The 57,083-nt window shown below is 62.8% G+C and carries 49 protein-coding genes and 1 tRNA gene (2 of these 50 only partly in view); 14 read left to right on the forward strand and 36 right to left on the reverse strand.

From position 1 onward, the window contains the following. The 3 genes in view from BLR80_RS04140 to BLR80_RS04150 are tightly spaced (at most 26 nt apart) and all read left to right on the forward strand, a layout consistent with a single transcriptional unit that may run on beyond the window. A protein-coding gene (locus BLR80_RS04140; RefSeq protein ID WP_092076579.1) for a peptidase U32 family protein crosses the window boundary here: on the forward strand, positions 1-10 show its 3' end. 1,250 nt of this gene lie to the left of the window's left edge; the window shows 10 of its 1,260 coding nt (coding positions 1,251-1,260); the start codon falls outside the window, past its left edge; the stop codon is at positions 8-10. A gap of 26 nt (positions 11-36) precedes the next feature. Continuing rightward, entirely contained in the window at positions 37-924 is an 888-nt protein-coding gene (gene nudC, locus BLR80_RS04145) for an NAD(+) diphosphatase (protein ID WP_092076581.1), read from the forward strand. Continuing rightward, on the forward strand, positions 921-1,358 hold the full coding sequence (locus BLR80_RS04150) for an Hsp20/alpha crystallin family protein (protein ID WP_092076582.1): 438 nt from the start codon (positions 921-923) through the stop codon (positions 1,356-1,358). The genes nudC and BLR80_RS04150 overlap by 4 nt, the downstream gene beginning before the upstream one ends. 19 nt (positions 1,359-1,377) lie before the next feature. On the opposite strand, the gene BLR80_RS04155 is transcribed toward BLR80_RS04150, so the two are convergent. Together BLR80_RS04155 and BLR80_RS04160 are read right to left on the reverse strand one after the other, a co-directional pair. Beyond that, a complete protein-coding gene (locus tag BLR80_RS04155; RefSeq protein ID WP_092076584.1) occupies positions 1,378-1,638 on the reverse strand; it encodes a GSU3529 family protein in 261 nt (86 codons plus the stop codon). Between the two features lie 67 nt (positions 1,639-1,705). Then, positions 1,706-2,695 (reverse strand): YhdH/YhfP family quinone oxidoreductase, encoded by a 990-nt coding sequence (locus BLR80_RS04160; RefSeq protein ID WP_092076585.1) that lies wholly within the window; start codon positions 2,693-2,695, stop codon positions 1,706-1,708. 207 nt (positions 2,696-2,902) lie between these two features. On the opposite strand from BLR80_RS04160, the gene BLR80_RS04165 reads away from it, so the two are divergent. Beyond that, positions 2,903-5,911 (forward strand): DUF748 domain-containing protein, encoded by a 3,009-nt coding sequence (locus tag BLR80_RS04165; RefSeq protein ID WP_092076587.1) that lies wholly within the window; start codon positions 2,903-2,905, stop codon positions 5,909-5,911. A 58-nt stretch (positions 5,912-5,969) separates the two neighbouring features. Here BLR80_RS04165 and BLR80_RS04170 read toward each other — a convergent pair whose 3' ends face one another. The 27 genes from BLR80_RS04170 to BLR80_RS04295 form a co-directional block, all read right to left on the reverse strand. Then, positions 5,970-6,620 (reverse strand): GDSL-type esterase/lipase family protein, encoded by a 651-nt coding sequence (locus tag BLR80_RS04170; protein WP_216095168.1) that lies wholly within the window; start codon positions 6,618-6,620, stop codon positions 5,970-5,972. Further along, complete coding sequence (locus BLR80_RS04175) at positions 6,617-7,852, reverse strand: LL-diaminopimelate aminotransferase (RefSeq protein ID WP_092076589.1); 1,236 nt, start codon at positions 7,850-7,852, stop codon at positions 6,617-6,619. Before BLR80_RS04175 ends, BLR80_RS04170 begins: the two co-directional genes overlap by 4 nt. Positions 7,853-7,912: 60 nt before the next feature. Further along, a complete protein-coding gene (locus BLR80_RS12870; protein WP_171906305.1) occupies positions 7,913-8,065 on the reverse strand; it encodes a hypothetical protein in 153 nt (50 codons plus the stop codon). A gap of 42 nt (positions 8,066-8,107) precedes the next feature. Continuing rightward, entirely contained in the window at positions 8,108-8,911 is an 804-nt protein-coding gene (gene dapB / locus BLR80_RS04180) for a 4-hydroxy-tetrahydrodipicolinate reductase (protein WP_092076591.1), read from the reverse strand. A 97-nt stretch (positions 8,912-9,008) separates the two neighbouring features. Next, a complete protein-coding gene (gene dapA / locus BLR80_RS04185) occupies positions 9,009-9,884 on the reverse strand; it encodes a 4-hydroxy-tetrahydrodipicolinate synthase (RefSeq protein ID WP_092076593.1) in 876 nt (291 codons plus the stop codon). Between the two features lie 98 nt (positions 9,885-9,982). Further along, the gene (locus BLR80_RS04190) at positions 9,983-10,768 is read right to left on the reverse strand and encodes a hypothetical protein (RefSeq protein WP_092076595.1); all 786 of its coding nucleotides are present in this window, start codon (positions 10,766-10,768) and stop codon (positions 9,983-9,985) included. After that, positions 10,762-12,147, reverse strand: a complete 1,386-nt coding sequence (gene argH, locus BLR80_RS04195) for an argininosuccinate lyase (RefSeq protein ID WP_092076597.1) — start codon at positions 12,145-12,147, stop codon at positions 10,762-10,764. Before argH ends, BLR80_RS04190 begins: the two co-directional genes overlap by 7 nt. Next, complete coding sequence (locus tag BLR80_RS04200) at positions 12,144-13,331, reverse strand: hypothetical protein (RefSeq protein ID WP_216095169.1); 1,188 nt, start codon at positions 13,329-13,331, stop codon at positions 12,144-12,146. Before BLR80_RS04200 ends, argH begins: the two co-directional genes overlap by 4 nt. 6 nt (positions 13,332-13,337) lie before the next feature. Next, positions 13,338-13,829, reverse strand: a complete 492-nt coding sequence (locus BLR80_RS04205; protein ID WP_092076599.1) for an NUDIX domain-containing protein — start codon at positions 13,827-13,829, stop codon at positions 13,338-13,340. 66 nt (positions 13,830-13,895) lie between these two features. Beyond that, the gene (locus BLR80_RS04210; protein WP_092076601.1) at positions 13,896-15,116 is read right to left on the reverse strand and encodes an argininosuccinate synthase; all 1,221 of its coding nucleotides are present in this window, start codon (positions 15,114-15,116) and stop codon (positions 13,896-13,898) included. Positions 15,117-15,191: 75 nt separating this feature from the next. Then, positions 15,192-15,806 (reverse strand): RDD family protein, encoded by a 615-nt coding sequence (locus BLR80_RS04215; protein ID WP_092076603.1) that lies wholly within the window; start codon positions 15,804-15,806, stop codon positions 15,192-15,194. A gap of 3 nt (positions 15,807-15,809) precedes the next feature. Further along, entirely contained in the window at positions 15,810-16,733 is a 924-nt protein-coding gene (argF, locus tag BLR80_RS04220; RefSeq protein ID WP_281241585.1) for an ornithine carbamoyltransferase, read from the reverse strand. Positions 16,734-16,771: 38 nt separating this feature from the next. Next, complete coding sequence (locus BLR80_RS04225; RefSeq protein ID WP_092076605.1) at positions 16,772-16,969, reverse strand: hypothetical protein; 198 nt, start codon at positions 16,967-16,969, stop codon at positions 16,772-16,774. Between the two features lies 1 nt (position 16,970). Continuing rightward, positions 16,971-18,176, reverse strand: a complete 1,206-nt coding sequence (locus tag BLR80_RS04230) for an acetylornithine transaminase (RefSeq protein WP_092076607.1) — start codon at positions 18,174-18,176, stop codon at positions 16,971-16,973. Then, the gene (argB, locus tag BLR80_RS04235; protein WP_092076609.1) at positions 18,173-19,063 is read right to left on the reverse strand and encodes an acetylglutamate kinase; all 891 of its coding nucleotides are present in this window, start codon (positions 19,061-19,063) and stop codon (positions 18,173-18,175) included. Before argB ends, BLR80_RS04230 begins: the two co-directional genes overlap by 4 nt. 36 nt (positions 19,064-19,099) lie before the next feature. Next, complete coding sequence (gene hslU / locus BLR80_RS04240) at positions 19,100-20,425, reverse strand: ATP-dependent protease ATPase subunit HslU (RefSeq protein WP_092076611.1); 1,326 nt, start codon at positions 20,423-20,425, stop codon at positions 19,100-19,102. Then, positions 20,425-20,952, reverse strand: coding sequence for an ATP-dependent protease subunit HslV (hslV, locus tag BLR80_RS04245; RefSeq protein ID WP_092076613.1), 528 nt, complete (start codon positions 20,950-20,952; stop codon positions 20,425-20,427). The genes hslU and hslV overlap by 1 nt, the downstream gene beginning before the upstream one ends. Before the next feature lie 168 nt (positions 20,953-21,120). Beyond that, complete coding sequence (gene alaS, locus BLR80_RS04250) at positions 21,121-23,766, reverse strand: alanine--tRNA ligase (protein ID WP_092076962.1); 2,646 nt, start codon at positions 23,764-23,766, stop codon at positions 21,121-21,123. Further along, positions 23,756-24,244 (reverse strand): regulatory protein RecX, encoded by a 489-nt coding sequence (locus tag BLR80_RS04255; protein ID WP_092076615.1) that lies wholly within the window; start codon positions 24,242-24,244, stop codon positions 23,756-23,758. Before BLR80_RS04255 ends, alaS begins: the two co-directional genes overlap by 11 nt. After that, entirely contained in the window at positions 24,241-25,380 is a 1,140-nt protein-coding gene (locus tag BLR80_RS04260) for a type IV pilus twitching motility protein PilT (RefSeq protein ID WP_092076617.1), read from the reverse strand. The genes BLR80_RS04255 and BLR80_RS04260 overlap by 4 nt, the downstream gene beginning before the upstream one ends. Positions 25,381-25,383: 3 nt before the next feature. Continuing rightward, positions 25,384-26,418, reverse strand: a complete 1,035-nt coding sequence (gene recA, locus BLR80_RS04265; RefSeq protein ID WP_092076619.1) for a recombinase RecA — start codon at positions 26,416-26,418, stop codon at positions 25,384-25,386. A 115-nt stretch (positions 26,419-26,533) separates the two neighbouring features. Then, the gene (locus BLR80_RS04270; RefSeq protein WP_092076621.1) at positions 26,534-27,772 is read right to left on the reverse strand and encodes a nicotinamide-nucleotide amidohydrolase family protein; all 1,239 of its coding nucleotides are present in this window, start codon (positions 27,770-27,772) and stop codon (positions 26,534-26,536) included. Positions 27,773-27,804: 32 nt separating this feature from the next. After that, positions 27,805-28,260, reverse strand: a complete 456-nt coding sequence (locus tag BLR80_RS04275) for a phosphatidylglycerophosphatase A family protein (RefSeq protein WP_092076623.1) — start codon at positions 28,258-28,260, stop codon at positions 27,805-27,807. Further along, complete coding sequence (locus tag BLR80_RS04280) at positions 28,239-29,330, reverse strand: type IV toxin-antitoxin system AbiEi family antitoxin (RefSeq protein ID WP_171906306.1); 1,092 nt, start codon at positions 29,328-29,330, stop codon at positions 28,239-28,241. Before BLR80_RS04280 ends, BLR80_RS04275 begins: the two co-directional genes overlap by 22 nt. Positions 29,331-29,946: 616 nt before the next feature. Next, the gene (locus tag BLR80_RS04285; protein ID WP_092076627.1) at positions 29,947-30,114 is read right to left on the reverse strand and encodes a DUF362 domain-containing protein; all 168 of its coding nucleotides are present in this window, start codon (positions 30,112-30,114) and stop codon (positions 29,947-29,949) included. Positions 30,115-30,249: 135 nt separating this feature from the next. Further along, a complete protein-coding gene (gene feoB, locus BLR80_RS04290; RefSeq protein WP_092076629.1) occupies positions 30,250-32,406 on the reverse strand; it encodes a ferrous iron transport protein B in 2,157 nt (718 codons plus the stop codon). Continuing rightward, positions 32,403-32,645 carry a FeoA family protein gene (locus BLR80_RS04295; protein ID WP_092076631.1) on the reverse strand — a complete coding sequence of 81 codons (243 nt, stop codon included), beginning with the start codon at positions 32,643-32,645 and terminating at the stop codon, positions 32,403-32,405. Before BLR80_RS04295 ends, feoB begins: the two co-directional genes overlap by 4 nt. A 195-nt stretch (positions 32,646-32,840) precedes the next feature. Between BLR80_RS04295 and BLR80_RS04300 the strand changes: the two genes are divergently transcribed. Next, positions 32,841-33,542 (forward strand): alpha/beta fold hydrolase, encoded by a 702-nt coding sequence (locus BLR80_RS04300; RefSeq protein WP_092076633.1) that lies wholly within the window; start codon positions 32,841-32,843, stop codon positions 33,540-33,542. Positions 33,543-33,570: 28 nt separating this feature from the next. Here the strand turns inward: BLR80_RS04300 and BLR80_RS12875 are convergent, their stop codons facing one another. The 5 genes from BLR80_RS12875 to BLR80_RS04320 all read right to left on the reverse strand — a co-directional run bounded on the left by BLR80_RS12875 (position 33,571) and on the right by BLR80_RS04320 (position 38,712). Next, positions 33,571-33,729: a hypothetical protein gene (locus BLR80_RS12875; protein ID WP_171906304.1), complete on the reverse strand. Its 159-nt coding sequence runs from the start codon at positions 33,727-33,729 to the stop codon at positions 33,571-33,573. Between the two features lie 19 nt (positions 33,730-33,748). After that, positions 33,749-34,231: a signal peptidase II gene (lspA, locus tag BLR80_RS04305; RefSeq protein WP_092076635.1), complete on the reverse strand. Its 483-nt coding sequence runs from the start codon at positions 34,229-34,231 to the stop codon at positions 33,749-33,751. Between the two features lie 5 nt (positions 34,232-34,236). Continuing rightward, positions 34,237-37,029 carry an isoleucine--tRNA ligase gene (gene ileS, locus BLR80_RS04310; protein WP_092076638.1) on the reverse strand — a complete coding sequence of 931 codons (2,793 nt, stop codon included), beginning with the start codon at positions 37,027-37,029 and terminating at the stop codon, positions 34,237-34,239. Between the two features lie 112 nt (positions 37,030-37,141). Continuing rightward, a complete protein-coding gene (locus BLR80_RS04315) occupies positions 37,142-37,807 on the reverse strand; it encodes an endonuclease III domain-containing protein (protein ID WP_092076640.1) in 666 nt (221 codons plus the stop codon). After that, on the reverse strand, positions 37,804-38,712 hold the full coding sequence (locus BLR80_RS04320) for a LysR family transcriptional regulator (protein WP_092076642.1): 909 nt from the start codon (positions 38,710-38,712) through the stop codon (positions 37,804-37,806). The genes BLR80_RS04315 and BLR80_RS04320 overlap by 4 nt, the downstream gene beginning before the upstream one ends. Positions 38,713-38,985: 273 nt before the next feature. Between BLR80_RS04320 and BLR80_RS04325 the strand changes: the two genes are divergently transcribed. From BLR80_RS04325 to BLR80_RS04345, 4 genes are all read left to right on the forward strand, one after another. Continuing rightward, positions 38,986-40,017: a GSU2203 family decaheme c-type cytochrome gene (locus BLR80_RS04325; RefSeq protein WP_092076644.1), complete on the forward strand. Its 1,032-nt coding sequence runs from the start codon at positions 38,986-38,988 to the stop codon at positions 40,015-40,017. A 23-nt stretch (positions 40,018-40,040) separates the two neighbouring features. Then, the gene (locus BLR80_RS04330) at positions 40,041-42,374 is read left to right on the forward strand and encodes a GSU2204 family CXXCH-containing (seleno)protein (RefSeq protein ID WP_263046539.1); all 2,334 of its coding nucleotides are present in this window, start codon (positions 40,041-40,043) and stop codon (positions 42,372-42,374) included. Positions 42,375-42,558: 184 nt separating this feature from the next. Beyond that, the gene (gene carB, locus BLR80_RS04340; protein WP_092076650.1) at positions 42,559-45,768 is read left to right on the forward strand and encodes a carbamoyl-phosphate synthase large subunit; all 3,210 of its coding nucleotides are present in this window, start codon (positions 42,559-42,561) and stop codon (positions 45,766-45,768) included. Positions 45,769-45,883: 115 nt separating this feature from the next. Continuing rightward, positions 45,884-45,960, forward strand: a tRNA-Pro gene (locus tag BLR80_RS04345). Between the two features lie 242 nt (positions 45,961-46,202). Here BLR80_RS04345 and htpG read toward each other — a convergent pair. Then, positions 46,203-48,110, reverse strand: coding sequence for a molecular chaperone HtpG (gene htpG, locus BLR80_RS04350; protein WP_092076652.1), 1,908 nt, complete (start codon positions 48,108-48,110; stop codon positions 46,203-46,205). Positions 48,111-48,215: 105 nt separating this feature from the next. Next, complete coding sequence (locus BLR80_RS04355) at positions 48,216-51,005, reverse strand: EAL domain-containing protein (RefSeq protein WP_092076654.1); 2,790 nt, start codon at positions 51,003-51,005, stop codon at positions 48,216-48,218. A 297-nt stretch (positions 51,006-51,302) separates the two neighbouring features. Here BLR80_RS04355 and BLR80_RS04360 point away from each other — a divergent pair, with 297 nt between their 5' ends. The 5 genes from BLR80_RS04360 to BLR80_RS04380 all read left to right on the forward strand — a co-directional run. Further along, positions 51,303-52,595 carry a DUF945 family protein gene (locus BLR80_RS04360; RefSeq protein WP_171906307.1) on the forward strand — a complete coding sequence of 431 codons (1,293 nt, stop codon included), beginning with the start codon at positions 51,303-51,305 and terminating at the stop codon, positions 52,593-52,595. Positions 52,596-52,830: 235 nt separating this feature from the next. Continuing rightward, the gene (plsY, locus tag BLR80_RS04365) at positions 52,831-53,418 is read left to right on the forward strand and encodes a glycerol-3-phosphate 1-O-acyltransferase PlsY (protein WP_092076658.1); all 588 of its coding nucleotides are present in this window, start codon (positions 52,831-52,833) and stop codon (positions 53,416-53,418) included. Continuing rightward, positions 53,390-54,436, forward strand: a complete 1,047-nt coding sequence (gene mltG, locus BLR80_RS04370) for an endolytic transglycosylase MltG (RefSeq protein ID WP_171906308.1) — start codon at positions 53,390-53,392, stop codon at positions 54,434-54,436. Before plsY ends, mltG begins: the two co-directional genes overlap by 29 nt. Before the next feature lie 304 nt (positions 54,437-54,740). Beyond that, positions 54,741-55,427: a PTS sugar transporter subunit IIA gene (locus tag BLR80_RS04375; RefSeq protein ID WP_092076662.1), complete on the forward strand. Its 687-nt coding sequence runs from the start codon at positions 54,741-54,743 to the stop codon at positions 55,425-55,427. Positions 55,428-55,617: 190 nt separating this feature from the next. Then, positions 55,618-57,083, forward strand: partial view of a proton-conducting transporter transmembrane domain-containing protein gene (locus tag BLR80_RS04380; RefSeq protein ID WP_171906309.1) — the 5' portion only. 535 nt of this gene lie beyond the right edge of the window; 1,466 of the gene's 2,001 nt are visible here — the first part of the coding sequence; the start codon lies at positions 55,618-55,620; its stop codon lies off the right edge, out of view.

Consider the following 57,083-nt stretch of genomic DNA (forward strand, 5'->3'; position numbering starts at 1 on the left):
CCCGCAATGAAGTCACCCCTGTCGCAGAGAGGTTCCATGTCCGCACCGCCGGTTTCTCCTGCCTGCTTTGCCCAGGCTTTCGAGGATGCCCTGTTTCTGCCCTTCAACCGGACCAGTCTGGCCGGCCGCTTTGAGCTGGCAGCCGCCCCCGCACCTGTGATTGAGGGAGGGGTTTGGCTGGTGTTGCAGGGCGCGCAGTTGTATCTCACCGCTGCTGGCGACTTGCCGGACGAACTGCAGCCGCCGGCCACGGCCGAATGCTGCCTGTGTGGCTGGTGGCAGCAGCGGCCCTGCGCACTGTGTCGTTGGCCCCAGGAGGCGTCACCACCGGTCGGTCTGGTGGGGTACAATCTGCAGGCCGAGGAGCCCGGCATAAGTCTGGCGCTGCTGTCTCTGGCGGCCCTCGGGCGCCAGTTGCTGCACTGGCTCGACAACAGCCGCTGCTGCAGCGCCTGCGGCACGCCGCTGCAGGCGCTGGCGCGCAGTTGGGGGCGGCGTTGCTCCGGTTGCGCTCGCGAGCATTATCCGCATATTCATCCGTGCATTATTGTGCTGGTGCAGCGCGGTGAACAGGTTCTGCTGACCCGCAAAGCCGGCTGGAAGGCGGGCCGCTACAGTCTGGTGGCCGGCTTTGTCGATGTTGGCGAATGCCTAGAGGAAACGGTGGTACGGGAGGTGCGGGAGGAGACCGGCATCGCCATTACCAATTTGCGCTATGTTGGCAGTCAGGGCTGGCCGTTTCCGTCGCAGCTGATGGTGGGTTTCACCGCCGATTACGCCGGTGGCGATATCCAGGTGGAAGAGGCCGAACTGGAAGATGCGCGCTGGTTTTCCTGCCATGATCTGCCGTTGCTGCCCGGTCGCCGCAGCATCTCGCGTTTTCTGATCGACCGTCATCTCAAGCAGCTGGGGGTTCTGCCATGACCCGTCCTGTTCTCTTGCGGACCTTTTGTCAGCAGCAGCGCCAGATGGATGTGGCGCTGCATCAACTGGGGCCCCATGTTGGTGATGCGGCCGCCGACTCCACCGCTGCGGTCGAGCCCTGGCAACCCCCCGCCGATGTGCGGGTGGATGGCGCCGACCTGCTGTTGAGCCTCGATCTGCCCGGTGTCAGCGAGGAGCAGATCTGCCTGCGCCTGACCGATGGCATTCTCGAGGTCAGCGGCAGCAGGGCGGAGACCGTCACGGCGCCGCGCTACCAGCGGCAGGAGTGTCCGCGGGGCGCCTTTTGCCGGCGCTTTATTGTGCCGGCCGATTTTGACAGCAGCCGCTTGCAGGCCCACTGTGACCGGGGTGTGCTGCATATCGTGCTGACCGGTCTGGCGCAGAGCCCGGCGCCGACGGAACTGCCGCGCTAGCAGCTGTGGCAGGACCGGCTCAATCCTGCGTTCCTGCCTGCAACTGGTGCAGTGTCCGCTGAACCTCTCCCAGGCTGCAGCCGCCGGCAAAACAGCCGCAGTCCCCGTAGGCGTCGTAATCCTTCACCTGTTGCTGCAAGCGGTGCAGGAGCGCTGTTTGCTGTTGGTAACGCTGGGGTTCGGCAATGATGCGGCCGATCTGCTCGGCCAGTTCATCCGGTAACTCGGCCTGCTGTTGCTGTTGCGCCACGCTGTTGCGCAGCTTTTCGAAGATGTCCATCGGTACCTCTCCTGTTCGTGTTTCCTGTCCTTCAATCTTGTGAAAATCCGGCCGCAGATTTGCTTTGCTACAGTCGGATCAGCACCCGGCCATGGCTCTGGCCGGCCAGCATGGCGCGCAGGTAGTCCTCCAGCTGTTTCAGACCGATTTCCGTTACCAGTTGGTCCAACGGCAGCTGGCTGGCCGCATCGGCCAGCAGTTGCCAGGCCTGCTGGCGCCGGCTCATGGGGCATTCGGCCGAATCGATACCGATCAGACGCACGCCGCGCAGAATGAACGGATAGACATTGAGGGACAGTTCCGGCGAACCGACCAGGCCGTAGCAGGCTACCACGCCATCATAGCGGCAGGCCTTGAGGGCGGCGGCCAGGGTGGCACCGCCGACACCGTCGACCACGCCGGCCCAGCGCGGTTTGAGCAGCGGTTTGTCAGCGCCGGCGACTGCTGCGGCACGGTCAATCACATCCTGGGCACCAAGTTGGCGCAGCCAGTCGGCCTGTTCCGGCTTGCCGCTGGCGGCGGTGACGGCGTAGCCGGCGCGACTGAGCAGCAGTACGGCCAGGCTGCCGACAGCTCCGGTGGCGCCGGTGACCAGCACCGGCGAGCCTGCGGCAACGCCCTGTTGTTGCAGAGCCTGCAACGCCAGGGCGGCAGTCAGGCCGGCGGTGCCGAAGATCATGCTGCTGCGCAGGCTCAGTCCCGCTGGCAGGGGCAGGGCCCAGGCACTGGGGACGCGGATGTACTGGCCAAAACCGCCATCGGTCTCCATGCCCAGATCATAGCTGGTGACAATGACGGCTGCGCCAGGCGCGAAGCGGCCATCGCTGCAGGAAACCACCTCGCCGGCCGCGTCGATGCCGGGGGTATGGGGAAACTGACGGGTAACGCCGGGATGACCGCTGGCCGACAGGGCATCCTTGTAGTTGAGGGACGAGTAGCGCACGCGCACCAGCAGCTCGCCGGCTGGAAGATCATCAATGGAGCGTTGGATGATTTGCCGGCTGAAGATTTTGGGTTCCGGTTCGCTGACCTGCAGGGCGGTAAAGGTTTCGGCCATGACTTTCCTCCTGGGCCGGACGGGACCGGCCGATCTGGTATACTGTTTTGGTCGCCTGCTTGCCGACTCAGCCGGCGGCCCGATGCGGTGGAGCGGATATGGCACCAAGCTGGATGCTTGTCGCCAAAACCGCAGCATAACGGAAAAAACGTCGTTTTGAAATCCTTGCGACCGCTATGACGTGTCTTTTGCCCCGGAGGTTCTCCCATGGAAGATGAACGTTCCGCACACGCCGACCCGGTTGCCCCTGTGCCGCCGCCTGTTGGTGCCGGCAGCGGGGTGTCCCGGTGGCAGCGCTGGCTCCGTTGCTTGCTGGCATTGCTGGGGCTTAGCGGTCTGTTGCTGGCTGCCCTGCCTCACGCCCTGCGGCTGGCGGGTGAAACCTGGCTCAACCGCCAGCCTGGCGTGAACGCCCATATCGAACGGGTCGAACTCAATCTGCCGCAGGGCCGGCTGGCGCTGCAGGGTCTGGAGTTGCGCCGCCAGGGCGAACCGGTGCTGCAGATTGGCCGGTTGTGGTGTGACCTGGCCTGGGGCGCCCTGGGGCAGCGTCGCATCGAGCTGACCGAGTTGGGGCTTGATGATTTTTTCATGACTCTGCGTCAGCCTGACGGCCAGCCGCTGGAGCTGGCCGGCTTTTCCCTGCCGGTATCCGCCGCGCCGGAGGCAGAGGACGTGCCGCAGGCGGCAGCAAAGCCCTGGGGATTTGGTTGCGACCGCCTGCAGCTGCGCGCCCTGCGGCTGGGCTGCGATCTGCCCAGCTACCAGGGCACCCTGGAGCTGGTGCGAACGGATATGACCGCCCTGGCCAGCTGGCAGCCTCAGCAGGAGACCCTGGTGCAGTTGCATCTGCGGCGCGAGGAACAGCATCTGCATCTGGATGCCCGCCTGCAACCCCTGGCCAGCGATCTGGTCGGTCAGGGCGAGGTGCGGCTGCAGGATCTGCAACTTGAACCCCTGGCGCCGCTGCTGGCCCTGGCCGGTATCAAACAGCCGCAGGGCGCGGTGCAGTTGCAGGGCCACTGGCAACTGACACGCGCCGCCAGTGGCCTGTTGCAGCTGGGCTGGCAAGGTCGGGTGCAACTGGCGGCATTGGCCCTGCGTCAGGCAGAACTGGCGCTGGGGCCGCTTGATCTGGATTGGCAGGGCCAGCTCCGTTTGCAGCAGTCGCCGGAGAGTTTGCAACTCCAGCTCGATGGTCCACTGCAGCTGGAACGGTTCGCGCTGAACGAGGCGGCGGCCGGGCTGCAACTGCAGCAGCAGGGTTTTTCCTGGCAGGGCCAGCTGGAGCTGAAACAGACGTCGCAGATGCTTGAGCTCAATCTGACCGGCGATCTGGCGCTGGCGGCGTTGGATTTGGCGCTGCCAACGGCGGACCTTCAGTTGCGGCAGGAGGGTTTTTCCTGGCAGGGCCAACTGAAGCTGAACCAGGCGCAGCAGGTGCTTGAGCTCGATCTGACGGGTGATTTGGCGCTGGCCGATCTGCAACTGCAGCAACCGACAGCGGATCTGCAGCTGCAGCAACAGGGCCTGCACTGGCAGGGGCGTGCGCAGCTGTTGCCGGGGGAGCTGCCGGATGCTGGTCGGCAACTGCGGTTGGCGGGTAGACTGCGGCTGCCACAGCTGGAAGTGCGTACCGGGCAGCAACATCTGCAAGCGCAGCTGCGCCAGCTGGAACTGCACACCGAGATGCAGTTGCCGCTGGAACAGCCGCAGTTACTGCAGTTGTCCGCCGATCTGACGCTGGGGCCAGTGCAGCTGCGCGATCAGCGGGACGGTGCCCTGCTGAGTGGCTGGCAGCGGCTGCGGCTTGAAAGCGTGCGCTTGCAGGATGAAACCGTGCAGCTTGGCCCATTGCGGATTGAGGGACTGGAGGCTTTGCGCCTTGCTGGCGCCAGCGCGGCGGCGGTGCTGCAGTGTCGCCAGTTGCAGCTGGATGAACTGTCTTGGTGGGGGCAGCGGCCGGAACTGGCGGTTGGCCCTGTGCTGATCGACGGCTTACAACTGGCCCTGGAGCGGCCGGTCGACGGGCCGTTTAATCTGCAGGCCTGGCAGCAGCGTCTGCAGCCGCTGGGCGAGTCCGCTCCGGCGGGTTCGTCCGCAGCAACGCCGCAGCACGCATCACGGGAAGACGAACCGGCAGCTCTGGCACCGCTGCATTGGCGACTGGCGTCGGTCCGCTTGCGCGATGGTGGCTTGCGACTGAACGATCGCCAGCCACAGCCGCCGGTACAGCTGCAGCTGAGTGCGTTGCGGTTTGATCTGGGCGCCCTGGACAGCCGTCAGCCGCGGCGGGAGACGGCGGTGGCACTGGCGCTGGCGACGGGGCAGGGTGGCCAGCTGCAACTGAGTGGCCGCTGCAGCCCCCTCGATCCGCTGCAGCAGGCCGATCTGCAACTGGATCTGCAGCATCTGGCGTTGACCGATTTCGCTCCCTATATCGAGGAAACCCTCGGTTACCGTATTCGCCACGGTGCCGTCGATCTGCAGGTGAAGGCGCTGGTTCGTCAGGGCCAGATTGATCTGCATAGTCAGCTGAGTTTGCGAGCGCTGGAGCTGGGCAATCTGACGCCGGAGCAGGAGGAGCGGGCCAGCGCCGGGCTGGGCATGCCCCTGTCGCTGGCCCTGGCGCTGTTGCGTGATGGCCAGGGCGATATTCACCTGGAATTGCCCTTTGCCGGCGATTTGAGTGATCCGAAACTTAATATTGGCCCAGCAGTGCGCACGGCCCTGGTGAAGGCGGTGCAGAAAACCCTGCAACTGACCCTGGCACCGGTGGGGGCGCTGTTCAAGGTGGGCCAGCTGGTCGGCCTGGGTGGCCCGCTGGCGCTGGAACCGGTACCCTTTGTGGCTGGTACGGCCGAACTGTTGCCGTCGGCGGCGCCACAACTCAAAGCCCTGCGCGAGCTGCTGCAGCAGCGCCCGGCACTGCGCCTGAAGCTGTGTAGTGGCCTGAGCCCGGCCGATGTGGCCCTGCTGCCGCCGCCTGAGGGGGTAAAACAACCGCCGCAGAAGAAAAAGGCTGCCGCGGCGGCGCAGGACGCTGCTGCGCCCGCTTTCGATAGCGAAGTGGCCCGCGAACTGCTGCGCCAGCGCAATGCGGCGCTGTTGCAGCGCCTGGGCGGCGACGGCGGCGCGCAGCCGGGCCAGCTGCTGCCCTGTCAGCCCGATATCCGCGTGCAAGCCGATCCGCCGCAGGCGCAGCTGAGTTTTTGACGGCGCTGGTGGCCGGACTCCTCGGCTGCTGTGGCGCTGTCGCGGCCGTGGCAGCCTGTCAGTCGCTGGCCGCTGTTAGAAGCTCGGCCAGACGTCCGGCCAGTTCGGCATAGCCGGCGGCGTTGGGATGGACGCTGTCGCTCTTGAGTTCGCGGCGGCGCAGAATGTGGCGCAGGCCATCGCCTTCGTAAAGGGCGCCGAATTCCCTGGCCAGCCGCGGATAGAATTCGGGCACCGTCAGACTCAGGTCTGGTTGGGGCACGCCGATGAGCAGCACGGCGCTGCCCTGCTGGCGGATCAGCTCCAACATGGCGCGCAGATTCTGTTCCAGCGCACTCTGGGATTGTCGCCGCAGCAGGTCGTTGCCGCCGCTGCACAGGATTACCAGGTCCGGCTGTTGCTGCTGCAGTACCTGGGGCAAACGGCGCAGTGCCTCGGCGCTGGTTTCGCCCGGAATGCCGCTGGCGATGACCTGGCGGCCGAGCCGCTCGGCGAGCTGGTCAGGATAGGATTGACCGCTGGCGGCACCCGTGCCGGCGGTGAGGCTGTCGCCGAAGGCCAGAATGACGGCCGTTTCATCAAGGGCGGCCAAGCGAGGGCCGCGTTCGCAGGCCAGGGCCGTCAGCAATGCCGCCACCAGCAGCAGGCTGGCACCAAAACGAAGGGCCGTCCTTGGACGGCCCTTGTGTGTGACGGGGGAGAAAATCACTGGCCCCAGCCGTTGCGGATGCGCTCGACGGCCTGTTCGACATTGGCGCGCTCGCCGAAAGCGCTCAGGCGGAAGTAGCCCTCGCCACTGGGGCCGAAGCCGCTGCCGGGGGTACCGACCACCGAGCACTGATCGAGCAAGCGGTCGAAAAAGTCCCAGCTGCTCAGGCCGGCCGGAGTTTTCAGCCAGATATAGGGCGCGTTGACCCCACCATAGCAGCGGATGCCGGCGGCCTGCAGGCCTTCACGGATAATGCGGGCGTTTTCCATATAGAAGTCGATGACTTGCTGGACCTGTGCCCAGCCTGTGGCGGAGTAGACGGCAGCGGCGGCGCGCTGCACCGGGTAGGACACGCCGTTGAACTTGGTGCTTTGGCGCCGGTTCCACAGGGCGTTGAGAGCCACCTGGCCGCCTTGGCCGTCGCTGGCCTTGAGTTCCTGCGGCACCACGGTGAGGCCGCAGCGTACACCGGTGAAGCCGGCGGTTTTGGAGAAGCTGCGCAGCTCGATGGCACAGCGTTTGGCGCCCTCGATCTCATAGATGGAATGGGGAATGCCCGGCTCGGTGATGAAGGCTTCGTAGGCGGCGTCAAAGAAGATCACCGCGTCGTTGGCCAGGGCATAATCCACCCAGCCCTTGAGCTGCTCGCGGGTTGCCACCGCGCCGGTGGGATTGTTGGGGAAGCACAGATAGATGATGTCGACCTTTTGCTCCGGGAAGGCCGGCAGGAAGCCGTTCTCTTCGGTGCAGGGCATGTAGACGATGCCCTCGTAGTAGCCGCGCGCGTCGCAGGCGCCGGTGCGGCCGATCATCACGTTGGTATCGTTGTAGACCGGATAGACCGGGTCACCGATGGCGACCACATTGTCGAGGGCGAAGATGTCGAGAATGTTGGCGCTGTCGCATTTCGAGCCATCGGAGATAAACATTTCCGACACATCCAGCTCGACACCGAGGGGTTTGTAGGCCTTGTCGATGATGGTCTGGATCAACCAGTCGTAGCCCTGCTCGGGACCGTAGCCGTGAAAACGGTCGCTGCTGGCGAGATCGTCAACGCCCTGGTGAAAGGCGTCCAGCACCGCCGGTACCAGCGGTTTGGTGACATCGCCGATGCCCAGGCGGATGATCTGGCGTTCGGGATGGGCCTTGGCGAAGGCGCTGACGCGGCGGCTGATTTCAGGAAACAGGTAGCCGGCCTTGAGTTTGAGATAGTTGGCGTTGATACGGGCCATAAGGGCAACAACTCCTTTAAATGCAAGGGGTGAAAGGGACAGGCGAATCCGGCAGGGCGATCAGGGGCTGGCCTGGCCGCCACTGCCTGACTGAGGGCCGCTCTGCATCCACAGGCCGATGGCTTCGAAGTCGCGACCGAGGCCGTGACAGGTTTCGCAGCCGCTCAGGGCCAGGCACAGCAGAACCGTCAGAACGGGGAGCATCAGACGCATGGGTTTCCTCCGCAACGAACCAGTACAGGTAGGGGTGCGCTGTTAGCGCAGGCCAAGGACATCCTGCATATCGTAAAAACCGCGCTCTTTGTCGCTCAGCCACAGGCAGGCACGGGCGGCGCCGCGGGCGAACATGTCGCGGCTCATGGCGCGATGGCTGATTTCGATGCGCTCGCCCATGCCGATGAAGTAGACGGTATGCTCGCCGACGATGTCGCCACCGCGCACGGTCTGCATGCCGATCTCTTCGTGGCTGCGCTCACCGCACAGACCCTCGCGGTGGTAGTTGGCCACCTGGTTGTAGTCGCGGCCCAGGGCTTCGGCCACCACCTCGCCCATGCGGACGGCGGTGCCGGACGGAGCGTCTTTTTTCTTGTTGTGGTGCAGCTCAACGATCTCGACATCGAAACCGTTGCCCAAAATGGCGGCGGCTTCCTTGAGCAGTTTGAAACAGGCATTGACACCGACACTCATGTTGGGCGCCAGCACCAGGGCGCTGTCACGCATGATGGTGGCCAGCTCATCGCGTTGCGCCGGACTGAAGCCGGTGGAGCCGATGACCATCTTCTTGCCGGCGGCGGCGCAGACGCGGGCGTTTTCCAGGGTGACGGCAGGAAAGGTGAAGTCGATCAGGATGTCACAGTGGCGCAGGGCGGCGGCCAGATCGTCGGTCAGCGGTATGTGCAGCGGGCCGCAACCGGCCAGGGTGCCGGCATCCTGACCCAGGGCCGGGTGGCCGGGCCGTTCGATGGCAGCACCGAGCCGCAGGCCGGTGCTTTCCTGTACAGCGGCGATCAGGCGGCCGCCCATGCGGCCGGCGGCGCCGGTAACAGCAATACTGAGCATGTCGGATTCTCGCGGATTGGGGTCAGTGGAAAAACAGCCGGCCCGATCTGCCTCGGGCCGGCCGGCGGTGTGCTGTCGAACCGGGTGAACGGCCGGACTAAAGCAACTCGTAGCGGCCCATCACCTGCTTGAGCTTCTCCAGACTGGCGCTTTGCAGTGATACCAGCGGCAGTCGCACCTGGTCACCGCAGCGACCCAGCAGGGCGGCAGCGGTCTTGACCGGTACCGGGTTGGATTCAATGAACATGGCGTTGTGAATGTCGAGCATCTTCAGGTGCAGCGCGCGGGCCTCATCCCAGCGGCCAGCCTCAATGGCGCTGACCATGGCCTTGACCTGCTTCGGCATGATATTGGCGGTCACCGAAATCACGCCCTTGGCACCAATGGCCATCAGGGGCAGGGTGAGGAAGTCGTCACCGGAGAGTACGTCGATCTTGTCGCCGGCCTTGCTGAGAATCTCGCCGGCCTGGGTGACATCGCCCGAGGCTTCCTTGATGGCAACGATGTTGGAAATCTCGGCCAGGCGGATGGTGGTGGCGGCCTGCATGTTCATGCCGGTACGGCCGGGCACGTTGTAGAGGATCTGCGGCAAGGCGACGGCCTCGGCGATCGCCTTGTAGTGCTGGTACAGACCTTCCTGCGAGGGCTTGTTGTAGTAGGGGCTGACCAGCAGCAGGCCGTCGGCGCCCATCTCCTTGGCGTGACGGCTGATCTCGATGGCTTCGGCAGTGGAGTTGGAGCCGGTCCCGGCCACGACCGGCACCCGGCCACGGGCCTGTTCGATGCAGGCGCGGATGACCTGGTCGTGCTCCTCATAGCTGAGGGTGGCCGACTCGCCGGTGGTGCCGCAGGGCACCAGCACATCGGTACCGTTTTCAATCTGAAACTCCACCAGCTGGCGGAACGCCTCCTCGTCAACGCTGCCATCGGCGCGAAACGGCGTAATGATGGCGACCATGGATCCTTTGAACATGCTGTTCTCCTCCTCTGCGAAAGCCGCGATAACCTATTGGAAAAAAGACGAAACAGGGTTTGAGCCGTGCACTCTGATACCATAGCCGTTCGACAAAGTCAAAGACCCTGCGGCAGCTGCGGGCAGGCTTCGATGGCAGTACCGAGGCGGCTTTCCACGATCTGTTCGCCGTATTGCACCACCGAACGCAGGGCGTACTGGTAACATTGACCGTTCTGCACCCGGCTGTCGCGGTACAGATCGGCGGTGATGGGACTGCTGTTGAGCGGGCGCGGACCATAGTAGGCACCGGCGTCGCAGCGGTAGAGGTTGACCCCGAGCCAGCTGCCACCGCTTTGGCGGGCGGCGTCCTGCAACTCGGCCGCAGACCAGCGCAGCTCCACCTGGTGGGCCAGGGCGCGTGCCGCCGGTGCCGGTGGCGCTGGTGGCGCCGGCAGCAGCGGCCGGTGCAGCAGGGTTTCGGCGCCGCTGCCGCCGGCGCGGGTCAGTGGCACGATGCGGTAACGATAGCCGGTGTCCTCGTCGACGGCATTGTCCCATAGATAGTAGCGCTGGCTCTGGTCGTTTGCCGGCCCGGCCAGGTCGACCTGGCGCCACAGTTGCTGGGGAATGCGGCATTCAGGGCAGCCTTTGGCCGGCTCGTAATCGATCTTGTACACGGCGAAGCCCTTCAGATCGCTCAGGGGGCTGCCATCCTGATTGGCCCGCGGCGCATCCCAGCCCAGCAGCAGGGCGTCACCCTTTTGACTCAGGGCCGCTTGGCCGACCGCCTGTGGCAGTGGCTGGCGCAGCGGTTTGAGCGGCCCGCGTTTGCCGCAACCGCCGAGGCCGGTCAGTGGCAATGCCAGCAGCGCTACGAGCAGCAGGCGGGTGGGCTTCAGCATGTGCCCTCCAACTGCTGGCGGGCGCGGACGATTTCGCCGGCCACGGCACTGCGGGCGGTGCCGCCGGTGGCCGTGCGGGCGTTGACCGAGGCTTCCAGGGTGACGAAGTCGTAGATGTCGGCCTCGATCAGCGGACTGAAGCGGCGGAACTCCTCCAGACTCAGGTCGGGAATGTCCTTGCCGGTCTCGACGCAGTAGCGCACCGTCTTGCCCACCACCTCGTGGGCCTGCCGGAAGGGCAGACCCTTGCGCACACAGTAGTCGGCCACGTCGGTGGCGGTGGAAAAGCCGCGGGCGGCGGCGGTGCGCATGTTGCCGGCCTTGATCCGCATCTGCGCGATCATGTCGGCGAAGATCTTCAGGCTGCCCTTGACGGTGTCGATGCTGTCGAACAGGGGTTCCTTGTCTTCCTGCATGTCCTTGTTGTAGGCCAGCGGCAACGCCTTCATCAGGGTCAGCAGGCTGATCAGGTTGCCGTAGACGCGGCCCGTTTTGCCCCGTACCAGTTCGGGTACGTCGGGATTTTTCTTCTGCGGCATGATGGAACTGCCGGTGCAGAAAGCGTCTGACAGCTCAATGAAGTCAAAATCGGCGCTTGACCAGAGGATCAGCTCCTCGGCCAGGCGTGACAGGTGCATCATCAGGGTGGCGCTGGCGGCGCAGAACTCAAGGGCGAAATCGCGATCGGAAACGGAGTCAAGACTGTTGCGGGTGACACCCGCGAAGCCAAGTTGCTGCGCCACCCACTCGCGGTCGATAGGGAAGGTGGTGCCAGCCAGGGCGCCGGCCCCCAGTGGCAGCTGGTTAAGCCGGCGGCTGCAATCCTGCAGGCGGCCGCGGTCGCGCTGGAGCATCTCGAAGTAGGCCAGCAGGTGGTGAGCCAGCAGCACCGGCTGGGCGGTCTGCAAATGGGTGTAGCCCGGCATCAGGGTGTCAAGGTTGGCCTCGGCCTGATCGAGCAGGGCGCCCTGCAGGCTGGTGAGGAAGGCCAGAATGGCGGCGATCTCGTCGCGCAGGTACAGACGGATATCAACCGCCACCTGATCGTTGCGGCTGCGGGCCGTGTGCAGCTTGCCGCCGACCGGACCGATACGCTCGATCAGGCGGGCCTCGATGTTCATGTGAATGTCTTCAAGGGCGACGGAAAAGTCGAAGCGGCCGGCCTCGATATCGGTCAGGAGGTCTGTGAGACCGGCGAGAATCTGATCGGCTTCGGCGGTGGTGAGAATGCCCTGGCGCGCCAGCATGCGGCAATGGGCCATGCTGCCCTGAATGTCGTAACGGTACAGACGCTGATCGAAGGTGATGGAGGCGGTGAATTCCTGAACAAATTGGTCGGTCGGCTGGGTGAAACGGCCGCCCCACAGAGGCTGACTCATGCGGTTTCTCCTTGGCTGTCGGAAATGTCCGGCGCGCTGGCGGCCGGGTTGGTGCCGCGCGGATCGATACTGTGCCAGCCACCGGCGGCATCGGCGGCATAGACATGGTGCACCTTCAGCGGCATGCGGGTGGTGCGCGGATCGGTTTCGTGAAAGACCGGCAGATTGAAATAGTACAGCCGGCTGGCGGTGCCGAAACGCAGGCGGCACAGCGGCAGGCCAGCAAAATCGTCGGTGCTGAACTCGCTCAGTTGCAGCGTCGGCAGCTTGTGGTTTTTGTGGATCACCACGGCGGAGTGACCGAAGCTGTCCGTCGAGGGCAGCGGCAGGCTCTCGCGTGTGCTGCCGGCGCTGTTGCAGAACAGGGTGATGCAGTCGCGTACGCCGGGGGCGGCTTCGAGCAGTTCGCCGTAGAAGCCGTGCAGCACATCGCGGAAGACGCGGTGCTCCGGCTTGGGGTTGCACTCCAGCACCGCCAGCAGGTCGAGACGCTGGCGGGTTGAAAAATACAGCTGGTTGGCGTGATCGATCACCTGGCGGATGTTCGACTGGTAGAGGGTGCGGTAGAGATAGTCGAAACAGATCAGCGCCATGAAATTGAAGCCCGTTGGCTGGCTGCGCCACAGCGGAAAGATCTTGCCGTGGTAGAGATCGTGACGCGCGTCGATGGTTTCCTCGCCGGCGAAGGGGTGGCTTTTGGCCTGCAGAAACACGCGGCTGCGGCCGTCGCCTTCGCGGATGCAGGTCAGGGCGCTGTTGACCTTGAGCCCCTCGATGTCACCACTGCGGCGATCCTCGGTCACGGATTGCAGCAGTTCGGCGTTATCGGCGGGGAAACGTTCCACCAGGGCGTGAAAATCGGCCACCGCCATGTGTTCCAGGCCGATCATGCAAACGCTGTTGTGTGGCAGCTGGCGTTCGGCGGCCTGCAGGGCATCATCGACAAAGGCCAGCGGCAGTACCGCCTCGGGCAGCAGCATGAAATGCAGTTTGCGCAGGTTGCCCTGAGCCTGGCCGACCAGATCGAACAGGCCGGCGATGCGCTGCCATTTGCGCGCGCTGATCGCCGCCGGGTCGGTTTCACCGGCAAAGCGGATCTGGTTGGGAATCTGGCACAGCAGGCAGTGCAGATGGTGTCCGGGCGGAAAGTCAAGAAAGACCGGTTTTTCGACAATACGGAACATGGGCGGTCAGGGCAGCGGACAGAGGCCGGGGATTTCGCAGTCGGCATCGTCGCCCGGTGGCTGCAACCGGGGCCAGTTCACCTCCGGGTAGAGCCGTGCCAGCACCTGGCGACAGCCGGGCGGTACGTCCAGTGTCGGCAGGTGGTCGGCCTCGAACCAGACCGCCTCGCTCAGTTCGGCCGGATTGATGCGCAGCTGCAGCGTCAGTGGCCGGGCGCGGTAGTAAAGAATGATGTAGTGGTCCTTCTTGTGGCCGATGGCCAGATGTTCATAAATATCAACAAGCTCCGCCGGTTCGACCTGCAGCCCGACCTCCTCCTGGACCTCGCGCTGCAAGGCGCTGGCAATGGATTCGCCATGGTCGATCTTGCCGCCGGGCATGACCCATTGGCCGAAGAAGGGCGGAATGCTGCGGCGGGTCAGCAGGATGCGCGACTGGCTGTCGATGATGCAGGCCACCACCGAGGTCTTGATGGCGGGTTGCAGAGCGGTTTGCATGGCAATCCCGGAGATTGGGGCGCGGGCCGCCGGAGACGGCCCGCGCCGGGGTATTTCAGCCGTCGGTTACTTGCGGTTCTGCCGTTGGATGGCGGCGATACGCAGACGCAGGGCGTTGAGCTTGATGAAGCCCTCGGCATCGGCCTGATTGTAGACGTCGTCGGCCTCGAAGGTGGCGAAATCGACATTGAACAGGCTATCGCTGGCCGAATCGCGGCCGACCACGCGGGCGTGGCCCTTGTAGAGCTTGATGCGGGCCTTGCCGTTGACGCTTTGCTGGGTCTGGTCGATCAGGGCCTGCAGGGCGATGCGCTCGGGCGCGAACCAGTAGCCGTTGTAGATCATGTCGGCATAACGCGGTACCAGCGAATCCCGCAGATGCATCACCTCACGGTCCATGCAGATCGACTCGACGGCGCGATGGGCTTCTTCCAGAATGGTGCCACCCGGTGTCTCATAGACGCCACGGCTCTTCATGCCGACATAGCGGTTTTCCAGCAGATCAACGCGGCCGATACCGTGCTTGCCGCCAAGCTGGTTGAGTTTGGCCAGCAGGTTGGCCGGTGACAGGCGCTCACCGTTGACGGCCACGGCGTCGCCCTTCTCGAACTCAACCTCGACATACTCGGCCTGATCCGGCGCGTCCTCGGGCCGGACGGTGAGCTGGTACATCTCCTCTGGCGCCTCGGCCCAGGGATTCTCCAGGATGTCCCCTTCGAAGGAGATGTGCAGTAGGTTGCGGTCCGAGCTCCAGGGGAACTTCTTGCTGGTCGGGATCGGAATGTCGTGCTTGCGAGCGTATTCTTCGAGGGCGGTGCGGCTCTTCAGATCCCACTCGCGCCAGGGGGCAATGACCTTGATCGCCGGGTCGTAGTGGTAGTAGGCGATCTCGAAGCGCACCTGGTCGTTGCCCTTGCCGGTGGCGCCATGGGAGACGGCGTCGGCCCCTTCCTTGGCGGCGATTTCCATCTGCGCCTTGGCGATCAGCGGCCGGGCGATGGAGGTGCCGAGGAAGTAGCGGCCCTCGTAGATGGCATTGGCGCGAAACATCGGGAAGACGAAATCGCGGGCGAATTCCTCTTTCAGGTCGACAATGTGGCAGCTGCTGGCGCCGGTTTTTTTGGCCTTGGCGGGGATATGGTCGAGCTCTTCGCCCTGGCCGAGATCGGCCGAGTAGGCGACCACTTCGCAGTCGTATTCCTCGGTCAGCCACTTGAGGATGATGGAGGTGTCGAGCCCGCCGGAATAGGCGAGGACGACCTTCTTGACGGAACCTTTTCGTTGCATGGTTGTTCTCCTTGTTTCAGGGAAGCACCCGGGGCCGCCCATTGACGCCGGGTGTAAACCGTTGATGGCGTCAGCCTAGCACCGGATGACCCGGGTGCCGGCAATCAGATCGTGCAGGCCGCGCTTGTCGGCACGGATGGCCACCATCAGGTAGCCGACCAGCAGCAGAATGCTGGAGAGAAACTTGCCGAGGGTTTCGCGCCAGAAGGCACGGCCGTAGCCCACCGGTCCGCCATCGTCGGCCACCACCTGCAGACCCAGAACCATCTTGCCCGGCGTCTGGCCGTTGTAGCCGGTGAAAAAGACATAATAGGCCAGCGAGACCAGGGTGCCGCCCAGCATCAGCAGCAGTTCGGTTCCGCCATTGCTGTGCAGGGTGCCCAGCTCAATGACCAGGCGTAGTGCCGCCACCAGGGCGAACTGCGCCAGGGACGACAGCAGGCCATCGAGCAGGGCCGCCAGCAGCCGGCGCCAGAAACCGCCGGGCAGTGGCGCCGGTGGCGCTGCGGCAACAGGTGGCGGTGGGGGTGGTGAGGCTGACGCCACAGCCGCTGCCGCGGGTTCTGCCGCAGCCGGCAGAATAAAGCTGTTGCGGCAGCGTGGGCAGTGCACCTGCAGGGGCGGCGTCTGGGGCAGTTCGGCTGGTTTGACGTCACTGCTGAATCCGCAGTGGGGGCAGCGCAGTTCCATTGTCTAGGCGGCGCCGAGCAGGCGGGCCAGGATGGCTTTCTGCACATGCAGGCGGTTTTCCGCTTCGTCGAATACCACCGAATGGGGCCCTTCGATCACGGCGTCGCTGATCTCCTCGCCGCGATGGGCCGGCAGGCAGTGCAGCACCAGGGCGTCGCTTGCGGCCACCCCGAGGGTGGCGTCATTGATCTGGAAGCCGGCGAAATCCTTGATGCGTTGCTGCTGTTCCTGCTCCTGGCCCATGCTGGCCCAGACATCGGTGTTGAGCACGTTGGCGCCCCGGGCCGCTTCAAGAGGATCGTTGGTGAAGGTCAGGCGGGCGCCGCGCTGCACGGCCCGTTCGATGACCCAGGGGTCGGGTTCGTAACCCACGGGCGTGGCCACGCGCAGCTCGAAACCGAACACGGCGGCGGCGTTGATCCAGGAATTGGCCATGTTGTTGCCATCGCCGATCCAGCAATAAACCTGGTCGCTGTAGGAGCCCTTGCATTCCTGTACGGTGAACAGATCGGCCATCAGCTGGCACGGGTGATAGCTGTCGGTCAGGGCGTTGATGACCGGCACGGTGGCGTAGCTGGCCAGTTCGGCGACACTGGTCTGGCTGTAGGTGCGGATGGCGATGGCATCGACATAGCGTGACAGCACCCGTGCCGTGTCCTTGATCGGTTCACCACGGCCGATCTGGCTGTCGGCGGCGGACAGAAAGATGGCCTGGCCGCCAAGCTGAAACATGCCCACCTCGAAGGAAACCCGGGTGCGGGTGGAACTTTTCTCGAAGATCATGCCCAGGGTCTTGCCGGCCAGCAGCGGCTGTGCCTCGCCGGCCTTGTGCTGTGCCTTGAGTTTGGCGGTCAGGGTCAGGATGGCATCGAGCTGCGGTGCGGTCCATTCTGAAAGACACAAAAAGTCAGACTTCACAGATTTCATCGCTCGTCGGGCTCCTCTCTGGGGTTGGTCGGGAGGCGTCATTGCCTCTCGGCCGGAAAAAACTTGTTGGTTTTGTTCTTGCTCGGCACGAACTCGGGTTTGTCACCGCTGTAGTACTTGTAGGGCGGATGGTACTTCTGCTGTGTTTTTTTGGGAAACAGTGTCCAGATGAAAGCGGCAACAAGCAACGCCAGGACAATTGCGGTACCGATCCAGGCTTCCTTGGACAGTTTCATGTCATTCCTCCGCAGTGATCTCCTCGAACAGGGGCTCCAGAATGGCCAGAGCCGCGTCGATTTCGGCGCGACTGACGGTCAGCGGTGGCACGAAGCGCAGCACCTTGCCGGCGGTGCAGTTGATCAGCAGCCCCCGCTCCAGCGCCTTTTTGACCAGTGGCGCACCTTCAATATTCAGTTGCAGGCCGAGAATCAGGCCACGGCCACGGACCTCGATAGCACAGTCATGGCGCTGGCACAGTTCTTCGAGCCGCTGGCGCAGGTAGCCGCCCATGGCAACGCAGTTGTCGAGAACCCCTTCGTTGATCAGCACGTCCAGTGCCGCCAGCGCTGCGCTGGTGATCAGTGGATTGCCGCCGAAGGTGGAACCGTGACTGCCGGGCGTGAAACTGGCCGCCACCTCTTCGCGGGCCAGCATGGCACCGATGGGCGGGCCGCCGGCCAGGGCCTTGGCCAGGGTCATGATGTCCGGCGCGACCGCGTCATGCTGGTAGGCGAACAGCTTGCCGGTGCGGCCGCAGCCCACCTGCACCTCGTCGAATACCAGCAGCAGGTTGTGGGCGTCGCACAGCTCGCGCACCGCCTGAAGATAGCCGGGCGGTGCCACGTTGACACCGCCTTCGCCCTGTACCGGTTCGAGCATCACGGCGCAGACCTGCTCGGTGACGGCGTCGCGCATGGCGGCAATGTCGCCGAACGGCACATAGCGAAAACCCGGCACCACCGGCGTGAAGCCCTTGCGTACCGCCTCCTGGCCGGTGGCGCTGATGGTGCCGATGGTGCGGCCGTGGAACGAGGCCAGGGCCGTGATGACGATGTAGCGGTTGTCGCCGTAACGCTCGGCGCTGTGCTTGCGCACCAGTTTCATGGCGGCTTCGTTGGCTTCGGCGCCGGAGTTGCAGAAGAACACCCGGTCGGCGAAGCTGTGCTGGCACAGCAGCTCGGCCAGACGGATCTGGCTGGGGATGTGGTAGTAGTTGGAGCAGTGCAGCAGCGTCGCGGCCTGCTGCTGCAGGGCCGCCACCACCTTCGGATGGCAATGGCCCAGATTGTTGACCGCCACGCCGGCGAGAAAATCAAGATAACGGCGACCGTCGACGTCCCACAGCCAGCAACCTTCGCCCTTGGCGACCACCAGCGGATAACGGCCATAGGTGGTGGCAATGGAGGCATTGCCGCGTTCGATCCAGGATTGTGAAAAGCTCATGATGTAAACCTCGCCACGGCAGTGCCGATACCCTTGTCGGTAAAGATTTCCAGCAGACAGGCGTGTTCCATCCGCCCGTCGATGATATGGGTTTTCTGGACGCCCTCGCGTACGGCGTCGACGCAGCAGCTGATCTTCGGGATCATGCCGCCGCTGATGGTGCCATCCTCGATCAGACCGTTGACTGCGGCGATGTCGATGGTCGAGATCAGCCGGCCCTGCTTGTCCTTGACCCCCTCGACATCGGTCAGCAGGATCAGTTTTTCCGCTCGCAGGGCTCCGGCTACCCGGCCGGCCACCAGGTCGGCGTTGATGTTGTAGGTCTCGCCGTGGCGGCCAACACCGACTGGCGCGATGACCGGAATGAAGTTGCTCTGCTCCAGCGCCGTCAGTACCGCCGGGTTGACCTGCTCGACCTCGCCGACCATGCCGACATCGATGATCTCCGGCGTCAGGGTATCGGGGTTGAGGCGTTTCATCTCCAGCTTGCGTGCCAGGATGAGGTTGCCGTCCTTGCCCGACAAGCCCACCGCGTTGCCGCCGAAGTGGTTGATGTTGCCGACGATTTCCTTATTCACCTTGCCGCCCAGCACCATCTCGACCACGTTCATGGTTTCGGAGTCGGTCACCCGCATGCCCTGCACGAAGTCGGTCTTGCGGCCCATTTGCGCCAGCACCTTGCCGATCTGTGGGCCGCCACCGTGGACGATCACCGGATTGAGGCCGATGAGCTTGAGCAGGATGACGTCCTTGGCGAAGCCTTCCTTGAGGGGTTCCTCCACCATGGCGTTGCCGCCGTACTTGATAACGATGGTCTTGCCGTAGAACCGTTTGATGTAGGGCAGGGCCTCCATCAGAACATTGGCTTTTTCGATCAGCTGTTGCATGGCCACAAACTCCGGGGCTGGGGATGCGGGGGCGGGTTACAGAATAAAACGGGCCAGATCCTCGTCGGCGACAATGTCGTCGAGGCGGGCGCGAACCAGGGCGGCATCGATGTGCAGCTCCTTGTCGGGCAGTTCCGGCGCGTCGAAGGAGATCTGTTCGAGCAGTTTTTCGATGATGGTGTGCAGTCGCCGGGCGCCGATGTTTTCGGTGCGGGCGTTGACCTGCGCCGCGATGCGCGCCATCTCGGCGATGGCGTCGGCGCTGAAGTGCAGGGCAATGCCCTCGGTGGCCAGCAAGGCCTGGTACTGACGCAGCAGAGCGTTGCGCGGCTCCGTCAGGATCTGGACGAATTCCGCTTCGCCGAGGCTGTCGAGCTCGACCCGGATCGGAAAGCGGCCCTGCAGTTCCGGGATCAGGTCGGACGGTTTGGCCACATGGAAGGCGCCAGCGGCGATGAACAGAATGTGGTCGGTCTTGACCGGACCGTACTTGGTGTTGACCGTACTGCCCTCGACAATCGGCAGGATATCGCGCTGCACCCCTTCGCGGGAAATCTCCGGTCCCTGGCCCTGTTCACGGCTGGCAACCTTGTCGATTTCGTCGATGAAGATCATGCCGCTCTGTTCGCAGCGCTGCCGCGCCAGGGTTTGGATCTGGTCGGTATCCAGGAGTTTTTCGGCCTGTTCGGCGATCAGCAGTTCCCGTGCCTCCCGTACCCGCAGGCGCCGGCGGCGGGTTTTCTTGGGGAACAGGTTGCCGAACATCTCCTTGAGGTTAAGGCCCATATCCTCAGCGCCCGGCGGTGTCATCACCTGCATGGCCGGGATGGCCGCCTCCTGGGTTTCCAGTTCGACAAAGCGTTCGTCCAACTCGCCCAGCCGCAGCAGCCGGCGCAGCTTGTCGCGCGTGGCGTTGTCGCTCTCACCGCTGGCGGCGTTGTGGCGCTCACCCGGCAGCAGCAGATCGAGCAGCTTGTCCTCGGCCTGCTCTTCGGCCTTGAGACGCACCTTGGCGGTTTCTTCCTCGCGCACCAGCACGATGGCGGCTTCCACCAGGTCGCGCACCATGCTTTCGACATCGCGGCCGACATAGCCGACCTCGGTGAATTTGCTGGCTTCGACCTTGACGAAGGGCGCCTGCGCCAGGCGGGCCAGACGGCGGGCGATCTCGGTCTTGCCGACGCCGGTGGGACCGATCAGGATGATGTTCTTCGGTGTGATCTCGTCGCGCAGCTCATCGCTGACCTGCTGACGCCGCCAGCGGTTGCGCAGAGCCACGGCCACGGCTCGTTTGGCGCGGTTCTGGCCGATGATGTAACGGTCGAGTTCGGAGACGATTTCGCGCGGCGTGAAATTGGTCATCAGAGCACTTCCAGGCGGATGTGGTCGTTGGTGTAGATGCAAATCTCCGCTGCGATGGTGAGAGCCTGGCGGGCGATGTCAGCGGCACCGAGATCGCTGTGGCGCAGCAGTGCCCGACCGGCCGCCAGGGCATAGGCACCACCGGAGCCGATGGCGGCGACCCCGTCATCCGGTTCGATGACATCGCCGGCGCCGGAGAGGATCAGGGTCTGGTCTCGGCTGGCCACCAGCAGCAGGGCCTCGAGACGGCGCAACACCCGGTCACTGCGCCAGTCGCGCGCCAGGGCCACGGCGGCGCGGGCCAGTTGCCCCTGTTGCGTCTTGAGTTTGTCCTCGAACTTCTCGAACAGGGTGAAGGCGTCGGCGGTGCTGCCGGCAAAGCCGGCCAGAACCTGCTGGTCGTGCAGCCGGCGGATCTTGCAGGCGCCCTGCTTCATTACGGTCTGACCCAGACTGACCTGACCGTCGCCGGCCAGGGCAACCTGGTCGTCACGGCGGATGCAGACAATGGTGGTGCCACGAAACATGCGTTCTCCTGTGTACAGGGCGTGCTGTGCCGGGTCACGGCCATGAGAGGCCGCTTCCCTGGCTCCTTATAGCACCAGCGCTGCGGGGGTGCAAAAGGAAAGCAGCGCCGGCCACAGACGGCGCTGCCACGGAAAAAGATCCGCTCAGCGGTGAGCGGCTCTGTCGGATCAGCTTTGCAGGGCCTCGGCCAGCAGGGCAGGAGCCTGCTGCAGCAGCTCGGTCAGACCTTCGGGCCGGCTGCCGCCGGCCTGGGCCAGATCGGGCCGGCCACCACCCTTGCCACCGACCTGTTCAGCCAGCGGTGCAATGAGCTTGCCGGCCTGCAGCCGGTTGGTCAGATCCTTGCTGACGGCCACCAGCAGGGCGGCCTTGTCGCCGCAGGCGCCGGCCAGCACAATGACACCCGAAGGCAGCCGGTCACGCAGCTTGTCACACTGCTCACGCAACTGTTTGCCGTCGAGATCGTCAAGGCGGGCGATAAGGCAGGGCACGCCGGCGATGGTCTGCACCTGCTCGATCAGTTCGCCGGCACGGCCGGCTTCGAGGCGGTCGCTTAAGCTGGCTACCTGCCGTTCCAGTTCGCGCTGCTGTTCCAGCAGTTTCTGCAGCCGGCTGGTCAGGTGGCTGCGGTCGCTTTTCACCAGCGCCGCCAGCTGGTTGATCAGTTCGTCCTGCTGCTGGATGGTGCGCAGGGCCTGGGCGCCGGTGGTGGCTTCAATGCGGCGCACGCCGGCGGCGATGCCCGATTCCTGCAGGATGCGGAACAGGCCGATATCGCCACAGCTGCCGGCATGGGTGCCGCCACAGAGTTCCATGCTGAAGTCGCCCATGCGCACCACCCGCACGCGTTCGCCGTATTTTTCGCCGAACAGGGCGCGGGCGCCGGCGGCCACGGCCGATTCGGTGTCCATTTCCTGGGTTTCAATGGCGCGGTTTTCGCGGATGCGGCGGTTGACCTCATCCTCGATGCGGCGCAGTTCGGCGTCGCTCAGGGCGGAGAAATGGGTGAAGTCGAAACGCAGGCGCTCGGGTGTCACCAGCGAGCCGGCCTGCTGCACATGATCGCCGAGCACCTCGCCCAGCACCGCCTGCAGCAGGTGGGTGGCGCTGTGGTTGAGGGCGGCGGCGCAGCGTTTTTCGCGGTCGATCTGCAGTTCGGCAGCGTCGCCCACCGCCAGCTCGCCACTGCGGATCAGCCCCTGATGCACAATGAGTTGCGGCAGCGGTTTGATGGCGTTGTCGATCAGCACCTCGGCGCCTTGGGTGGTCAGGCAGCCACAGTCGCCGCTCTGGCCGCCGGATTCGCCATAGAAGGGCGTGGCCGAGGTGATGATCTCGACCCGTTCGCCGGCGCCGGCGCGCTCGACCCGCTGGCCGTCGCGCAGCAGGGCGACAATGGTGCCGAAGTCGGCAGTTTTGTCATAGCCGGTGAACTCGACCTGCAGGCCCTGTTCGGCCAGCTGCTTGTAGATGCTGGCGATGCCTTCCTCGCCGGAACCCTTCCAGTGCTCTCGCGCCTGCTGGCGTTGCTGGGCCATGCAGCGGTCGAAGCCGGCCTCGTCAAGGGCAAAGCCATCTTTTTCAACGATGTCGGCGGTCAGATCGACGGGAAAGCCGAAGGTGTCATACAGCTTGAATACCACGGCGCCGGGGATGGTGGTGGCGCCCTGGTGGCGCAGGCGGTCGATTTCCTCCTGCAGGATGCGCAGGCCGTTGCCGAGGGTTTGGATGAAGCGTTCTTCCTCGTTCTTGACCACCTTGGCGACAAAGGCCGCCCGTTTGGCTTCCTCGGGGTAGGCGCCGGCCATGGTTTCGAGTACGAAGGTGGCCGTCTGGTACAGCACCGGCGTGTCGAAGCCCAGCATGCGGGCGTGGCGCATGGCCCGCCGCATGATGCGGCGCAGCACATAGCCCCGGCCCTCGTTGGATGGCAGCACGCCATCGGCGATGAGGAAGGCGGTGGCGCGGCTGTGGTCGGCGATGACGCGCATGGAGACATCGTTGTCGCCATCGGCGCCGTAGCCTTTGCCGCTGAGCTGTTCGATGTGGCCGATGATGCGGCGCAGCAGATCGGTGTCGTAGTTGCTGGTTACGCCCTGCATCACGGTGCAGATGCGCTCCAGCCCCATGCCGGTATCGACAGCCGGCTTGGGCAGCGGTGCGAGCGTGCCGTCGGCGCTGCGGTTGAATTGCATGAAGACGTTGTTCCATATCTCCATGTAGCGGTCACAGTCGCAGCCGACGGCGCAGTCGGGTCGGCCGCAGCCGACGCCGGGGCCATTATCCCAGAAGATTTCGCTGCACGGACCGCAGGGACCGGTATCGCCCATGGACCAGAAATTGTCCTTCTCGCCAAAGCGGAAGATGCGCTCGCGCGGCACGCCTTCCTGCTGGTGCCAGATGTCGGCGGCCTCGTCGTCATCGGTAAAAACCGTGACATAAAGACGGCTTTTGTCGAGTTTCAGATCCTGGGTAAGAAATTCCCAGGCAAAGGCGATGGCTTCCTTCTTGAAATAATCGCCAAAGGAAAAGTTGCCGAGCATTTCGAAGAAGGTATGGTGGCGGGCGGTACGGCCGACGTTTTCCAGGTCGTTGTGCTTGCCGCCGGCGCGGACGCATTTCTGGGAGGTCGCGGCGCGAACATAGTCACGTTTTTCCTCGCCCAGGAAGCAGTCCTTGAACTGGTTCATGCCGGCGTTGGTGAACAGCAGCGTCGGGTCGTTGTGCGGAATCAGGGAGGACGAGGGCACCACCTGATGGCCGCGCTGGGCAAAAAACTGCAGGAAGCGGGTGCGGAGAGCGTCAGCGGTCATCATAAACGTTTATTTGCCTTTCATTGAGGTAGTCAAAAATCTGCGACAAGGCAAAGCCACGTCGTTGCAGATACTGGATCAGGCGGCGCTGCTGGCGCGCGTCCGCGGAAAGCCGAGCCGGATCGCCAAACCGGCGCTCGGCCACTGCGGCCAGCTGCCGGCGTTGCAGGTCGGCATCGGCGTAGGCTGCCGTTGCCTGATGGCAGACCGCGCTGTCAAAACCTTCGCGCTGCAGTCGCAGTTGCAGGGCCGGACCGATGGCACGGCCGGCGCGCACCAGCTGGCCGGCACGCTCGGCGGCCAGGCGGGCGTCATCGAGATAGCCCAGCTCGCGGCAGCGCTGCAGGGCGCTGTCGATGGCCTGTTCGACGCAGCCTTTGCTGCGCAGGCGCGCCGCCAGGTCGGCGGTGCTGCGGCCCCGCCGACCGAGCAGGCGCAGGGCCAGGGTATAGGCATCAGGCGCCGCCGGTCGGCTCATGCCGGCGGGGCGTTGCTGTCGTTGTCCGCCGTGCCGCTGAACTTGTCCCAAGTCAGATCGGAGGTGGACGAGATGCCGGACATCTTGAGCTTGAAATCGTCCGGGTTGCTGCTCTGGCGCAGGGCTTCATCGTAAGTGATGAGCTGATGGCTGAGCAGACTCATCAGGGACTGATCGAAGGTTTGCATGCCGTAGTTGTCGTGGCCCTGCTGGATGGCATCGCGGATCATCTTGGTCTTTTCCTTGTCGTCAATCAGCTCGCGGATGCGGGCGGTTGACACCATGACCTCCACCGCCGGCACGCGGCCCTTGCCGTCGGCCCGTGGCACCAGCCGCTGGGAAATGACGCCCTTCAGGATGGCCGACAGCTGCAGGCGGATCTGGCGTTGCTGAAACGGTGGAAAGACGCCGACGATGCGGTTGATGCTTTCCTGGGCATCGACGGTATGCAGGGTCGACAGCACCAGGTGGCCGGTTTCCGCCGCTGTCAGGGCGGTTTCAATGGTCTCGTAGTCGCGCATCTCGCCCACCAGAATCACATCCGGATCCTGGCGCAGGGCCGACTTGAGAGCAGAGGCGAAGGAGGCGGTGTCGACTCCCATCTCGCGCTGGTTGATGATGCTCTTTTTGTCACGATGCAGAAACTCGATGGGGTCTTCAATGGTGATGATGTGGTTGGTGCGGTTGGCGTTGATGGCGTCGATCATGCTGGCCAGGGTGGTCGACTTGCCGCTGCCGGTGGTGCCGGTGACCAGAATCAGGCCGCGTTGCTCCTGGGTCAGTTTCTTGATGATGGGCGGCAGCAGCAGTTCGTCGAGGGTCTGCACCGTAAAGGGAATGGCGCGCATCACGGCGGAGATGGAACCGCGCTGGGTGAACAGGTTGACACGGAAACGGCCGAGACCGGCAATGCCATAAGCCAGGTCAATCTCGCTGGCCTTCTCGAACTGGTCGCGCTGACGCTCGTTCATCATGGCGTAGGCCATCTTGCGGATCTCTTCCGGTGCCAGACGCGGCGCCTTGGGTAGAGGCCGCAGGGCACCATCAATACGGTAGACCGGAGGCAGGCCGGCCTTGATATGCACGTCCGAGGCGCGGGCCTTGATGGCCATGGTGAGGATTTCGTTGAGGTCCATCGCCTAATCCTGTTCGGCAGGGCTGTGTGGGGCCGGCTGCAGTTGGGACAGGCCGTAGAGTTCCAGCACCTGTTGCTCGATGCGCAGGGCCACATCCGGGTGTTCCTTCAGGTAGGTTTTGGCATTTTCGCGTCCCTGACCGATGCGCTCACCGGCAAAGGAGAACCAGGCACCGCTTTTGTCGACAATATCGTTGGCGGCACCAAGGTCGATCAGTTCGCCCACCTTGGAGATGCCTTCGCCGTACATGATGTCGAATTCGGCCTCCTTGAACGGTGGCGCGGTCTTGTTCTTGACCACCTTGACGCGGGTGCGGCTGCCGATGATGTCCTGGCCCTGCTTGAGGGTGGCGATCTTGCGGATGTCCATACGCACCGAGGCGTAGAACTTCAGGGCGTTGCCGCCGGTGGTGGTTTCCGGGTTGCCGAACATCACGCCGATCTTCATGCGGATCTGATTGATGAAGATGACACAGCAGTTCGATTTGCTGATGGTGGCGGTGAGCTTGCGCAGAGCCTGAGACATCAGGCGCGCCTGCAGGCCCATATGGGAATCGCCCATCTCGCCTTCGATTTCGGCCCGTGGCACCAGGGCGGCAACCGAGTCGACCACCAGCACGTCGATGGCGCCGCTGCGAACCAGCACCTCGACGATTTCAAGGGCCTGCTCGCCGGTGTCGGGCTGAGAAACCAGCAAATCGTCAGCGTTGACGCCGAGTTTGCGGGCGTAATGGATATCCAGAGCGTGCTCGGCATCGACAAAGGCGGCGATGCCGCCCTTTTTCTGGGCCTCGGCAACAATGTGCAGTGCCAGAGTGGTTTTGCCGGAGGATTCCGGGCCGTACACCTCAATGATGCGACCGCGTGGCACACCGCCGATGCCCAGGGCAATGTCAAGACCGAGGGAGCCCGTCGGAATGGTGTCGATATCGCGCATGACGTTGTCGCCACCCAGACGCATGATGCTGCCCTTGCCGAACTGTTTTTCAATCTGGCTCATGGCCAGATCAATGGCCTGCTTGCGGTTGTCGGTGGTCATGGTGATAAAGCTCTCCATAATGCGGGGTGAACGGCAAACGCCCGAATGCGCGGCGGGTGGAACATTTACCGATAGCACAGCGTCGGCGGGCTTTTCAAGCACAAGTTCAGTGGTTTTAAGACCCCGCCAGCCGCTGTTCGGCGGCCCGGCGCAGCCAGTCGAGGGCGTGGCAGGCACTCTGCAGCCGTACCTGGCGGCGGTCGCCGGCAAACTGGTGGTGTGCGACCTGGGTGCCGCTGGACTCGGCCAGGGCGATGAACACGGTCCCGACCGGTTTGTCCGCCGTGCCGCCGCCGGGGCCGGCGATGCCGGTGACGGCCAGGGCCAGGTCGGTGCGGGCGCGCTGGCGGATGCCCTCGGCCATGGCACGGGCGCAGGCGGCACTGACGGCGCCATGTTGCAGCAGCAGTTGATCGGAGATCCCCAGCCAGTCCTGCTTGGCACTGTTGGCATAACTGACGGCGCCGCGCTCGAAAAAGGCCGAGCTGCCGGGCTGGTCGGTCAGCAGTTTGGCGAGCAGGCCGCCGGTGCAGGATTCGGCCAGGGCCAGACTCAGTTCGGCGTCGCGCAGGCGGGTAGCGCAGATCTGTGCCAGACTGGCGCTGCCGCGGCAGACGATCTGGTCAGCCAGTCGCTGTTCCACCAGCAGGGCAGCTTGCTGCAGCAGGCTGTCATCGCCCGAGGCGGCGCTGAGTCGCAACAGCTGACAGGGAAAGTCTTCATCCAGCCGCCAACCGACGCCCTCGGGCCAGGGCAGGCGCTCCAGCTGCTGTTCCTGACGCTCACGGGGGTTGCCGAACAGGCGGTAACTGCTCTGGCAGTGGCACTGCTGCGGGCTGATCAGACCGCGCAGCAGCGGCAGCACCTCCTGCCGCAGCATCACCGCCAGTTGCTGGCTGTTGTCGGGCAGGAAAAAGGCGCTGGTGCGACCCTGTTGTAGAAAAAAACCCGGGGTCGGGCCACAGGGGTTGCGCAGCAGGCGCACCTTGTGTGGCAGCAGGGCCTGCTTTTCGTAGCCGTCGGGCAGGGTCTGGCCACTGCGCTGGTAGAAATCGCGTACCTGTTCGAGGGCGCCGTCGTGCAGCGCCAGGTTGAGACGGAAAGCCTGGGCCGCCGCCCGGCTGGTGATGGCCTGGCGATGGCTACCGAGACCGCCACACACCAGTAATACCACGCCCTGTTCCCGGTAACGTAGCAGGGCCTGATGCAGGGCGCGGCCATCATCATCGAGCACCAGCAACTCGCTGAGGGTGCAGCCCTCGTCCTGCAAGAGTCGCAGCAACGGCGCCAGTGGCGGTGGCAGGTCGGGTTGGGTCAGAAAACGGTTACCGACGCAGACCAGGGCAATCTCCATGACAAGGCTCCTTTGGGGGTTTGCGCCGTTGTTCAGGCCAGCAATTGCAGGGCCAGGCGGGTGGCGCCGGCGGCATAGAGCCCGGCGACAATATCGTCGAAAACCACGCCGATGCCATTTTTCAGGCGGCGGTCGAACCAGCTGGCCGGGAAGGGCTTGAAAATATCGCACAGTCGGAAAAAGACGAAGCCCAGCAATGCCGTCTCCAGACTGAAAGGCAGCAGCAGCACGGTGGTGAGGTAGCCAACCAGCTCATCAATCACGATGCGGCCATCGTCGGCCTGGCCGTAGAATCGTCCGGCCGCGTCCGCCAGCGGGCAGGCCAGCGCCACCAGTAGACCGTAACCGAGCAGGGCCTGCAGCGGCGGCAGGGGGGCGAACAGGTAGAACAGGGGAATGCCGGCAAGGGTGCCAACGGTGCCGGGAGCCCAGGGGCTGTAGCCCAGGCCGCCGTTGCTGGTGAGGCTCAGCAGAAGTCGTCGCCACATGGTGTCGCTCCTTTAAGGGTGGCGCTGTTGGCGCCGAACAGATAGTCGCGGGTCAGCTGTGCCGCCAGGGCCTGGCGCGGCGGGGTTCCCAGGTAAAGCAGTTCCGCTCGCAGGCTGAGAGGGTCACTCAGCCGTACCCCTTCGGCACTGGTTCGCGCGAAGGCCTGATTGGTGGCGAACTGGCGGACAATGTCGATGGGACCGTCGGGGTCGGGCAGCAGGCGCAGTTGCAGCAGGGGCTTGAGCAGAACCAGGGTCGCTGGAAAATGCAGGCTGGCCTGCTGGGGCTGGGTATGGGGGCAGTAGCAGGCCGCGGCCAGTTCGCCTCCCAGCAGAACCTGATCGGTCAGCCCCTGTTCGCGAATCAGCCCTGGCAGACTGCCCAGATGCCAGGGCCTGTTCAGGCGGCAGCGCTGCACCTGCAGGCGGGGCCGCAGCCGTTCGATAAAGGCCGGTTCCCATAACTGATGCAGGGCCTCAAGATCCCCCAGCTGGCGTTGGCCGTCGCTGCCGTGCAGCAGCCCTTTGGCCAGCAGATCCTGGATTACCGGCCCGACAGTGCCCAGGGCGACGCCGGCGGCGGCGGCAATGGCGCGATAGGGGGCGTCGGCCAGGGTCGGGTCGCGCAGCAGCTGGTAAAGGATTTTCAGGCCGGCCCGCTGGGTGCATCGATTGGGCAGGGGGGCTGGTCGGGCGCCGCGCTGGCCGGTACAGCGGTAGTAGAGCGGCGCTGCCTGCAAAAAACCGTTGCCAGCGCTGTCGAAGAAGGCCAGATCATCAGCCATCAGCGCCTGAGCCAGACTGTCGCCGATATAGTCGGCCAGCAGCACCGGGTGTTCATCGCGCAGGGTATGCAGCTGAAACCGTAGCAACTCAGCCTGCTGTGGTGAAATGCGCCAGGCCAGGCGTATGGGGCGCACCAACTCACCCCAGGTGCCGCTCAGCTGGAGCAGGCCACTGAAGGGGGGGCGGCCGCCGATCCGGTGCTGTGCGCGCAGACCGGGCACCTGGTTGAGCCGGTGCAGTACAGAGCGAATCAGCTTCATCTCGCGAGCAGGCAGTGTGGGCATGGCAGCAGATCTCATGCTTGGGGCTGAGGATATCATCGCCGGTCTGTCGGGGAGACCGGCGTCTCTGTCCTGTTGCCTGCACAACAGGACAGTTGGGCCGATAGCCAGACAATAAAGGCACAGGCAAAACGCGCCATTGACGGGCAAGAAAGCGGCCCTGATTAGGGAACGGCGCGGGCGGGACGCTGGCAGGAATCAGTTGTTGGTGCGTCTGCGCGCCGCCGGGTCGGCATGAGTCCGGCAGCTGACCTTACCACAGGCGACCGCTGGGGCGAAGCCCTTTACCTCCGGCAGGTCCTGATGCATCTCGGGGGTCGGAAGCGGTAGCGGCGGTAGAAAGCCGGCTTGTCGAGAAAAAAGCTGAAGAGGTATGTTTGTGACAGGTGCAGGGTTGCCGGATTGCTGAATGAATCAGCGCCAGAACAAATTTCCGTGGCGGAAAAGGCCTGCCGGCAGCTTTCAGCAGGCTGGTGAAAAACAGCCGGCAGAGCCCATGGCTGGGCGCCCATAAACAAGTATTGAACCCTAATGGATTGATTTTGTGACAACGAAAAAAGGCGGGAACCTGATGGTCCCCGCCTTCGGGTGTGACAACGGTCAAACGCCGTCTGAAGGCTTAGCCTTCGATGGCGCCTACCGGGCAGGCGTCAACACAGGCGCCGCAATCGGTGCAGGTGTCAGCGTCGATCTCGTACTTGCCATCGCCCTCGGAAATCGCTTCTACCGGGCAGACATCGGCGCATGCGCCACAGCTGGTGCAATCGTCGTTAATCGTGTGAGCCATCGTTCTTCTCCTTTTTCTGGTTTTTCTCAGTCCAGGCCAGGGCGATGTGCCGCTGGCTCTTCATCGCAAACGCGGATTACTATACAGGCTTTGTCTGCGCTGTCCAGAAAAAAACGCTTGGCCCGCAGTGCGACGCTACAGCAGCCGCAGACCGGTCTGATAGACCAGACAGGCCAGGGCAAAAGCCAGGGCGCTGTTGAACAGCAGGGCGAAGCAGGCCCAGCCCCAGCTGGATTCGCGAGCCATGACCACCAGGGTGACAAAGCAAGGGGCATAAAGCAGAACAAACAGGATGACTGCCAGAGCCGCTGCCTGGTTCCAGTCCGGATCCTGCTGGATGCGTTCGACCAGGCTGTCGGCCTCCTCGACATCGACCTCACCGAGGGAATAGGCCGTGCCCAGGGTCGACACAATCACCTCCTTGGCCGCCACTCCACCGAGCAGGGCGATGTTGGTGCGCCAGTTGAACCCGGCCCACTGGCTGACGGGTTCCAGCATCTGGCCCAACCGGCCGGCAAAGGAGTGCTTAAGGGCCGCGGTACTCTCGGCCCGGTCGATGGCGGCGAGGGCTTCTTGTTGTGCTTCACTCTCGTTCATCTGCTGAGCGATGGTCGTGCGTTGCTGGTCGAAGGCTGCCAGGCTGCCTGCATCGAGGGTGGGGAAGGTCATGGCGGTCCACAGCAGCACCGAAATGGCCAGAATCACGGTGCCAGCCTTGCGGATGTATTCCCAGGTGCGTTCCCAGGTGTGGATCAGCAGACCCTGCAGGGTCGGCCAGCGATAGGGCGGCAGTTCCATGACAAAGGGCGTCGATTCGCCGCGGATCAGGGTCGAGCGCAGCAGCCGTGCCACCAGCAGGGCCATGGCCCAGGCCGTCAGGGTGATGAGAAACATGATCAGCGGCCGGTGGTTGGCGAAGAAAGCACCGATCAGCAGCAGGAATACCGGTATCTTGGCGCCACAGGGCATGAAGGGCGCGGTCAGGATGGTGGCCAGTTTTTCGCGGGGGCTGCGCAGAGTACGGGCCGCCATCACGCCGGGCACTGCACAGCCGCCGGCAATGCCGCCGGAGATGATAAAGGGCATCACCGAACTGCCATGCAGGCCGAAGGTGCGGAACACCTTGTCGAGCATATAGGCCACCCGCGCCATATAGCCGGAGTCCTCCAGAAAGGCGATCATCAGGAACATGATGATAATCAGCGGGACAAAGCCGAGCACGCCGCCGACGCCATCGATGATGCCGGAGACGAGCAGCGACTGCAAATGACCCTCTGGCAACAGGGCGCGGACGCCGTCACCGATGAGGCCGAACAGCCACTCGAGCGCCTGCATCGGGTATTCACCCAGGGTGAAGGTGATGTGGAACATGGCGTAGAGCAGGCCCAGCATCAACAGCGGACCGGCCAGCTTGTGGGTCAGTACCTGGTCGATCTTGTCGGTGACATCCAGCCGGTTGGTCGTTTGCGGATAGGTCAGCGTTTCCTTGAGCAGGGTGTGGATGAAACCGTAGCGGTAGTCGGCGATGATGGCTTCGGGGAAGGTATTGAGGGTTTTCAGGCAGTGCTCACGCAGCTGGTCGACGGTTTCCTCAAGCTGGCGGGACAGGCTGCTGTCGGTCTGTTGTCCCAAAGCCAGAATCTGATCGTCGCCCTCGATGTATTTCAGGGCCAGCCAGCGCGCCGGGTAACGCTGGGCCAGCAGCCCGGCAGCGGCGATGCGGTTGCTGAGATCTTCCAGTACCGGATCAATATCCGGGCCATAGGACAGTTGCAGCCCCTGCCAGCCACCCTGGCGCTGGCGGGCAGCGACGATGGCACTGTCGAGCAGTTGCTGGCGGCCCTCGCCGCTGCGGGCCACGACGCCCACCACCGGACAGCCCAGTCCTTCGGCCAGACGCTGCTGGTCGATCTGTAGCCCACGGGCGCGCACATCGTCCATCATGTTGAGTGCCAGCAGCAGCGGTACACCCAGTTCAAGAAACTGCACCGTCAGGTAGAGGTGCCGTTCCAGCTTGGTGGCATCGGTTACATTGACCACCAGATCCGGCCGCTCATTGACCAGCACCTCGCGGGCCACCAGTTCTTCCTGACTGTAGGCGGTCAGCGAATAGCAGCCCGGCAGGTCGACGATTGCCAGATCACAGTCGTCATGCCGCAGCTGGCCTTCCTTGCGTTCGACGGTGATGCCGGGATAGTTGCCGACGTGCTGACGCGCGCCGGTGAGGGTGTTGAACAGGGTGGTTTTGCCCGCATTGGGATTGCCGGCGAAGGCCAGTCGGCAGGTGTTCATGCGCTATGATCCTCGGTTTGGACGGTGATGAAATCGGCTTCGTTGTTGCGCAGGGTCAGGGTGAAGCCACGCAGGCGCAGCGCAACCGGATCCTTTAGTGGCGCCCGGCCGACGATTTCGATCTCGGTACCCGGTACCAGGCCCATGTCGCGGATGCGCCGGCCCAGTTCGCCGGCGGCGCCGATGGTTACGATGGTGGCTTTATCGTGCAGCTGCAGCTGCCGCAGGGAACAGAGCATAGAACACCTTCCGGGAGCGGTTGATTTTGAAATCCGATTTCATTTTAGGGCGAATCGCCGCCCTGTCAAGATTTTTCTGTCGGGCTTTTGTGTTTGTTGCCCTCTTGTCGGCTGTGGCACAGTGGCGGTCTGTGTCGCTGAAGAAGTTTGTGCAGGCATCAATCCGAGCAACAGGAGCAACGCGGGAGAGATGGCATGAATCCGACCAAAAACGCAAGGCCATCGGGGCGGCTGATTCTGTGGCCGGGGCTGGCGGCCGACGAGCGCATGTATCAGGGTTTGCGGGCTGTTGGGCTGGAGCGGGAATTGCTGTGCCCGCGCCTGCTGGTGCCCCAGGTGGGGGAATGCTGGCCGGATTACGCCCGGCGCACGGCTACCCAATGGCAAATCGGCCCAGCAGATCTGATTGGAGGCTGTTCCTTTGGCAGCCTGTTGGCCACTCAAATCGCCTGTCGCCAGCCCGTGCAGGGCCTGGTGCTGCTGGCCGGTGCCCTGTCGAGCACTGCTCTGAGTCCGGCTGCGCCCTGGCTGCAGCGTTTGGCGGCTCCGTTGCCGCTGGCGCTGGTGCGTCCCCTACTGGCGAGCAAACCGTTTCTGCGGGCACTGTTCGGCCCGGCCCGGCCCGAGCAGCTGGCGCTGGCGCAGCAGATGCTGAACGATACGCCGGACGATTTGCTGCGGCGCGGCGGTGCTCTGGCCGTCAGCAGTTTTCCGCCGGGCCGACCCGGTTGTCCGGTGGTGGCGCTGCATGGCGACGCCGATCGCGTATTGCGGCCGCCACTTGCGCCGGTCCAGCTGGAATTGGTGGTGGGGGCCGGTCATGGCCTAGTGGTATCCCATGAGGCGCGGGTGCGGGATTTTCTACAGCGTCAACTGCGTCGTTTTGCCGCCGGCTGAACCGGCACCTGCTGGTGGCCCGACGCTATCAGCGCTGCCGGACCTCGTTGGAGGTTTCCTCCAGCCAGCGGCCGGTGTGCTGTACGTCACGCCCAAAGCCGGCGACGCATTCGCAGCCGGTGGTCAGAAGGCTCAGTCCCAGCAATAGCCACAGCAGGGCCGTCTTGATGCGGGCAGTGCATTTCATGGCATTTCTCCTTCGGATGTCAGCGGGTGTCATGGTGGCGGGTGCGCCACAGATCGATCAGCAGGCAGGCCACCCCCAGGGTAATGGCGGAATCGGCAATGTTGAACGCCGGCCAATGATGTTGGCGCCAATGCACGTCGATGAAATCGATAACCGCGCCAAGGCGTACCCGGTCGATCAGATTGCCGATGGCACCGGCAAAGATCAGCGACAGCCCCAGGCGTTGCCAGTGGTGGTGGGCCTGCAGCCGTGGCAATAGCCACAGGATGACGCCACCGGCAACCAGGGCCACGCCGGCCAGCAAGGGAATCCGCAGGGCACTGTTGGCCAGAATGCCGAAGGCTGCGCCGGTATTCTGCACATAACACAGGTTCAATACCGGAGCCAACAGGGTTGTGCTCTGATGCAGGCTCAGATGCTGAGTCACCAGATACTTGGTCCACTGGTCGAGCGGCAGGACGATAGCGCCGACCAGCAGCAGCAGGCGGTAGGAAGCCAGCACGCGGGTCAGGCTCCGGCTCCGGCCCGCAGTGCGGCGACACAGCGCGGGCACAGGGTCGGATGGTTGCTGTCGCTGCCGATGGCGGTGGAATAGTTCCAGCAGCGTTCGCACTTTTCCCCCGCCGCCCGTTCCACGGCAATGCGCAGCCCGGCTACCTGCTGGGCTGCTTCACCGGCTTCGAGCTGGTCGACCAGCTCCGTCTGTGAAACGATCAGCAGGGTCGGCAATTCAGCAGCATAGCGTTGCAGCAGCTCGGCGGTGGCTCCGGTTGCCGCCAGCTTGACGCAGGCTTCGAGGGAGTTGCCGATGAGTTTTCTGTCGCGCGCGCGCTCCAACTGGCGGGCCACCTCGGACCGCACAGCCCACAATCGTTCGTAGGTTTCCTCCAGTGCCGCGTCGTGCAGACGGTTGTCGAAACGCGGCAGGTTGGCCAGATGGACACTGGTTTCACGCTCGCCCGGCAGTTCACGCCAGATTTCGTCAGCGGTGAACGACAGCACCGGCGCGATCAGGCGGGTGAGGGCATCGAGGATGCGGTACATGGCCGTCTGGGCGCTGCGCCGTTCGCGGCTGGCTGGCGGCGCGGTGTAAAGCCGGTCCTTGAGAATGTCGAGATAGATGGCGCTGAGCTCGACGCTGCAGAAGTTGTGCACCGCGTGGTAGAGCACATGAAACTGGTAGTCGTTGTAAGCCCGTTCAACCCGTTCGACCAGCTGCTCCAGCTGGGCCAGCGCCCAGCGGTCGAGTTCGACCAGGTCACTGTCCGCCATGCTGTCACGGGCCGGGTCAAAATCGTGAAGGTTGCCGAGAATGTAGCGCGCCGTGTTGCGGATGCGGCGGTAGGCGTCGGACAGCCGCTGGAGGATTTCCTCGCTGATGCGGATATCGTCCTGATAGTCCTGTGCCGCCACCCACAGGCGCAGCACCTCGGCGCCGTATTTCTTGATGACCACCTCAGGCGCGACAACGTTACCCTGGGATTTCGACATTTTGCGGCCCTGGCCGTCAACGACGAAGCCGTGTGTCAGGACGGCCTTGTAGGGCGCGACGCCGCGGGTGCCGACGGCTGCCAGCAGGCTGGAGTGAAACCAGCCGCGGTGCTGGTCACTGCCTTCGAGGTACAGATCGGCTGGCGAACCCAGTTCGGCGCGCTGCTCCAGCACGGCCGCGTGGGAGACGCCGGAATCGAACCAGACATCGAGAATGTCCGTTTCCTTGCGGAAGGCGTCATGACCGCAGGCGCCACAGCGGGTATCGGCCGGCAGCAGTTCAGCGACGCTCTTCTCGTACCACTGGTCGCTGCCGCCGTTCTCAAACAGATCGGCAATCCGGTGCATCAGGGGGCCGTCGCACAGGGCCTCGCCGCACTTGTCGCAGTAAAACACGGTGATGGGTACGCCCCAGTTGCGTTGGCGGCTGACGCACCAGTCCGGCCGCTTTTCGATCATGCCGTGAATGCGTTCGCGGCCCCAGGTCGGAATCCAGCGGACCTGGTCGATCTGCTGCAGCGCTTGCTGGCGCAGATCGTTCTTTTCCATCGAAATGAACCATTGGGCCGTGGCGCGGAAGATCACCGGTTTCTTGCAGCGCCAGCAGTGCGGATAGCTGTGGCTGATAGCGCTCTGTTGCAGCAGTGCTCCCACCTCGGACAGCTTGGTGCAGACCGCTTCGTTGGCCTGTTCCAGCTTCATGCCGCCGAACAGTTCCACCTCGTCGCGGTAGCGGCCGTAGTCGTCCACGGGGTTGTAGATGTCGAGACCATACTGCAGGCCGACGGTATAGTCGTCCTGACCGTGACCGGGAGCGGTGTGGACACAGCCGGTGCCGGCGTCAAGGGTGACATGGTCGCCAAGAATGATCAGGGAGTCGCGGTCGTAGAACGGATGGCGGCAGCGGCGCTTTTCGAACAGGGTGCCCTTGAAACTGGCCCGTACCTGGCCGCTGCGGCCGAGTTGCTGCAGCACCGTCTGATAGAGCCCCTCGGCGAAGACCAGCAACCGGTGGTCGTCGGCCATTTCGACCGCGACATAGTCCAACTCGGGATTGAGGCAGACGGCCAGGTTGGCCGGAATGGTCCAGGGAGTGGTGGTCCAGATGACAAAGGCCAGGTCGCGGCCAGCCAGGGCGTTGAGCTCCGCCGGCAGCTCGTCGACATAGGGGAAGGCGACAAAGATCGATGGTGAACGGTGATCAGCGTATTCCACCTCGGCTTCAGCCAAGGCTGTAACGCAGGAACTGCACCAGTGCACCGGTTTCTTGCCCTTGTACAGGCCGCCGCGTTCAGCAAAGCGGGCCAACTCGCGCGCCGTGGCGGCTTCGTAGCTGTCGTGCATGGTCAGATAGGGCTGATCCCACTGGCCCAGTACGCCGAGGCGGCGGAACTCGTCGGCCTGAATCTGGACCCACTCGCGGGCATAGGCACGGCAGGCGCGGCGAATGTCAACCACGCTCAGGTCGCGTTTTTTGCTGCCGAGTTGCTTGTCAACCATCAGCTCGATGGGCAGGCCGTGACAGTCCCAGCCCGGCACATAGGGGACATCAAAGCCCTGCATGCGCCGGCTTTTCAGGATGATATCCTTGAGAATCTTGTTGAGGGCGTGGCCGATATGGGTATGACCGTTGGCGTAGGGCGGGCCGTCGTGCAGGACAAAACGGGGTTTGCCGGTGCCGGCCTGGCGGATCTGTTCTTCCAGACCCGTCTCCTGCCAATGGCGCAGCATCTCCGGTTCCCGCTGGGGCAGGTTGCCGCGCATGGGAAAATCGGTCTGGGGCAGATTGAGGGTATTTTTATAGTCCATGGTGGGCCTCGTCGCGGGGGCCGAAGATCGGCGTTCCGTGCAGATGGAGCTGAAATTGACAAGCCCAGAAAACTAGCGGGGTCAGGGGCAGAAGTCAAGGAAAAGGGCGCTGTCAGCCTCCCGTTCGGGCGGTCTGACAGCCGCTGTGCAGGGGGCAACCATCACACTGGGGGCGGCGGCTGAGACAGTGGCGCTTGGCCAGTTCCACCAGCAGGGCGTGGTATTCGTTGAACAGGGCTGCGCTGCTGGCCAGGGCGACAGTGAAATGGTGCTGCAGTTGCGCGTAAGCCGGTGGGCTGTCGAACCAGCCAATCCGCTGGGCGATGCGGCGACTGTAAGCGTCGATGACAAAGATGGCGTGGTTGCCGGCGTAGAGCAGGATGCTGTCGGCCGTTTCCGGGCCGATGCCACGCAGCTGCAGCAGCCGGTGGCGAATCTCCGTGGTGGGGCCGCGCAGCCAGCGTTCGGTGTCGCCGTCGGCCTCGGCCAGCAGAACCTGACAGAGACCACGCAGGCTGCGCTGCTTCTGGTTGAAGAAGCCAGCTGGCCGGATCAGCTCAGCCAGGGTGGCCGGTGGCAGCGCCAGTAGGGCACGGGGGCTCAGGGCGTTGGCGGTTTTCAGTGCCGCGATGGCGCGTTCGACATTCTGCCAGCGGCAGTTCTGGGTCAGGATGGCGCCGACCATGACCTCGAAGGGGCTGTCAGCCGGCCACCAGTGTTGCGGGCCGAAGGCGGCGAACAGCCGATGGTAGACCTCAGTAGCTGACAGTGGGCTCATGATGTGGCAGAGGCGGCGGCGAAATAGTCCAGCACACAGGTCATGAAGGCATGCTGCAACGGATTTTCGCTGCAGCTGCGCGCCACCAGACTGCGCAGGCGGACACGGTCGAAGCCCTTGACCCGATGTTCACGCAGGTGGCCATTCGCCAGATGGGCCAAGGCCACCGAGCGTGACAGAAAAGCAATGCCCTGGCCTGACAGCACTTCGCGCAGCATCAGACCATAATCGTCCAGCATCAGCACCTTGCGGAAAGCACTGAAATCAATCTGCCTTTGACTGAGATTGCGTGACAGCAGGTCATGGCAGCTGCAGCCGTCGCGGCGGGTGATGAGGCTATGGGGATAGAGCTGCTCCAGCCGTACGCTGCCGGCGGGGAGTTGCAGGGCCGGTGCGCTGACGAAGATCATTTCGTCCTGCGGCAGGGGCAGCGTGTGCAGTGGGCCGAAGTCCAGATCGGCCAGATGTTCAATGATGGCCACGTCAAACTCGCCGCCGCGCAGGCCTTCCAGGGCCTGCGCGGGCGTACTGAACAGAAAGCGCAAGTCGTCAATATCGGCCTGCAGAGGCATGAAGATCTTGAGAACCTCAGGCAGGTGGGCGACGCCAAAGGCTGCTGTGCAGCAGATCGACAATCGGCGACGTTGCTGCAACTGCCGCAGGGCGCTGAACATGGCATCCTCGATATCAAGGATGCGGCGAGCGGCGTCGAGCACCTGCAGTCCCGCTGTGGTCGGCATCAGACTGGAGCCACTGCGGTCGAACAGCTGGGTGCCACAGCAGGCTTCCAGGCTTTTGGCGCGCTGCGACACGGCGGATTGGGTCAGATGCAGCTTTTCGGCTGCGCGCGAAAAACTGCCTTCACTGGCGGCGATCAGCAGGGTGCGCAGATATTGGGTTTCCATTGATATTCCTGTATGTATGAAAATGAAAGTATAAGGGCTGCTTATAGGGTCATAAAAATCATTCGCTTTACCCTACCAGTTCACAACAGTATTGTACACGGGTTGTGGAGCGCGGCAGCCGCAGCGGGCAGGGCTTCGGGAAGGGCTCTGGCGACTGCAACCGCGCGATTTTCTTAGTCCGGGAAAGGAGGTGCGATACTTTAACCTGTATCCTGCTATCGTTTTCTGCGGTTAAGAACTTTCACTTTTGGAGGAAGAAGGAAAGGAGAAAACATGCGAAGGACGTTTATCACCAAGGCCTCGTGGCTGGTGAAAGGCCTTCCTCTGTTGTTGGTTCTGGGGGCCTGTGCCACCGGTACCATCCGCGAGAAGGTGCTGACCCTGCCGGTAATCGAGGGCGCCAAGTATTCAGGTCAGGAGACCTGTGCTGAGTGTCACGATGACATGGCCGGCGACATGTTCCCCGCTTCGACAGGCGGTGAAGGGTTCGCCAAGACCATCCATGGCCGCCTGGCCAACTGGGAATTGATGGGTGCCGAGCGCGGTTGCGAGGCCTGCCACGGCCCCGGCTGTCTGCACGTCAACAATGACGGCGACACCGAATTCATTCTTCGTCCCGCCGAGCTGCCGGCCGATCAGGCTTCGGCCCTCTGCGCCAAGTGTCACACCGAAGGCAAGCTGATGGATTACACCCACAGCGCCCATGCCCTCAGCGATGTCGGCTGCGTCGATTGCCACAGCATTCACGACGGCGTTGGCAAGTTCAGCCTGAAGCAGGAAGATCCGGAGCTGTGCGTCAGCTGCCATCAGGAAGAACAGGCCAAGATGCATTTCCCGTCGAGCCATCCGCTCAAGGAAGGCAAGATGAACTGCTCCAGCTGCCACAATGCTCATGGTGCAACGGGTGAGAGCCTCAACACCGACGAGCGTCTCAACGATCTGTGCCTGAACTGCCACACCCGCTATCAGGGTCCGTTTGTGTTCGGTCATGCTCCGGTTGAGGACGATTGCACCATCTGCCACGATCCCCACGGCAGCGTGGCCAACAACCTGCTGGTGCAGAACGAGCCGTTCCTCTGCCTGCAGTGCCACGAGGGTCACTTCCACGTGCTTCGTTCGTCCGATTACTCGGCCACGCCGACCGGAACCAGCGCTGCTGCCCAGGCTCAGGCCGATATCGTCAATGTTCATGGCAGCGAAGGTTTCCAGACCTCGTTCGGCACCAAGTGTACCACCTGTCACAAGGTGGTTCATGGCAGTGATTATCCGTCCCAGCCGCTCAGCGGTCACGGCCTGACCCGTTAATTCTGTAGAAGGAGGCACACATTATGAAGCAAAGCCGATTCTGGCTGCTTGCACTGTTGTCCGTCCTGACGCTGGCGGCCGGTTCCACTCTGGCCCTGGCGGAAGAGGGTGCGGCCCATGTCAGTGGTTCCTGGGAACTGGGCATGAGCGGCATCAACACCGACGACAATGCGGCACGTGTTAACGAATATGGTTCGGTTCGCGCCGAAGATGGCATTTCCCTGGCGCCGCAACTGGATCTGGAGTTTGAAAAAGGTGGTTTTGTGCTGGAGGTTGACAGCCAGACCATGGGCCCGCGTGACCAGAAACATGAACTGGGTCTGGACGTTGGCCGCGTGTTCAAGTTCGAAAGTGAGCTGAATGTGCTGGAGCACCACAAGGATCACGAAACCCTGTCGCAGATGGGCGCGACCGCCCGTGACGACATCGGTGGTTCGCAGCCGAGCACCACGACCGACAAGATCTATGCTGATCTGATTGAAGCGACCGGTAATCCCAACGCTGCTGTGGGCGGCGCCGTGATCAATACCTATGACCCGGCCGTGGCCTGGGAGCAGGAAGTCAGCAACAATTACATTGTGACCCGTCGTGAGTGGAAGAACGAAGCTGAACTGGTGATTCCGCAACTGTCCAACATTACCTTCAAGGCCGGTTCCCGCGTGGAAACCCGTGAGGGCATGGAGCAGGCGATTGGCCTGTCGAAATGCGACGGTTGCCATGTCTCCGCCGTCGGCAAAAATATTGACGAGCGTACCGAAGAGTTCACCCTGGGCGCCAGCGGCAAGTTTGGTCTGCTGACGGTGGACTACGAATACCTCAACCGCAACTTCAACGAAGACGGCAGCACCCCGGTTCGCTTCTATGACGTGATGCAGAACCCCAGCGCGCCGAACCAGATGATCTATGGCGGTGACTTCTACGAATTCGGCCGCACGCCGGATTCGGAAAAAGAAACCCACATGGTCAAGGCCCGCGTCGATCTGCCGGCCAATACCACGGTGTCGGCCAGCTATGTCAAATCGGATATCGAAAGCTCGAAGTCCGAGGTGCAGGATGGTTATGTGCTGCTGAGTGGCGATGAGCTTGCCAGTGAGTACGAATCGTTTGCTGCCAAACTGGCCACCAAGGTCGGCCACAACGTCAGCCTGTCGCTGCGTGGCAAGGCTTACGAGATCGATGCCGATCACAATGAGCTTTACATCCCGGCGATTGCCAGCTCAACCTATGTCCTGCCGTTCGACGCGACCTCGGCCTACCATTCGGCCGAAGCGCGTGAGGTCAAGGAAGCCGGTGCCGATGTGGTATTCCGTCTGGCCAAGGCCACCACGCTGCGTCTGGGCTATGAGTATGAAGAAGTTGACCGCGATGAGGAAGAACTGGGCGAAACGGAAACCCATACCCTTAAAGCGGCTCTTAAAACACGCCTGAGCGATACGCTGTCGGGTCGTGTCAGCTACGAGTATCAGAATATCGATGAGCCCTTTGCCGGCGCTGAAGTGGGCATCGCCCAGCGCAGTGGTGCCGATGGCGGCAGCGGCCTGCGCTACCTCAACACGGCGGATTATCTGACCGGCTCCTCCACCTACTACTGGACCTCGGTCTATCCCAACCGCGAGCTGGAATCGACCAACCTGCCGGAGGATGTGCATGAGGCCAAACTGAGCACCACCTGGGCTCCGGCCAGCAACATGGCGGCAACGTTCTATGCCCGCCTGCGTTACGAAGAAAACGACAGCGTCAAATACGAAAGAACCACCATTGTGCCCGGTGCCACCTTCTGGTATGCCCCGAGCGACAAGCTGAACCTGACCATGGCGTACAACTTCAGCAACCAGGATGCCGAAAATCGCGCCTGCGTTGGCTGGTACCATGGCTGAGCGAACGATGTCTCCTCGGCCCAGTTTGGGTCGATCTGCAGCATCGCCGAGTATGAGTCCTTTGTTCACACCCTGTCTCTCAGTGCTGATTACCAGGCCACGGAGAAACTGCTCCTCAACGCTTCGGTCATTTACAACAAGGCTGATGACAGCTGGGATTGGAAATTTGGTGACCGGATGTCGGTTTATCCCGAGAACAACCTGACCACCCCGATCAGCCAGACCGGTATCGAAACGCCGGGTGCCTATGCTTCAGTTAATTATGACGACTGGCAGCAAAACAACCTGATCGACGAGTACTCCGATCTGTCTTACGAGCAGTATGAGTTCACCTTGGGGGGAACCTACAACTTCTCGGATGTCTGCTTTACCAAGCTGCAAGGCAGCTATGCCATCTTCGAGTCGGACGAGGAATTTGTCTATGGCGACGAAGACGGCAAGGCCTTCAGTGGCTATGTTTCGGTGGGCTACAAGTTCTGATTTGCCCGGAACTGTGCGTAGCTGAGAAGCGCTAAACCAAAAACCCCCTGGTCGCATCGGTGACCAGGGGGTTTTTGGTTTTCAGGGTGCGGGTGCGGTGGTTGCGTCGCAAGCGCTTTTCTGCGATATTCCCCGCAACAGCCGCCGGTACAATGGGGTGCCGGCCAACACGGAGTGAAGAATTATGCCGCAACGAAGCGACGTAAAAACCGTTCTGATTATCGGTTCTGGCCCCATCATCATCGGCCAGGCTTGCGAGTTTGATTATTCCGGTACCCAGGCATGCAAAGCCTTGCGCAAGCTAGGTTACCGCATTGTGCTGGTCAATTCCAATCCGGCCACCATCATGACCGATCCGGTGATGGCCGATGCGACTTACATCGAACCGCTTAATGTTGCCAGTCTGACCAAGATCATCGAAAAGGAACGGCCCGACGCGTTGCTGCCCAATCTGGGCGGGCAGACAGCCCTGAATCTGGCCAGCGAGCTGGCGCGTCAGGGCGTGCTTGATCGTTACGGCGTGCGGGTGATCGGTGTCAATCTTGACGCCATCAAGCGCGGCGAGGACCGTGAAACCTTCAAGCAGACGATGCAGCGTCTTGGCATCGAAACGCCGCGCAGTGAAATCGCCACCACGTTGGAGGAAGCCCTGCGGCTGGTGGAGGGTATCGGTCTGCCGGTGGTGATCCGGCCAGCCTATACCATGGGTGGCACCGGCGGCGGCTTCGCCTACAACCTGGAGGAGTTTGAAACCATTGTCAGCCGTGGTTTGGCGGCCAGCCCGGTGAGCCAGGTGCTGATCGAGGAATCCATCCTGGGGTGGGAGGAGCTGGAGCTGGAGGTGGTGCGCGACGCCAAGGGACAGAAGATTACGGTCTGCTTCATTGAGAACGTCGATGCTGTCGGTGTCCACACCGGCGATTCCTTCTGCACCGCACCCATGCTGACCATCGCTGCCGACCTGCAGCAGCAGTTGCAGGAGGCCGCCTATCGCATCGTCGATGCCATCGAGGTGATCGGTGGTACCAACGTTCAGTTTGCTTATGATCCTGCCAGCGGCCGGGTGGTGGTCATTGAAATCAACCCGCGTACCTCACGCTCATCGGCCCTGGCCTCCAAGGCGACGGGTTTTCCCATTGCCCTGGTGTCGGCTCAGCTGGCTGCCGGCCTGACCCTGGACGAGATTCCCTACTGGCGTGATGGCACGCTGGAGAAATACAGCCCGTCCGGTGAGTATGTGGTGGTCAAGTTTGCCCGCTGGGCCTTTGAGAAGTTCAAGGGGGTGCAGGATCGTCTCGGTACCCAGATGCGCGCCGTTGGCGAGGTCATGAGCATCGGCAAGAACTACAAGGAGGCGCTGCAGAAGGCCATACGCTCGCTTGAAATTGGTCGTTACGGCCTCGGTTTTGCCGCCGATTTCCACCACAAAAGTCTCGACGAACTGTTGGCATTGCTGGCCGAACCATCCAGCGAGCGCCAGTTCATCCTCTACGAGGCCTTGCGCAAGGGCGCCGATATCGCGTTGCTCTACCGCAAGACCCATATCAAACCCTGGTTTCTGCAGCAGATGCGTGAACTGGTGGAGCTGGAGGAACAGCTTCTGCACCACCGCGGCAGTCTGCCGCCCGATGCCCTGTTGCTGCAGGCCAAGCGTGACGGTTTTGCCGATCGCTATCTGGCTCAATTGCTTGGATTGAGCGAAAAGGCCGTGCGCCAGCGGCGGCTGGAACTGGGATTACACCAGGCCTGGGAGGCGGTGCCGGTCAGCGGGGTGGAGAATGCCGCCTATTATTATTCGACCTACAACGCACCAGACAGCGTCAGTGTGTCGGACAAACGCAAGATTCTGGTGCTGGGTGGTGGTCCCAACCGCATCGGCCAGGGCATCGAGTTTGATTATTGCTGCGTCCATACGGCCCTGGCCCTGCGTGAGGCCGGCTATGAAACCCTGATGATCAACTGTAACCCCGAGACGGTGTCAACGGACTATGACACCTCCGACAAACTCTATTTCGAACCGCTGACTGTAGAGGATGTGCTGTCGATCTACCACAAGGAGCAGCCCGAGGCCGTGGTGGTGCAGTTTGGCGGTCAGACGCCGCTGAACATTGCCCGTGAACTGGAAGAGGCTGGTGTGCCCATTCTGGGCACCAGCCCGGCCACCATTGATCTGGCCGAGGATCGCGAGCAGTTCAATGCCCTGATGGAGAAGCTGGCCATCCCCCAGCCGCCGTCAGGCATGGCCCGCACCGAGGAACAGGCTCTCAGTATTGCCGAGCGTATCGGTTATCCCCTCATTGTGCGGCCGTCCTATGTTCTGGGCGGGCGGGCCATGGAGGTGGTGCATGATGAGGTCATGCTGCGTGAATACCTGAGCAAGGCTGTGCAGGTGTCGCCCGAGCGGCCCATTCTGGTGGATCGCTTTTTGCACAATGCCATCGAGGTCGAGGCTGACGCCATCGCCGATGGTGAGGATGCCTTTGTGCCAGCGGTGATGCAGCACATCGAGCTGGCCGGTGTCCATTCCGGTGATTCGGCCTGCGTGCTGCCGCCAGTGAGCTTGACCGACGCCCAGATGGCCACCATCGAGGAATATACCCGCACCATTGCCGTGGCCATGGGCGTGGTTGGCCTGCTCAACATTCAGTACGCCATCGCCGAGGGCAAGGTCTATATTCTTGAAGCCAACCCGCGCGCCAGCCGTACGGTACCGCTGGTGTCGAAGGTTTGTGACATTCCCATGCCGCGCCTGGCCGTGCGCGCCATGCTGGGCGAAAAGTTGGCCCAGCAGGGCTTGGTGCGCAAGCAGTACCGCCATGTCGGTGTCAAGGAGGCGGTGTTCCCCTTTGCCATGTTCCCGGAGGTTGACCCGCTGCTGGGACCGGAGATGCGTTCCACCGGCGAGGTGCTGGGTCTGGCCGACAATTTCGGCCTGGCCTATTACAAGGCCCAGGAAGCTGCCGGCTCACCGCTACCACTGGAAGGTACCGTGCTGCTGACCGTGGCCGAAGAGGACCGCGCCGATGCGCTGATCGCCGCGCGGCTGTTTGTCGAGCTGGGTTTTGAACTGCGCGCCACCGCTGGCACCTGTGCCTATCTGAAGCAGCATGGCATTGAGGCCCGCAGTATCCTGAAACTGCACGAAGGCCGGCCCAATATTGCCGACGCCATCAAGAATGGCGAAATCCAGTTGGTCATCAATACCCCGGTCGGTCGCCGCAGCCTGCATGATGATTCCTATATCCGCAAGGCGGCTATCCGTTATCGCGTGCCCTACATTACCACCATCGCCGCCGCCCTGGCTGCCGCCCGGGGCATCACCGCCCGCCGTCGTGGCTTGGGGCGTCTGCGCAGCCTGCAGGAATACCACGCCACCATGACGGCGCCGGAATAGTTTTTGCTGCCAGGGCAAAAAGAATCTTGCCTTCGGTCGGTGGTTATGGTAGTAATCTGCCTCGGTTTTGGGCTGTCGCCAAAGGCCAGGTTCAGAATCCGTCAGTTGATCGTATCGGGATGTAGCGCAGTCTGGTAGCGCACCTGCTTCGGGAGCAGGGGGCCGGAGGTTCAAATCCTCTCATCCCGACCAATAATATCAAGCACTTAGGTCGCCCTGAAAAGGGCGGCCTTTTTGCTTTGGGGCTGCAGCGGTTTTCTTGTGCTCCTGCCGTGCCCGTTTGTTCTCCCCGGTTGATGGCAAATATCCTGGCGATACCTATCGGAACGCTTCCGGAATCAGCGTTTTGAAGAACACCGCCACCAGCAACGCCCCGTAACCTGATGGTTGCGGGGCGTTGCTGGTTCGTGTCGAAGTGTTAAGGGGCTGCTGCGTCAGATGCCGCTGTGCTCGGCCATCAGCTTGGCCAGGCTGCGGGCGAAGGCGGCCGGGTTGCGCGGCGCCTCGCCTTCGAGCAGCAGGGCCTGATCGTACAGCAGGCCGGTATATTCCTTCAGTCGCGGGCTGTCCGGTGTCTGACTGAACAGCTCTTTCATGCGGCCGATCAGCTCATGGTCGGGATTGACCTCCAGCACACGCTGGCCCTTAGGCACCTCCTGCCCCATGGCCTGGAACATGCGGGCCATCTTGGGGTCGAGATCGTGCTCGCCGGCCACCAGGCAAACGGCGGAATCCTTCAGCCGGCCCGACAGGCGCACCTCGCTGACCAGGTCCTTGAGTTCGTCCTGCATCAGGCCGAGCAGGTCGCTGAAGGCTTTTTTCTTCTCTTCTTTTTCATCCTTGTCGCCGTCACCGAGATCCAGATCGCCTTTGAGCGCCGACTGAAAATCCTTTTCCTTATAGGCTCCCAGGCCACTGATGATGATGTCGTCGAAGTCGTCGGTCATGATCAGTACTTCGATATTTTTGGCCCTGAACACCTCCAGGTAGGGCGAAGCTTCGGCACTGGCGCGGTCGCTGGCAGTGATGTAGTAGATTTCCTTCTGTTCCGGCTGCATGCGCTCGATGTATTCGGCCAGGGTGGTTTTCTGGCCGACCTCGGTTGCGGTTGATTCGAACAGCAGCAGCTCGGCGATGGTTTCACGCCGTTCGAAATCGTGGTGGATGCCCTCCTTGAGAATGCGCCCGAATTCGGCATAGAAGGTGGCGTAGGCCTCCGGCTCGTCCTTCTTCATGTCGGCCAGGCTGTCGAGTACCTTTTTGGTCAGGCTTTTCTTGATGCGGTTGACCACCTGGTTGTCCTGCAACATCTCACGGCTGACGTTGAGTGGCAGGTCGGAGGATTCGACCACACCGCGAACGAAGCGTAGCCAGGTCGGCAGCATGGCCTCGCAGTGATCCATGATCTGCACCCGGCGGACGTAGAGGGTCGGACCAATCTTGTAGTCCTGGTAGAAGATGTCGTAGGGCCGTTTCGAGGGCAGGTAGAGCAGGGCGGAAAATTCCGTGGTGCCCTCGGCGCGGTAATGGATGATCCTGGCCGGATCGCTGAAATCGTGGGAGATGTGTTTGTAGAACTCGTTGTATTCCTCGCTGCTGATTTCGGTTTTGTCCTTGAGCCAGATGGCCTTGCGGGAGTTGAGTGTCTCCTCGACGGTTTCACTGATGGTTTTTTCGGCATCGTCGGGGTCGGGTTTGCTGCGGCTGACGTTCATGACGATGGGATATTCGATGAAATCCGAGTACTGCTTGACGATCTTGCGCAGCTCCCATTCTTCCAGATACTGTTTGGCGTCGTCCTTCAGCCTGAGAATGACGTCGGTACCCCTGGCGGGCTTGTCGGCGACATCCATGCTGTAGCTGCCGTCGGCGTCGGATTGCCACAGCAGCGCCTGATCGGCAGCGGCACCGGCCTTGCGAGTCAGCACGCTGACCTGGTCGGCCACCATGAAGGCGGAATAAAAACCGACGCCGAACTGGCCGATCAGTTCAGGATTATCCTTGACCTCGCGGCTTTCCAGCATCTTCATGAACTCGCGGGTGCCCGAGTGGGCGATGGTGCCCAGAGCCTCGGCCGCTTCGTCGCGGGTCATACCGATGCCGTTGTCGCGCACCGTCAGAGTACCGGCTTCTTTATCGGCGATGAGCTCAATCTTCCAATCGTCGCCGCCCTCCAGCAGGCTGTTGTCGGTCAGGGACTGGTAGCGGGCCTTGTCGATGGCGTCGGAGGCGTTGGAAAGCAGCTCGCGCAGAAAAATATCCTTGTGCGAGTAAAGCGAATGGATCATCAGTTCGAGGATCTTGTTGACCTCGGCCTTGAACGGGTGCTTCTGTGCCGTCATGGGCGAAATTCCTCCTGGGTTGGGGGTTGAACGAACCGTCGGCAAGATAGGCAGCATGCCCGGCGATGTCAACCGCAGGCGGTTGGAAAAGGGCCAGGCACGGGTTTACCCCTGCTGCGACCGTGCCAGCAGTTCGGTGATGGCTTCGACCGGCAGCGGCTTGTGGAAGTAGTAGCCCTGTACCTGGTCGCAGCCAATCTGGCGCAGAAAGCGCAGCTGTATTTCGGTTTCGACCCCTTCGGCCACCGCCTGCAATCCCAGGCTGTGGGCGATGGAGACGATACTGGTGGCGACGGCTTCAGCACTGCGATCCTCGCCCAGATCGTCGACAAAGGAGCGGTCGATTTTGAGCACATCCAGCGGGAAACGGCGCAGATAGTTGAGGGAGGAGTAGCCGGTGCCAAAATCGTCCAGGGCAATGCGCACACCGTATTGCTTGAGTTGTTCCATGATCTGCACCGCCGCCAGGGGCTTCTTCATGATCAGGCCCTCGGTCAGTTCCACCTCCAGCAGACCAGCGGCAACGCCGCAGTCCTGCAGTTGGTCGTGAATCTGACAGGCCAGATCGGCCCGCTCAAACTGGCGAGCCGACAGGTTGATGGCCACCGTTACCGGCTGTAGACCGTTTCGCTGCCAGTCGGCGATCTGACGGCAGACCGTGTCGAGTACCCAGCTGCCGATCTCGCCGATCAGGCCGGTCTGCTCGGCTACTGGAATGAACAGGGCCGGTGAAATCAGCCCTTTTTCAGGATGACGCCAGCGCAGCAGGGCCTCCATGCCGATGAGCTGGCCAGTGGCGCAGGCCACCTTGGGCTGGTAATGCAGCAGCAACTGGTCGCGCGTCAGGGCGTAGCGCAGATCCGATTCGATTTCGAGGGTTTCCGCCATCCGCTGATCCATCGCCGGATCGAAACTGCACAGGCAGTTGCCGCTTTCCTTGGCCCGGTACATGGCCAGATCGGCGTGGCGGATCAGCTCGGCGCAGCTGTCGCCATGAGCCGGATACTGGCTCAGACCGATGCTGGCCGTCACCAGAATCTCCCGCTGCTGGATGCGGATGGGGTTGGCGATAGCCCGGCGAATACTTTCGGCCAGATCGACAATGGTGGCATCGCTGTTGACCTCGGGGAACAGCACGACGAACTCGTCGCCGCCCAGCCGCGCTACCGTATCCGATTCCCGCACGGCGCCGCGCAGGCGTTCAGCCACCTGCAGCAGCAGCTGGTCACCGATATCGTGACCGAGGCTGTCGTTGACGATTTTGAAGCGATCGAGGTCCAGTAACAGCAGAAACACCTGCTGGCGCTGGCGTTTGGCCTTGAGGATGGCCTGATCGGTGCGATCGTGCAGCAGCAGGCGGTTGGCCAGGCCGGTGAGGCTGTCGTGGGTGGCCAGATACTCAAACTGCAGGGCGCTGTTTTTTTCGTCGCTGATGTCTTCGCCCAGCATTAGAAAATGACTGAGCTGGCCCTGCTGGTCGTAAACCGGAGAAAAGCTGCTGCGTTCCCAGTAGGTCGAACCGTTTTTGCGCTGCGCCAGTCGCTCTTCGGTCCAGTCGGCGGGAACAATTCCGGTCGCCGCACCATTCTGGCGAAAGTCCGCGATGTGGCGCCTGAGAAACTGATGGACCGGGTTGTCGGACCGTTGCAGGTCGGCCAGCCGGTAGCCCTTTTGCACGCTGAAGTAGCGGTTGATGTATTGCGGCACACCTTGGAGGTCGGTGATGAGAATGGCGATGGGGCTCTGTTCGATGGCCTGCAGCAGCAGGAAGGATTGTCGGGCATGGGCATGCAGGTCCGTGACATCCTTGAACATGCCGAGAAACAGCTGCCGGCCATCGAGTTCCAGCCGGCGCGTCTGAATCTCCACCTCGCGGATCTGACCGCTTTTGGTGAGCAACTGGGCATTGAGGATATTGCCCTGTGGTGCCTGACGGCGGGCGACGAAGTCTTCCGTCAGGCCTTCCGGAGTGGTCGCCTCGGGGTGCAGGATGCTCTGTTTCTGACCGATCAGCTCGGCCGGACTGCGTTCCACCAGCCGTGCCAGACAGGGGTTGCAGTCGAGGATTTCGCCGCTGGCGGTATCGGCCAGGCCGAAGCCGATCTCCATTTCGTTGAACAGCAGGCGGTATTTGCGCTCCGACTGCTCAACGGCGCTGCGGGCCTGTTCCACTTCACGGATGCGGGCATCGACCACGCGCTTGAAATAAAGGAAGAACAGCAGACCCAGCAGCCACAGAATGGCCAGATGAATGGTGCCGAGGCGGGTGAGCTGGGCCTGAATGGCCTGATAGGGGCGCAGCGGAATGGAGACGCTGATGCCGCCACGTTGCTCGCCGGCCTGATAGCCCTGGCAGGCATGGCATTTCAGGCAGGGTACCTCGGTAATCATCGGCCGCATCAGGCGCAGATAGGGTGCACCGTCGATCTCGGCGACACTCAGGGTTTCCGGCACGCCCTGGGCGAAGGCTTCCAGACTGGCGCGTTCCCAGGCATCGGGGGCATTTTCCGGCCGCAGGGGCTTGCGGCTGGTGATATGGCCGCGGTTGCCGTACTGTTCGGTGGCCAGTTCGTGGACCTGGCGGGTCATGTAGGCCGGGTTGACCAGGGTCAGGGGTTTGCCGGTGCTGGTGGTGATGTCGCGCTCGGGCAGATGCGCCAGATAGGGATTGGCCGGGGTGTAAGCACTCGTGCTGACATAGACGCCACCCTGGCGCGCGACCCAGCGGCGGTAGACCAGGTCCTTGTTGTAGCTACCGATGGCTTCAGCTCGGGCCATGTCCAGGACCGCTTGCCGGTGGTGCTGCTGTTGCTGGTAGCCGAGCAGCAGAATCAGGCCGGTCCAGAGAATCAGGCCCAGGGGCCAGAGGATCCTGAGAGCTTTGGCGGATTCCATGGGGCGGTCCCTCCGAAATCGATCAAGCCGGCGGTGTGGCGCCACGAGCCGGCGACTGTACCCGATTAAAATAATATTTATTATTGTTTTAATTATGGAGCGGTTCAGCAGTATAGCATGGAATATGATCATCGCAGAACAAACGGAGGCCGGAGAAAATTAGAATGCTTGCTTTTTCCGTTGGCTCCAATAATTCTGGCAATCTTGGTCAGGGCATGAGGGTTCCATGGCGCCTCAGCAGCTCCTGTTGTTTCTTTCACTTCTCTACGGACGTTTTTGGAAAAGGAAGACATGACGATGAAATTTGTGAAGCCTGTAGTCGCTGTTGTCCTGCTGGTTGGTTGTGCCGCAGTGGGGCTGCTGTACTATCAGACGAGCCGGCATGTGCCGCAGCTGAAGGAATGGGTGGCGGCTGTCAATGAAGAGGGAACCCTGGCGGTGCAGCTGCGCCGGGTGGAATCGGGCCTGTTTTCAACGCTTGCGGAAACTGCCATCACGGTGGGAGAGGGTGAATTACTGCTCAATCACCGGTTGAGCTCCGGTTTGACCGGCACGACAATTCATTCGTCCTTTGCTCTGGATGATCCGGCGACGGCGGCCCTGTTGCGCGAATTGGATATTCAGGGCCTGTCGGCGGCGACCCTGACCACTCAGGTTGGTGTTGGCGGCTTTGATTCGGTTGCGGCCGTGCCCGCCCTGGCGGTTGCGCTGGATGAAACGACAGAATTGAACGTGGCGCCCGCCACTGTGCACTTCCGGCAGCAGGGTTCGGCCAGTCAGGCGCGGCTTCAGTTGCCCGAGATTTGCCTGACCGAGGGGTCAACAACCCTGCGCTGTACCAATCTGGTTGCCGATTCGCGCCAGCCCGACAAGGAGAATCCTCTGGTGGGTGAGGGGACGCTGCAGCTGGAGCGGATTGCTCTGACGGATGCGGCACAGCCACTGCAGCTGGAGGCACGTGGGCTGCAGTTGAACGCCGAGACCCGCCTTGAGCCGAGCTTTGTCAGCTCGGCGCGATACCAGATGGCTCTGGTGCAGGTCGGGACGCTTCCGCTCACGGATATTGACCTGCAAACGACGCTGCGGGATCTGGATGGCGCCGCGCTGAACCGGCTGCTGACCTGGCAGCAGCAGTGTGCGACGGCCGATGAGGATCGCCTGCCGGCGCTGGTCGATCAGGCCGTGCCGCTGTTGGTGGATATTCTCGATGACAGACCATCGCTGGAAATCAATAACCTGGCCGTGACCGTTGATGCTGCGGTGCTGCAAGGTTCCGGCAAGGCGACGCTGGAGGATATCGAAACCCTGCTGGCCTCGGGTTTCAGCGATTTTTCGCGGCTGGGTTGCGCCGAAGGGCAGCTGCGGTTTTCTTCGCAGCTGGTGGAGAAAATGGCGACGCTGTTTGTGGTGCTGCAGGGTCTTGAGACGGCAGAACAGGCGCCGTCGGCGGAGGCGGTGGCCCAAGTCAGAGACCAGCTGCAGGGTTTTATTGATCAGAGCCCGTTTTTTACCAAAACGGCCGAGGGCTATCAGACGGCGGTTCGCTATCGGGATGCGCAGCTGGAGGTGAACGGCAAGCGGCTCTTGTGAACCTGCCGTGGTGGGGTGACAGGGGTCTCCTGGTGCCTGCAGAGGCAGGATAACCGCTGGCCTGCGGGGCAGGACTTGCCGCCCCTTGATTTTTGGGCCGGACTGTGCGACAAGAGCTCCGTTTCCGGTGGGGAGACGTTCCGGGCCTGCTGCCCGTGTTTTTCTGCAAAAAGGCATCGGTTTCTCCGGTGCCTTTTTGCATGGAGCCTTCTTGCTCAGGGAGTTTCAGGGGACGATGATGTCTGTTTTTGTGGTGACGCTGGCCTATCTCATTGGAAGCATCCCCTGTGGGGTGTTGCTGACCCGTTTGGCTGGCGCCGGCGATGTGCGGCGCCAGGGCAGCGGCAATATCGGTGCCACCAATGTTTACCGGGTGGCCGGCAAACGGCTGGGAGTGCTGACGCTGGTTGCCGATATGCTCAAGGGCCTGCTGCCGTTGCTGCTGCTGCAGGCGCTGGGGCGGCAGGACGAGGTCTTGCTGGCTCTGGTGGCCCTGGCTCTGTTTATCGGCCATTGCTATCCGCTTTATCTGGGCTTCAAGGGCGGCAAGGGTGTGGCCACGGCGCTGGGTATTTTTCTGGTGCTGTCACCCGTCAGCGTGGTGCTGGCGCTGCTGCTCTTCGCCGCCGTGCTGTGGCGTTTCCGCTATGTGTCGCTGGCTTCCATCAGCGCCGCGGCGCTGATGCCGTTGCTGGTGCTGGCCTTCGAGCGCTCGACGCTGCTGTTCGGCGTGACGCTGCTGATCGCCGCCGGCGTGATCTACCGGCATCGCTCCAATATTGAACGGCTGCGGCGTGGCACGGAAAACCGTTTCACCTTTTGATAATGCGGTTGTGCCCGGCCGTCGCGGGCCGCGCCGTCTGCTGCTGGCGATCCTGACCCTGTCGTTGGCGGTCACGCTGCTGGCGACCCTGGCTTTGTGGGAGGTCCACCGGCCGGTAGTGCTGACCGCGCCCTGTGACCTGACCATTACAGCCGGCCAGTCGTTGCCGGCCATTGCCCGGCAGTTGCAGCGCGCCGGCGTCATCCGGTCAGCGCCGTTGTTTGTGGCGCTGGCCCGCTGGCAGGGCGTGGCTGGCCATTTGCAGGCCGGCAGTTACCGCTTCGAGGGTGGCTTGACGGCGGTCGCGGTGCTCGATCGCCTCAGCCGCGGGGCCGTGCAACTTGTGCGCTGCACCCTGCCCGAGGGCTTGACGGCGCGCGAGACCATCGCTCGGCTGGCCGCAGCCGGTCTGGGCAGCGCCGAGCGGTTTGCCGCCTTGCTGGCCGATGCCGAGTTCATCCGCTCGCTGGAGTTGGAAGCGCCCAGTCTCGAAGGCTATCTGTTTCCCGAAACCTACTATTTCGCGGCCGGTACGCCGGAGCCGGCGATTCTGGCTACGCTGGTACGTCAGCTGCGTCAGCAGCTTGATGAGGAGCTGCGTCAGGCCGCCGCCGATCAGGGGCTTGATCTGCACCAGTGGCTGACGCTGGCTTCCATTGTGCAGAAGGAAAGCGGTCTGACCGAGGAAATGCCCCGCATTGCCGCCGTTTTTCACAACCGCTTGCGGCTGGGCATGCCGCTGCAGGCCGATCCGACGGTGATCTACGGTCTGGAAGGCTTCGACGGTAATCTTACCCGCGCGCACCTGCGCACCGATCATCCCTACAATACCTATACCCGCACCCAGCTGCCGCCGGGCCCCATTGCCAATCCGGGCCTGTCTGCCCTGCGTGCCGTGGCCCGACCGGCGACCGAGGATGCTCTCTACTTCGTGGCCCGGGGCGATGGCAGTCATCAGTTTTCCCGTACCCTGCAGGAACACAACCGCGCCGTCCGGCGCTATCAGAAGCGGCACTAACAGGATGTTGAAAAAGTTCCCTCGGGGGCTTTTTCAACGGCACCCATCCATGGGCTTTCTCGTTTCCCCTCTGCCGATTTTCTGCGCTTGCCTGTTTTTTCCCTCTGTTGCTCTGAGTTTTGTGGTGCCGCTGTGTGCTGACCTGCTTGGTCCATGTTTGCTCATGGCTGCGGGCACCGCTGTGTCTGGCCGCCTTGCGTCTGTCCCTGAAAGGGTAAAATCTGCTCGTTGACATCTGTCTCTTTTTGGGCGTAGTGTCCTTAAATGTCCCTTGAGGATGAAAGATGCGTACTGGAGAGTAAAAATGAACCTATCTGTAAAGGACGCGGCCGCCCTGCTGACCGTGTCGGAAAAAACGATTTACCGCTGGATCAAGCAGGATCTCATCCCGGTGTACAAGCTCAACGAAAGTTATCGTTTCAATAAGTCGGAACTGCTCGAATGGGCCCTGTCACGTCGCATGGGCGTGCCAGTGAGCGCCTACGAGGAGCCCGAGAGTCGCACCCTGCCGCTGCCGTCGCTGGTGGAGGCGCTGGAGAATGGCGGGGTGTTTTACCGGATTGAGGGAAACAGTCGTAACGCGGTGCTGAAGAACATGGTGCGCGAACTGCGCCTGCCGCCGGAAACCGACCGCGACTATCTGGAAAAGGCGTTGATCGCGCGGGAAAACCTGGCCTCTACCGGCCTGGGTCAGGGCATCGCCGTGCCCCACCCACGCAATCCGCTGCCGCTGCACCTGAACGAGCCGTCGCTGTCGCTGAGTTTTCTGGAACAGCCGGTGGACTACCAGGCTCTCGATGGTCAGCCGGTCAGTGTGTTGTTCACGCTGCTATCGCCTACGGCGCGCATGCACCTGCATTTGCTGTCGCGGCTGTGTTTCGTGCTGCGTGATGGCGGGTTTCAGGCCGCGCTGCAGCAGGTGGCGACGCGTGAAAATCTGTTTGCTGCCTTGCAGCAGGCTGAAGCCAGTCTGGCCCGGACGGCGCCCTGATGGCAGCGGAAACGCTACGCGAGGGGCATCGGCCAGGGCAGCAATGCTTTTGGCTGGCTGCCGGCAACGGGCCTGTCAGGCAAATGAAGTTGCGGATTGCGCTGCTGGCGTTGTCCAGGCCCGGCGGGGGCTGTTGTCAGCAGTCGGTCCAGTCATGGCGGGAAAGCCTGGGAATGAAAGAGTTGTGGCAATGAATGCCTTGTTGATGGCCATGGGGCTGTTGGTGGTGGGGGCGCTGTTGAGTTTGCTGATCGGCCGGCGGTCAGCGCTCTGCTCCCTGTGCGCGGTGCTGAGCAATCTGCTGGCCAGCGTGCTGGTGGTGCCGCTGGCCGTGCGGGTGCTGGCCGGCAACCTGAAGCTGGATTTCAGTTGGGGTTGGGCGGTGTCGGGTGGCAGCCTGAATCTGCAGCTGGATGCCCTGGCCGCCTGTTTTCTGCTGCCCATTGCGCTGCTCAATGTCTGCTGTGCCCTTTACGGCGCCGGCTATCTGCGCCAGGAAGGCCACCATCGTTCGCTGGCGCCTCACTGGTTTTTCTACAACCTGATGGTGGCGGCCATGCTGCTGGTGGTGCTGGCGGCCAATGCCCTGCTGTTTCTGGCGGCCTGGGAGGTCATGACTTTGGCGTCGTTCTTTCTGGTGGCCTGGGATCATCAGGACGAGGAGGTGCGACGGGCGGCCGGCCTCTATCTGATGGTGGCCCACGGTGGCCTGACCCTGCTGCTGCTGTTCTTTGCCCAGGTTGGTGCCTTAAGTGGCAGTTTCGACTTTGCTGCCTTCGGGCCGCTCCGGCAACTGCCGCCACTGCCGGCGGCGCTGCTGTTTGGCCTGTTGCTGGGCGGGTTCGGGGTCAAGGCCGGGCTGCTGCCCTTGCACATCTGGCTGCCCGGCGCCCATCCGGCGGCGCCCAGTCATGTGTCGGCCATGATGTCGGGCGTGCTGGTTAAAACGGGTTTGTACGGCTTACTGCGGTTTTTGCTGCTGTTGCCGCCGGCGCCGGCCTGGTGGGGCTATTTGCTGGCACTGCTGGGGATCGCCGGCGCGTTGTACGGCATTACCCAGGCTGCGCTACAGAGCGATATCAAACGCTGCTTGGCCTATTCCACGGTGGAAAATCTCGGCATCCTGTTTCTTGGTCTGGGGTTGACGCTGGCGGCGCAGGCCCAGGGGCGCGAGCTGCTGGCGCTGTTGGCCGGTAGTGGCACCCTGCTGCATCTGTGGAATCATGTGCTGTTCAAGGGGCTGATGTTTCTTGGAGCCGGCGCGTTGCTGCAAGCGAGTGGCAGTCGCGACATCAACCGGCTGGGGGGATTGCTGCGGCGCCTGCCGCTGGTGGGGCTGTGCTGGATCGGCGGTGCCCTGGCGCTGAGTGCCGTGCCACCGTTCAACGGCCTGACCGGCGAGGCGCTGCTTTATCTGACCCTGCTGCAGGCGGCCAGCACCCTGCCGGCTGCTATGGCCTTGCCGGCGGTGCTGTTGGTCGGTTTGCTGGCCCTGGTGGGCGCCATCGCCCTGGTGACCTTTGTCCGCCTGATCGGCCTGTCTTTGCTGGGAGCGCCGCGCAGCGCAGCGGCGGCGCAGGCGCGGCAGGTTTCGCCGCTTTTATGGCTGCCGCTGGTGCTGTTGTGTGGGGCCTGTCTTGTGGCCGGCCTGTGGCC

This window comes from Desulfuromonas thiophila, assembly GCF_900101955.1.
Taxonomy (GTDB): domain Bacteria; phylum Desulfobacterota; class Desulfuromonadia; order Desulfuromonadales; family Desulfuromonadaceae; genus Pseudodesulfuromonas; species Pseudodesulfuromonas thiophila.

Excerpts from the sequence above, each read along its gene's own strand:
- nudC (WP_092076581.1), top strand. The coding sequence starts at position 37 with ATGTCCGCACCGCCGGTTTCTCCTGCCTGCTTTGCCCAGGCTTTCGAG.
- BLR80_RS04150 (WP_092076582.1), top strand. The coding sequence starts at position 921 with ATGACCCGTCCTGTTCTCTTGCGGACCTTTTGTCAGCAGCAGCGCCAG.
- BLR80_RS04155 (WP_092076584.1), bottom strand. The coding sequence starts at position 1,638 with ATGGACATCTTCGAAAAGCTGCGCAACAGCGTGGCGCAACAGCAACAG.
- BLR80_RS04160 (WP_092076585.1), bottom strand. The coding sequence starts at position 2,695 with ATGGCCGAAACCTTTACCGCCCTGCAGGTCAGCGAACCGGAACCCAAA.
- BLR80_RS04165 (WP_092076587.1), top strand. The coding sequence starts at position 2,903 with ATGGAAGATGAACGTTCCGCACACGCCGACCCGGTTGCCCCTGTGCCG.
- BLR80_RS04175 (WP_092076589.1), bottom strand. The coding sequence starts at position 7,852 with ATGGCCCGTATCAACGCCAACTATCTCAAACTCAAGGCCGGCTACCTG.
- BLR80_RS12870 (WP_171906305.1), bottom strand. The coding sequence starts at position 8,065 with ATGCGTCTGATGCTCCCCGTTCTGACGGTTCTGCTGTGCCTGGCCCTG.
- dapB (WP_092076591.1), bottom strand. The coding sequence starts at position 8,911 with ATGCTCAGTATTGCTGTTACCGGCGCCGCCGGCCGCATGGGCGGCCGC.
- dapA (WP_092076593.1), bottom strand. The coding sequence starts at position 9,884 with ATGTTCAAAGGATCCATGGTCGCCATCATTACGCCGTTTCGCGCCGAT.
- BLR80_RS04190 (WP_092076595.1), bottom strand. The coding sequence starts at position 10,768 with ATGCTGAAGCCCACCCGCCTGCTGCTCGTAGCGCTGCTGGCATTGCCA.
- argH (WP_092076597.1), bottom strand. The coding sequence starts at position 12,147 with ATGAGTCAGCCTCTGTGGGGCGGCCGTTTCACCCAGCCGACCGACCAA.
- BLR80_RS04200 (WP_216095169.1), bottom strand. The coding sequence starts at position 13,331 with ATGTTCCGTATTGTCGAAAAACCGGTCTTTCTTGACTTTCCGCCCGGA.
- BLR80_RS04205 (WP_092076599.1), bottom strand. The coding sequence starts at position 13,829 with ATGCAAACCGCTCTGCAACCCGCCATCAAGACCTCGGTGGTGGCCTGC.
- BLR80_RS04210 (WP_092076601.1), bottom strand. The coding sequence starts at position 15,116 with ATGCAACGAAAAGGTTCCGTCAAGAAGGTCGTCCTCGCCTATTCCGGC.
- BLR80_RS04215 (WP_092076603.1), bottom strand. The coding sequence starts at position 15,806 with ATGGAACTGCGCTGCCCCCACTGCGGATTCAGCAGTGACGTCAAACCA.
- argF (WP_281241585.1), bottom strand. The coding sequence starts at position 16,733 with ATGAAATCTGTGAAGTCTGACTTTTTGTGTCTTTCAGAATGGACCGCA.
- BLR80_RS04225 (WP_092076605.1), bottom strand. The coding sequence starts at position 16,969 with ATGAAACTGTCCAAGGAAGCCTGGATCGGTACCGCAATTGTCCTGGCG.
- BLR80_RS04230 (WP_092076607.1), bottom strand. The coding sequence starts at position 18,176 with ATGAGCTTTTCACAATCCTGGATCGAACGCGGCAATGCCTCCATTGCC.
- argB (WP_092076609.1), bottom strand. The coding sequence starts at position 19,063 with ATGCAACAGCTGATCGAAAAAGCCAATGTTCTGATGGAGGCCCTGCCC.
- hslU (WP_092076611.1), bottom strand. The coding sequence starts at position 20,425 with ATGACCAATTTCACGCCGCGCGAAATCGTCTCCGAACTCGACCGTTAC.
- hslV (WP_092076613.1), bottom strand. The coding sequence starts at position 20,952 with ATGTTTCGTGGCACCACCATTGTCTGCATCCGCCGTGACGACCAGGTT.
- alaS (WP_092076962.1), bottom strand. The coding sequence starts at position 23,766 with ATGACCGCTGACGCTCTCCGCACCCGCTTCCTGCAGTTTTTTGCCCAG.
- BLR80_RS04255 (WP_092076615.1), bottom strand. The coding sequence starts at position 24,244 with ATGAGCCGACCGGCGGCGCCTGATGCCTATACCCTGGCCCTGCGCCTG.
- BLR80_RS04260 (WP_092076617.1), bottom strand. The coding sequence starts at position 25,380 with ATGGACCTCAACGAAATCCTCACCATGGCCATCAAGGCCCGCGCCTCG.
- recA (WP_092076619.1), bottom strand. The coding sequence starts at position 26,418 with ATGACCACCGACAACCGCAAGCAGGCCATTGATCTGGCCATGAGCCAG.
- BLR80_RS04270 (WP_092076621.1), bottom strand. The coding sequence starts at position 27,772 with ATGGAGATTGCCCTGGTCTGCGTCGGTAACCGTTTTCTGACCCAACCC.
- BLR80_RS04275 (WP_092076623.1), bottom strand. The coding sequence starts at position 28,260 with ATGTGGCGACGACTTCTGCTGAGCCTCACCAGCAACGGCGGCCTGGGC.
- BLR80_RS04280 (WP_171906306.1), bottom strand. The coding sequence starts at position 29,330 with ATGCCCACACTGCCTGCTCGCGAGATGAAGCTGATTCGCTCTGTACTG.
- BLR80_RS04285 (WP_092076627.1), bottom strand. The coding sequence starts at position 30,114 with ATGGCTCACACGATTAACGACGATTGCACCAGCTGTGGCGCATGCGCC.
- feoB (WP_092076629.1), bottom strand. The coding sequence starts at position 32,406 with ATGAACACCTGCCGACTGGCCTTCGCCGGCAATCCCAATGCGGGCAAA.
- BLR80_RS04295 (WP_092076631.1), bottom strand. The coding sequence starts at position 32,645 with ATGCTCTGTTCCCTGCGGCAGCTGCAGCTGCACGATAAAGCCACCATC.
- BLR80_RS04300 (WP_092076633.1), top strand. The coding sequence starts at position 32,841 with ATGAATCCGACCAAAAACGCAAGGCCATCGGGGCGGCTGATTCTGTGG.
- BLR80_RS12875 (WP_171906304.1), bottom strand. The coding sequence starts at position 33,729 with ATGAAATGCACTGCCCGCATCAAGACGGCCCTGCTGTGGCTATTGCTG.
- ileS (WP_092076638.1), bottom strand. The coding sequence starts at position 37,029 with ATGGACTATAAAAATACCCTCAATCTGCCCCAGACCGATTTTCCCATG.
- BLR80_RS04315 (WP_092076640.1), bottom strand. The coding sequence starts at position 37,807 with ATGAGCCCACTGTCAGCTACTGAGGTCTACCATCGGCTGTTCGCCGCC.
- BLR80_RS04320 (WP_092076642.1), bottom strand. The coding sequence starts at position 38,712 with ATGGAAACCCAATATCTGCGCACCCTGCTGATCGCCGCCAGTGAAGGC.
- BLR80_RS04325 (WP_092076644.1), top strand. The coding sequence starts at position 38,986 with ATGCGAAGGACGTTTATCACCAAGGCCTCGTGGCTGGTGAAAGGCCTT.
- carB (WP_092076650.1), top strand. The coding sequence starts at position 42,559 with ATGCCGCAACGAAGCGACGTAAAAACCGTTCTGATTATCGGTTCTGGC.
- htpG (WP_092076652.1), bottom strand. The coding sequence starts at position 48,110 with ATGACGGCACAGAAGCACCCGTTCAAGGCCGAGGTCAACAAGATCCTC.
- BLR80_RS04355 (WP_092076654.1), bottom strand. The coding sequence starts at position 51,005 with ATGGAATCCGCCAAAGCTCTCAGGATCCTCTGGCCCCTGGGCCTGATT.
- BLR80_RS04360 (WP_171906307.1), top strand. The coding sequence starts at position 51,303 with ATGAAATTTGTGAAGCCTGTAGTCGCTGTTGTCCTGCTGGTTGGTTGT.
- plsY (WP_092076658.1), top strand. The coding sequence starts at position 52,831 with ATGATGTCTGTTTTTGTGGTGACGCTGGCCTATCTCATTGGAAGCATC.
- BLR80_RS04375 (WP_092076662.1), top strand. The coding sequence starts at position 54,741 with ATGAACCTATCTGTAAAGGACGCGGCCGCCCTGCTGACCGTGTCGGAA.